General features: G+C 75.0%; 41 protein-coding genes and 1 pseudogene (2 of these 42 cut by a window edge). 19 read left to right on the top strand and 23 right to left on the bottom strand.

Annotation, left to right across the window (positions count from 1 at the left end):
- Together FH609_RS25445 and FH609_RS25440 are read right to left on the bottom strand one after the other, a co-directional pair.
- Nucleotides 1–3,389 carry the 5' portion of a hydantoinase B/oxoprolinase family protein gene (locus FH609_RS25445; protein WP_139671913.1) on the bottom strand. Its footprint begins 211 nt before the window's first position, so only the first 3,389 of its 3,600 coding nucleotides appear in the window; the start codon lies at nucleotides 3,387–3,389; its stop codon lies beyond the left edge, outside the window.
- A gap of 304 nt (nucleotides 3,390–3,693) precedes the next feature.
- Nucleotides 3,694–5,145 carry a HEAT repeat domain-containing protein gene (locus FH609_RS25440; RefSeq protein WP_139671910.1) on the bottom strand — a complete coding sequence of 484 codons (1,452 nt, stop codon included), beginning with the start codon at nucleotides 5,143–5,145 and terminating at the stop codon, nucleotides 3,694–3,696.
- 217 nt (nucleotides 5,146–5,362) lie between these two features.
- On the opposite strand from FH609_RS25440, the gene FH609_RS25435 reads away from it, so the two are divergent.
- Nucleotides 5,363–6,736, top strand: a complete 1,374-nt coding sequence (locus FH609_RS25435; protein WP_139671907.1) for a PP2C family protein-serine/threonine phosphatase — start codon at nucleotides 5,363–5,365, stop codon at nucleotides 6,734–6,736.
- 78 nt (nucleotides 6,737–6,814) lie between these two features.
- On the opposite strand, the gene FH609_RS25430 is transcribed toward FH609_RS25435, so the two are convergent.
- Entirely contained in the window at nucleotides 6,815–8,260 is a 1,446-nt protein-coding gene (locus FH609_RS25430; protein ID WP_139671904.1) for a hypothetical protein, read from the bottom strand.
- 235 nt (nucleotides 8,261–8,495) lie between these two features.
- On the opposite strand from FH609_RS25430, the gene FH609_RS25425 reads away from it, so the two are divergent.
- From FH609_RS25425 to FH609_RS25420, 3 genes are all read left to right on the top strand, one after another.
- The gene (locus FH609_RS25425; protein ID WP_139671901.1) at nucleotides 8,496–9,605 is read left to right on the top strand and encodes an aminoglycoside phosphotransferase family protein; all 1,110 of its coding nucleotides are present in this window, start codon (nucleotides 8,496–8,498) and stop codon (nucleotides 9,603–9,605) included.
- A 745-nt stretch (nucleotides 9,606–10,350) separates the two neighbouring features.
- Entirely contained in the window at nucleotides 10,351–10,476 is a 126-nt protein-coding gene (locus FH609_RS32215) for a hypothetical protein (protein ID WP_264372783.1), read from the top strand.
- A gap of 129 nt (nucleotides 10,477–10,605) precedes the next feature.
- Nucleotides 10,606–11,172, top strand: coding sequence for a DinB family protein (locus FH609_RS25420; RefSeq protein WP_139671898.1), 567 nt, complete (start codon nucleotides 10,606–10,608; stop codon nucleotides 11,170–11,172).
- A 102-nt stretch (nucleotides 11,173–11,274) separates the two neighbouring features.
- On the opposite strand, the gene FH609_RS25415 is transcribed toward FH609_RS25420, so the two are convergent.
- A complete protein-coding gene (locus tag FH609_RS25415) occupies nucleotides 11,275–12,795 on the bottom strand; it encodes an alpha-N-arabinofuranosidase (protein ID WP_139671896.1) in 1,521 nt (506 codons plus the stop codon).
- Between the two features lie 151 nt (nucleotides 12,796–12,946).
- Here FH609_RS25415 and FH609_RS25410 point away from each other — a divergent pair, with 151 nt between their 5' ends.
- The gene (locus FH609_RS25410) at nucleotides 12,947–13,951 is read left to right on the top strand and encodes a LacI family DNA-binding transcriptional regulator (protein ID WP_226961943.1); all 1,005 of its coding nucleotides are present in this window, start codon (nucleotides 12,947–12,949) and stop codon (nucleotides 13,949–13,951) included.
- A 184-nt stretch (nucleotides 13,952–14,135) separates the two neighbouring features.
- A complete protein-coding gene (locus FH609_RS25405) occupies nucleotides 14,136–14,564 on the top strand; it encodes a GNAT family N-acetyltransferase (protein WP_139671893.1) in 429 nt (142 codons plus the stop codon).
- Between the two features lie 33 nt (nucleotides 14,565–14,597).
- On the opposite strand, the gene FH609_RS25400 is transcribed toward FH609_RS25405, so the two are convergent.
- From FH609_RS25400 to FH609_RS25385, 4 genes are all read right to left on the bottom strand, one after another.
- Nucleotides 14,598–15,095: a hypothetical protein gene (locus tag FH609_RS25400; RefSeq protein ID WP_139671890.1), complete on the bottom strand. Its 498-nt coding sequence runs from the start codon at nucleotides 15,093–15,095 to the stop codon at nucleotides 14,598–14,600.
- Nucleotides 15,096–15,118: 23 nt separating this feature from the next.
- Nucleotides 15,119–16,948, bottom strand: coding sequence for a serine/threonine-protein kinase (locus FH609_RS25395; protein ID WP_139671887.1), 1,830 nt, complete (start codon nucleotides 16,946–16,948; stop codon nucleotides 15,119–15,121).
- A gap of 144 nt (nucleotides 16,949–17,092) precedes the next feature.
- On the bottom strand, nucleotides 17,093–19,312 hold the full coding sequence (locus FH609_RS25390; RefSeq protein WP_139671884.1) for an MMPL family transporter: 2,220 nt from the start codon (nucleotides 19,310–19,312) through the stop codon (nucleotides 17,093–17,095).
- A 2,673-nt stretch (nucleotides 19,313–21,985) separates the two neighbouring features.
- Nucleotides 21,986–22,723 (bottom strand): maleylpyruvate isomerase family mycothiol-dependent enzyme, encoded by a 738-nt coding sequence (locus FH609_RS25385; RefSeq protein WP_139671881.1) that lies wholly within the window; start codon nucleotides 22,721–22,723, stop codon nucleotides 21,986–21,988.
- Nucleotides 22,724–22,942: 219 nt separating this feature from the next.
- Between FH609_RS25385 and dhaK the strand changes: the two genes are divergently transcribed.
- From dhaK to FH609_RS25370, 3 genes are read left to right on the top strand one after another with little or no spacing between them, the layout of a single operon-like run.
- On the top strand, nucleotides 22,943–23,941 hold the full coding sequence (gene dhaK, locus FH609_RS25380) for a dihydroxyacetone kinase subunit DhaK (protein WP_139671878.1): 999 nt from the start codon (nucleotides 22,943–22,945) through the stop codon (nucleotides 23,939–23,941).
- 12 nt (nucleotides 23,942–23,953) lie between these two features.
- Entirely contained in the window at nucleotides 23,954–24,565 is a 612-nt protein-coding gene (gene dhaL, locus FH609_RS25375) for a dihydroxyacetone kinase subunit DhaL (protein WP_193318040.1), read from the top strand.
- 50 nt (nucleotides 24,566–24,615) lie between these two features.
- Entirely contained in the window at nucleotides 24,616–25,011 is a 396-nt protein-coding gene (locus FH609_RS25370; protein WP_139672142.1) for a PTS-dependent dihydroxyacetone kinase phosphotransferase subunit DhaM, read from the top strand.
- Here FH609_RS25370 and FH609_RS25365 read toward each other — a convergent pair.
- The 3 genes from FH609_RS25365 to FH609_RS25355 are packed head-to-tail and all read right to left on the bottom strand — an operon-like array spanning nucleotide 24,996 to nucleotide 27,653.
- On the bottom strand, nucleotides 24,996–25,484 hold the full coding sequence (locus tag FH609_RS25365; RefSeq protein ID WP_139671875.1) for an NUDIX hydrolase: 489 nt from the start codon (nucleotides 25,482–25,484) through the stop codon (nucleotides 24,996–24,998). The two genes, FH609_RS25370 and FH609_RS25365, sit on opposite strands and share 16 nt — an antisense overlap.
- A 20-nt stretch (nucleotides 25,485–25,504) precedes the next feature.
- Nucleotides 25,505–26,299: a glutamate racemase gene (locus FH609_RS25360; protein WP_139671872.1), complete on the bottom strand. Its 795-nt coding sequence runs from the start codon at nucleotides 26,297–26,299 to the stop codon at nucleotides 25,505–25,507.
- Between the two features lie 52 nt (nucleotides 26,300–26,351).
- The gene (locus tag FH609_RS25355) at nucleotides 26,352–27,653 is read right to left on the bottom strand and encodes a TerD family protein (RefSeq protein ID WP_139671870.1); all 1,302 of its coding nucleotides are present in this window, start codon (nucleotides 27,651–27,653) and stop codon (nucleotides 26,352–26,354) included.
- A gap of 256 nt (nucleotides 27,654–27,909) precedes the next feature.
- On the opposite strand from FH609_RS25355, the gene FH609_RS25350 reads away from it, so the two are divergent.
- Nucleotides 27,910–28,485, top strand: a complete 576-nt coding sequence (locus FH609_RS25350; protein ID WP_139671866.1) for a DUF6643 family protein — start codon at nucleotides 27,910–27,912, stop codon at nucleotides 28,483–28,485.
- A gap of 51 nt (nucleotides 28,486–28,536) precedes the next feature.
- Here the strand turns inward: FH609_RS25350 and FH609_RS25345 are convergent, their stop codons facing one another.
- Nucleotides 28,537–29,946: a family 2B encapsulin nanocompartment shell protein gene (locus tag FH609_RS25345; RefSeq protein ID WP_139671864.1), complete on the bottom strand. Its 1,410-nt coding sequence runs from the start codon at nucleotides 29,944–29,946 to the stop codon at nucleotides 28,537–28,539.
- A gap of 251 nt (nucleotides 29,947–30,197) precedes the next feature.
- Nucleotides 30,198–31,637 (bottom strand): family 2B encapsulin nanocompartment shell protein, encoded by a 1,440-nt coding sequence (locus FH609_RS25340; RefSeq protein WP_139671861.1) that lies wholly within the window; start codon nucleotides 31,635–31,637, stop codon nucleotides 30,198–30,200.
- 522 nt (nucleotides 31,638–32,159) lie between these two features.
- On the opposite strand from FH609_RS25340, the gene FH609_RS25335 reads away from it, so the two are divergent.
- Nucleotides 32,160–34,577, top strand: coding sequence for a right-handed parallel beta-helix repeat-containing protein (locus FH609_RS25335; protein ID WP_139671859.1), 2,418 nt, complete (start codon nucleotides 32,160–32,162; stop codon nucleotides 34,575–34,577).
- A gap of 104 nt (nucleotides 34,578–34,681) precedes the next feature.
- On the opposite strand, the gene FH609_RS25330 is transcribed toward FH609_RS25335, so the two are convergent.
- Nucleotides 34,682–37,159 carry a hypothetical protein gene (locus FH609_RS25330; protein WP_193318039.1) on the bottom strand — a complete coding sequence of 826 codons (2,478 nt, stop codon included), beginning with the start codon at nucleotides 37,157–37,159 and terminating at the stop codon, nucleotides 34,682–34,684.
- 135 nt (nucleotides 37,160–37,294) lie between these two features.
- Here FH609_RS25330 and FH609_RS25325 point away from each other — a divergent pair, with 135 nt between their 5' ends.
- The 3 genes from FH609_RS25325 (at nucleotide 37,295) to FH609_RS25315 (ending at nucleotide 42,362) form a co-directional block, all read left to right on the top strand.
- Complete coding sequence (locus FH609_RS25325; RefSeq protein WP_193318038.1) at nucleotides 37,295–38,143, top strand: DeoR/GlpR family DNA-binding transcription regulator; 849 nt, start codon at nucleotides 37,295–37,297, stop codon at nucleotides 38,141–38,143.
- 184 nt (nucleotides 38,144–38,327) lie between these two features.
- Nucleotides 38,328–39,944, top strand: a complete 1,617-nt coding sequence (locus FH609_RS25320; RefSeq protein WP_139672139.1) for a bifunctional 3'-5' exonuclease/DNA polymerase — start codon at nucleotides 38,328–38,330, stop codon at nucleotides 39,942–39,944.
- A 2,034-nt stretch (nucleotides 39,945–41,978) separates the two neighbouring features.
- Entirely contained in the window at nucleotides 41,979–42,362 is a 384-nt protein-coding gene (locus FH609_RS25315; RefSeq protein ID WP_139671854.1) for a VOC family protein, read from the top strand.
- 91 nt (nucleotides 42,363–42,453) lie between these two features.
- Here FH609_RS25315 and FH609_RS25310 read toward each other — a convergent pair whose 3' ends face one another.
- The gene (locus FH609_RS25310; RefSeq protein ID WP_139671851.1) at nucleotides 42,454–43,965 is read right to left on the bottom strand and encodes a PLP-dependent aminotransferase family protein; all 1,512 of its coding nucleotides are present in this window, start codon (nucleotides 43,963–43,965) and stop codon (nucleotides 42,454–42,456) included.
- A gap of 125 nt (nucleotides 43,966–44,090) precedes the next feature.
- On the opposite strand from FH609_RS25310, the pseudogene FH609_RS25305 reads away from it, so the two are divergent.
- Together FH609_RS25305 and FH609_RS25300 are read left to right on the top strand one after the other, a co-directional pair.
- Nucleotides 44,091–44,741: pseudogene (locus FH609_RS25305) on the top strand (YczE/YyaS/YitT family protein); the annotation flags it as partial.
- Nucleotides 44,742–45,021: 280 nt separating this feature from the next.
- On the top strand, nucleotides 45,022–45,396 hold the full coding sequence (locus FH609_RS25300; protein WP_122184078.1) for an RNA polymerase-binding protein RbpA: 375 nt from the start codon (nucleotides 45,022–45,024) through the stop codon (nucleotides 45,394–45,396).
- Nucleotides 45,397–45,517: 121 nt separating this feature from the next.
- Here the strand turns inward: FH609_RS25300 and fxsA are convergent, their stop codons facing one another.
- The 5 genes from fxsA to FH609_RS25275 form a co-directional block, all read right to left on the bottom strand.
- The gene (fxsA, locus tag FH609_RS25295; RefSeq protein ID WP_139671848.1) at nucleotides 45,518–46,129 is read right to left on the bottom strand and encodes an FxsA family membrane protein; all 612 of its coding nucleotides are present in this window, start codon (nucleotides 46,127–46,129) and stop codon (nucleotides 45,518–45,520) included.
- Complete coding sequence (locus FH609_RS25290; protein ID WP_139671845.1) at nucleotides 46,110–46,898, bottom strand: polyprenol monophosphomannose synthase; 789 nt, start codon at nucleotides 46,896–46,898, stop codon at nucleotides 46,110–46,112. The genes fxsA and FH609_RS25290 overlap by 20 nt, the downstream gene beginning before the upstream one ends.
- Nucleotides 46,899–46,902: 4 nt before the next feature.
- Entirely contained in the window at nucleotides 46,903–48,678 is a 1,776-nt protein-coding gene (lnt, locus tag FH609_RS25285) for an apolipoprotein N-acyltransferase (RefSeq protein ID WP_226961941.1), read from the bottom strand.
- A 494-nt stretch (nucleotides 48,679–49,172) separates the two neighbouring features.
- Nucleotides 49,173–50,810, bottom strand: coding sequence for an amidohydrolase (locus tag FH609_RS25280; protein ID WP_139671838.1), 1,638 nt, complete (start codon nucleotides 50,808–50,810; stop codon nucleotides 49,173–49,175).
- A gap of 116 nt (nucleotides 50,811–50,926) precedes the next feature.
- Nucleotides 50,927–51,370: an Lrp/AsnC family transcriptional regulator gene (locus tag FH609_RS25275; RefSeq protein WP_122184083.1), complete on the bottom strand. Its 444-nt coding sequence runs from the start codon at nucleotides 51,368–51,370 to the stop codon at nucleotides 50,927–50,929.
- Nucleotides 51,371–51,590: 220 nt separating this feature from the next.
- Here FH609_RS25275 and FH609_RS25270 point away from each other — a divergent pair, with 220 nt between their 5' ends.
- Nucleotides 51,591–51,992, top strand: a complete 402-nt coding sequence (locus tag FH609_RS25270; RefSeq protein WP_139671835.1) for a hypothetical protein — start codon at nucleotides 51,591–51,593, stop codon at nucleotides 51,990–51,992.
- 19 nt (nucleotides 51,993–52,011) lie between these two features.
- On the opposite strand, the gene FH609_RS25265 is transcribed toward FH609_RS25270, so the two are convergent.
- Entirely contained in the window at nucleotides 52,012–53,220 is a 1,209-nt protein-coding gene (locus tag FH609_RS25265) for an acyl-CoA dehydrogenase family protein (RefSeq protein WP_405379102.1), read from the bottom strand.
- A gap of 182 nt (nucleotides 53,221–53,402) precedes the next feature.
- The gene (locus FH609_RS25260; protein WP_139671832.1) at nucleotides 53,403–53,891 is read right to left on the bottom strand and encodes a cupin domain-containing protein; all 489 of its coding nucleotides are present in this window, start codon (nucleotides 53,889–53,891) and stop codon (nucleotides 53,403–53,405) included.
- Nucleotides 53,892–54,150: 259 nt separating this feature from the next.
- On the opposite strand from FH609_RS25260, the gene FH609_RS25255 reads away from it, so the two are divergent.
- Nucleotides 54,151–54,630: a DUF6069 family protein gene (locus tag FH609_RS25255; RefSeq protein WP_193318036.1), complete on the top strand. Its 480-nt coding sequence runs from the start codon at nucleotides 54,151–54,153 to the stop codon at nucleotides 54,628–54,630.
- A gap of 25 nt (nucleotides 54,631–54,655) precedes the next feature.
- Here FH609_RS25255 and FH609_RS25250 read toward each other — a convergent pair whose 3' ends face one another.
- Nucleotides 54,656–55,276 carry an L-threonylcarbamoyladenylate synthase gene (locus FH609_RS25250; RefSeq protein WP_139671829.1) on the bottom strand — a complete coding sequence of 207 codons (621 nt, stop codon included), beginning with the start codon at nucleotides 55,274–55,276 and terminating at the stop codon, nucleotides 54,656–54,658.
- 218 nt (nucleotides 55,277–55,494) lie between these two features.
- Between FH609_RS25250 and FH609_RS25245 the strand changes: the two genes are divergently transcribed.
- A protein-coding gene (locus FH609_RS25245; protein ID WP_139671826.1) for a beta-L-arabinofuranosidase domain-containing protein crosses the window boundary here: on the top strand, nucleotides 55,495–57,671 show its 5' portion. It continues 553 nt past the right edge of the window; 2,177 of the gene's 2,730 nt are visible here — the first part of the coding sequence; its start codon is at nucleotides 55,495–55,497; the stop codon falls past the right edge of the window.

Here is a 57,671-nt window from a genome sequence, read left to right as displayed (position 1 = left end):
AGGAACGTCAGCCGCCGCACCACGCCGTCCCCGCCGCGCCACCGCCCGCGCCCGCCGCTGCCCTCGCGCACCCGGAAGTCGGCGACCCGCACCGGGTAGCGCCACTCCAGCACCTCGGGGTCGGTCAGCCGGGAGTTGGTCATGTGGGTCTGCACCGCGTCCGCGCCGGCGAAGCCGTCGCCGGCGCCCGAGCCGCTGGCCAACGTCTCGTAGTACTGGACCCGTTCGTTGCCGAAGGTGACGTTGTTCATGGTGCCGGAGCCCTCGGCCTGGACGCCGAGCGCCGCGTAGAGGGCGCCGGTGACGGCCTGGGAGGTCTCGACGTTGCCGGCGACGGTGGCCGCCGGGTGGCGGGGGGCGAGCATCGAGCCGGGCGGGATGCGGACCTCGATCGGCGCCAGGCAGCCGCTGTTGAGCGGGATGTCGTCGGCGACCAGGGTGCGGAAGACATAGAGCACGGCCGCCAGCACCACGGAGCTGGGCGCGTTGGTGTTGCCCGGCTGCTGCGGCGAGGTGCCGGCGAAGTCCAGGACGGCCGAGCGCCGTTCCCGGTCCACGGTGACGGAGACCTCGATCACGGCGCCGGCGTCGGTCTGGTAGCGGCAGTGGCCGTCGTCCAGGGTGGCGATGATCCGGCGGACCGCCTCCTCCGCGTTGTCCCGCACATGCCGCATGTAAGCCTGGACGACGTCGAGGCCGAACTGGTCGATGACGGCGCGCAGTTCGCCGATGCCCCGCTCGTTGGCGGCGATCTGGGCGCGCAGGTCGGCGAGGTTGGCGTCCACGCCGCGCGAGGGGTAACGGGCCGAGGAGAGCAGCTCCCGGGTCTCGGCCTCGCGCAGCCGGCCCTCGCGCACCAGCGGCCAGTTGTCGAAGAGGACGCCCTCCTCGTCGATGGTGCGGCTGAACGCGGGCATCGAGCCGGGCGTGATGCCGCCGATCTCGGCGTGGTGGCCCCGGGAGGCGACGAGGAACAGCAGCCGCTCGCCGGCGTCGTCGAAGACCGGGGTGACCACGGTGACGTCCGGCAGGTGGGTGCCGCCGTGGTAGGGGTCGTTGATGGCGTGGACGTCGCCCGGCCGCAGCCGGCCGGCGTTGCGGCGCAGCACCTCCTTGATGGACTCGCCCATGGAGCCCAGGTGCACCGGGATGTGCGGGGCGTTGGCGATCAGGTTGCCCCGGTCGTCGAAGAGGGCGCAGGAGAAGTCGAGCCGCTCCTTGATGTTGACGGAGTGCGCGGTGTTCTCCAGCCGCACGCCCATCTGTTCGGCGATGGACATGAAGAGGTTGTTGAAGACCTCCAGGCGCACCGGGTCGACCTCGGTGCCGACGGCGACCGTGCGGGGGCGCGGGGTGACCCGGTCGAGCAGCAGGTGGCCGCGTGCGCCGACGGTGGCCCGCCAGCCCGGCTCGACAACGGTGGTCGCATCGTCCTCGGCGACGATGGCGGGCCCTGCCACGGCGTCGCCGGGGCGCAGCCCGGCGCGCTGGTGGAGCGGGACGTCGCGCCACGCGCCGCCGGTCCACATCCGCACGGTGTCGGGCTCCGGCATCGGGCCGGGGCGGGGCGGCAGCGCCGCGAGGTGGTCCTGGTGGCCGCCGGCCGCGCCCACCGCCTCGACGGCGACGGTCGCGGCCACCAGCGGCTTGTCCATGGTGAACCCGTAGCGGGCGGCGTGGAGTTCGGCGAACGCGGCGGCCATCGCGGCCCGGTCGGCCAGCGGAACGGGCAGCGCCGCGTCCGTTCCGGCGTACCGCAGGTGGACCCGGACGGTGGGGTCGATGGCCTCGGCCGGCACCCCGTCGGCGCGCAGCGCGGCGGTGGCGCGCTCGGTCAGCTCGGCCGCGACCCGTTCCACGGCGGGCAGGCTCTCCTCGGTCAGCTCGGCCTCGACGGAGCGCTCCCGCAGCACGGTGGCGTCGGCGACGCCGATGCCGTAGGCGGACAGCACCCCGGCGAGTGGCGGGACCACCACGGTGTCGACGCCGAGCGCGTCGGCGACCCGGCAGGCGTGCTGGCCGCCGGCGCCGCCGAAGCTGGCCAGGGCGTAACGGGTGACGTCGTGGCCGCGCTGCACGGAGATCTTCTTGACGGCGCCGGCCATGTTGAGCACCGCGATGTCCAGGAAGCCCTCGGCGACCTCCTCGGGACCCCGGTCGTCGCCGGTGGCCTCGGCGATCTCCCGGGCCAGCTCGGCGAACCGCTCCCCGACCACCTCGGCGTCCAGCGGCTCGTCCCCGCGCGGGCCGAACACCCGGGGGAAGTGGGCGGGTTGGATGCGGCCGAGCATCACCTGGGCGTCGGTGACGGCCAGCGGGCCGCCGCGCCGGTAGCAGGCGGGGCCCGGGTGGGCGCCGGCCGACGCGGGGCCGACGCGGTAACGGGCGCCGTCGAACCGCAGCAGCGAGCCGCCGCCGGCGGCCACCGTGTGGATGTCCATCATCGGCGCGCGCATCCGCACGCCGGCGACCTCGGTGCCGAAGACCCGTTCCAACGCGCCGGCGTAGTGCGAGACATCGGTCGAGGTGCCGCCCATGTCGAAGCCGATCACCCGGTGGTGGCCGGCCTCGGCGCAGGCGCGGGCCATCCCGACGACCCCGCCGGCCGGCCCGGAGAGCACCGCGTCCTTCCCCCGGAAGTTCCCGGCCTCCCGCAGCCCGCCGCCGGACTGCATGAACATCAGCCGCACGCCCCGCAGTTCGTCGGCGACCTGCTCGACATAGCGGCGCAGCACCGGGGAGAGGTAGGCGTCCACGACGGTGGTGTCGCCCCGCGAGACGAGCCGGATCAGCGGGCTCACCTCGTGCGAGCAGCTGACCTGGGTGAAGCCGGCGGCCCTGGCCAACTCCCCGACGGCGCGCTCGTGTTCGGGGTGCCGGTAGCCGTGCATCAGGACCACGGCGGCGCTGCGGAAGCCGTCGGCGTGCGCGGCGCGCAGCGCCTCGGTGACCGGCGCGCGCTCCAGCGGGCGCACCACGGTGCCGTCGGCGCCGACGCGTTCCGGTACCTCGATCACGCGGTCGTAGAGCGCCTCGGGCAGCTGGATGTGCCGGTCGAAGAGGCGGGGCCGGTTCTGGTAGGCGATGCGCAGCGCGTCGCGGAACCCGGCGGTGGTGACCAGCACGGTGGGCTCGCCGCGCCGCTCCAGCAGGGCGTTGGTGGCGACGGTGGTGCCCATCTTGACGATCTCGACGCGTTCGGCGGGCACCGGTTCGTCCTCGGCCAGCCCGAGCATCCGGCGGATGCCGGCGACGGCGGCGTCGCGGTAGCGCTCGGGCGCGTGGGAGAGCAACTTGTCGGTGACCAGCCGCCCGTCGGGCCGCCGCCCGACGACGTCGGTGAACGTGCCCCCACGGTCGATCCAGAACTCCCAGCGCGCGTCGTCCATCCGGCCATCGTGCCAGGTGGACCGTGCCTCGGGCCGGCGGGCCCTAGCGGACCGCGCGGCCTGCGGCCGCGCGGGGGCGGCGCGGGGCGCGCGGAGCGCGCCTTCGCGCGGAGATTGCCGCACCGCTCTCCGTTGTCATCTGCGGCCGGTCCCACATCACCCGCGCAGTTCCCCGCGCCCCTGAGGTGTGAGGGGGCGCGGGGAACTGCGCGAGCAACCGTCAACGGGCCCGCACCCGACCACACACCCAGACCACCCACCACCGCTGTCGACCGCACCCCGCCGCGCCGGCGCATGGGCGGCCTCAGCCGGCCGGTTCGTTCCGGTCGCGCGGCCGGCCCAGCCGGCCGCGCACCGCGCTGATCACGCCGGCCTGTTCGGCCGGGTCGCGCGCCAGGCTGTGCATCCGTTCCATCACCCGGGCGTCCCCGGTGGGCACGGACTCGGCGCCCAGCTGGCGGGTCTCCTCCTCGCAGTCCCACAGGCACTCGACGGCCAGCCCGTTGGTGAAGTGCGGGTCCGTCGCGGCCAGCGCGCGCGCCGCGTGGCAGCGCAGCTGGGAGGAGGGCGTCTCGCGGTACAGGTGGCGCAGCACGGGCACGGCGGCCGTCACGCACAGCCGGCCCACGCCCTCCACCAGGGGCCGCAGCTCGCGGCTGTCGGCGCCGCCCGTGCGCGCCGCGCGGTGCAGCGCGGCCAGCACCCGGGGCGCGTCGGTCGCGGTGCCGCGCCTGGCGAGCAGCGCGGCGGCCGTGGTGCCCAACTCGTCGCCGCGCACGGCCCACTCGCGGGCCTGGGCCAACGTCGCCGCGCCGTCCATGCGGGAGAACGCGGTGAGCGCGGCCCGCCGCAGGTCGGGGTCGGGGCTGGCGGTGGCCGCCTCGATCAGGGCGAGGGCTCGGGGGTCGGCCCGGTCGGCGAGGTGGCGCAGCGCGGCGGCGCGGGCGGCGGGGTGGCCGCCGGCGGCGGCGGCCAGCAGCGCCGGCCGGTCCTCGGGCCCGGCGACGGCGGCCAGGCAGCGGGCCGCCGGGGCCTCGCGCCACTGGCGGGGGCTCTGTTCGTAGCCGTCCCTGGCCCAGTCGAGGACGGAGGCGACGGACCAGCCGGGGCGCGGTCCCGAGGGGCGGAGCTGGCGCTGCCAGCGGTCGAAGTCGCCCTGTTCCAGGGCGGCGGTCAGGCGCTTTCGTTGCGCCGGGCGGTCCGGGTCCTCGGCCCAGATGCGCCAGGGGCGCGGCTCGAAGGAGTCCCGGACGGCGGAGGCGAGGGCGGCCTCGCCCTCCTCGGTGGTCGGGAAGCGGTCCAGGATGCGCGGGCCGAGCGCCCGCAGCCCGGCGTCGCTGTCCCGGACGGCCAACTCGTCGAGCGCCCAACGCCAGTTGGCGCCGCGCACCGCGTAGCCGCGCAGCAGCTTCAGCGCGTGGCCCCGGCCGTAGGTCGCGAGGTGGCCGAGGACGGAGAGGGCGAGCCCGGTGCGCTCCTCGTCGGAGCGGGTGGCGTCCTCGGCGTCGAAGAGGTGCTCGGCGATGGGCCGCAGGTCGGCGCCGAGTTCGAGGTAGAGCCTGGCGTAGTAGAGGGAGCGGCGCTCCAGCTGCCAGTCCGCGCGTGGATCGTGGAGCACGCAGTGCTCCAACGCGGCCACCGCCTCCGCCCGGGGGGCGGCCAGGGCGTGCAGCCACCCGTCACCGCGCCCCCGCTGGAGGAGACCCAGAAGGGTCCAGCTGGGCGCTATGTCGGTTTCGGTCGGACTGGCGAACATATGAGTCAGCATCCGGTGCGTGGCTATCGGGGGCAACGGGATTTCCGTCTGGTCGGCTCCTTGCCGGTGACACAGGTTCTACACCCGATGTGCCACCGTGCGCGCCCCATGCGGCGGCTGAATCTCTTACGGAGCGGGTAGGGCTGTGCAACAGTCTGGAGTCGTCCGCGCCGACCGCTCCGGCCGTCAGGCCCGACTCGCCGTTTCGAGGTCAGCCATGCTCTCCTCCCAGAATCCCCAGCCCCCGATCAAGCCGCCGGTCGCGCAGGCCGCGCACGCCGGGCCGACCCTCGACGAGCTGATCGCCCGCGCCCGCCGACTGCGGGAGGACCTCGACGCCGCGCGCCGGGCCGACCCGCGCGCCACGGCGGGCGAGCCGGTGCGGCGCGCGGCGTGGGAGCTGGTCGGCAGCTGGCTGGACGACGTGGGCGAGCAGCTCCACGAGCTGCGGACCGCGCCGGGCCCGCCGGCCCCGGCCTCGTCCGCGCCCCGGGTGGGCAGCGCCGAGTGGAACCTGCTGACGGACGGCGCGATCTGGTCGGACGAGCTGTACGCGATCTTCGGCCGCCCGCAGCGCGAGGGGCCGCTCACGCTGGACCAGCTGCCGTCGTTCCTGCCGGCCGAGGACCAGCCGGCACTGACCGCCGCTGTCACCGGGTGCCTGGTGGACGGGCGGCCGATGGACTGCGAGTTCCGGATCACCAGGCCGGACGGCACGCTGCGCACGGTGCGGATGGCCGGGGAGCCGGTGCTGGACGACGACGGGGGAACGGTCGCGCTGTGGGCGATGATCCGGGACGTCGACGAGGTGCGGCACCCGGTGCCGAGCCAGCGCGGGCCCGGCGCGCGGGGGCGGCGCGGGGGCGTGGCCGGCCGCGAGGTGGAACGGGCGCTGGCCGAGGAGGCGCACGGGGCGCCGTCGACCGGGCCGGGCGGCCTGGAGGTGGCCGCCCGCTATGTGCCGGCCGGGCGCTCGGCGCCGTTGACGGGAAAGTGGTGCGACGCGCTGGAACTCCCGGGCGGCGCCAGCCTGTTGAGCGTGGGGGACCTGGCGGGCCGGGGCCCGGCTGCGGTGGCGGGGACGGCGACGGCGCTGGGCGCGATCCGGGGCATCGCGCTGGCCGGGCAGTCGCCGGCGGCGCTGCTGGGGCATCTCAACCAGCTGCTGGACCGGGGCGCGCACCCGGTGCTCGCCAGCGTGCTGTGCTGCCGCTTCGAGCCGGCCGACCGCAGCCTGGTGTGGGCGCAGGCCGGGCACCCGGCGCCGCTGCTGTGCCGGGACGGCACGGGCTGGGCGCTGCCCCGCCCCACGGGCACCCTGCTGGGCGCGGTGGGCGACACCGCGTATGCGGAACGGACGGACCCGCTTCGGCCGGGGGACGTGCTGGTGCTCCACACTGATGGACTGTTTTCGGACATCCCCGAGCGTGGGGTGACCGGCCATGCCGGGGACCACCGGCTGATCGACCTGGCCGGCCGGCTCAGCGCCGCCGGCAGCGCGGCCGAGTGCCTGCGGCTGATCGTCGAGGAGCGCGCCGAGCACGACCGGCACGACGACGCCTGCGTGCTGGTGGCGCGCGTCGGCCGCTGAGCCGCCCCCCGCGCCCCCGGCCGCCGCACCCGTTCCACCGGGGCGGGAACGGCGACCGGCCGGGGGCCGTTCCCTGGCCTAGACCAGACGTTGCGCGCCGCTGGGGCGCGGGATGGACTGGGCCAGTTCCTCGCGCAGCTCCTCGATGCGGGCGTAGCCGGCGTAGTAGCCGGTGAGCCGGTACATCTCGCGCAGCCGGTCCCAGGTGCGCAGCGAGGAGTTCTCGCCGACCGAGGCCAGCGCCAACCGGGCGTAGCGGTCGGCCTGTTCGGGGTCGTCGGCGATGAAGCAGGCCGAGGCCAGCGAGATCTGGTCGAAGATCATGGCCCGCTTCAGCTCGCCGGCCCGCAGCGCCAGGGCCTGCTTGGCGTGCCGCTCGGCGTGCGGCGCGGCCGAGGCGTCGTGCTCGGCGAGGGTGCGGTACGCCAGGGCCTGCATCCCGTGCAGGTCGGCCTCGTCGAAGAGCTGCATCCAGCTGGGCGGCGGCACGTCGCCCCGGTCGGAGACGAAGAGGTCCTCCGCCTCGCCCAGGGTGCGGCGCATCGCCTGGCCGTGGCCCATCGAGGCGTGCGCCCACGCCTCGATGGTGCGCAGCATCGCGCGGGTGCGGGGCAGCGCCTCGTCGCCCATGCCGGCGTTGGCCAGCCGCATCAGGTCCAGCGCGTCGTCGGGCCGGCCCAGATGGACCATCTGCCGGGCCGCGCGGGACAGCGCCTCGCCGGCCCGTGGCCGGTCGCCGCCCTCGCGGGCGGCGTGCGCGGCGATCACGAAGTACTTCTGGGCGGTGGCCTCCATCCCCACGTCGTGGGACATCCAGCCGGCGAGCACCGCGAGGTTGGCGGCCACGCCCCACAGCCGCCTGCGCAGGTGCTCCGGGTGCTGGTAGGCCAACAGGCCGCCCACCTCGTTGAGTTGGCCGACCACGGCCTTGCGTTGCAGGCCGCCGCCCCGGGCCGCGTCCCAGGCCCGGAACACCTCGACCGAGTGTTCCAGGGCCTCGATCTCCTCGGAGCCGATCGGGGCGGCTTCGTAACGGTCCAGGCCGGTGCTGTCGTGGGGGGACCCGCCGGCGTGGCCGGGGGTCGTGGTGAGCCAGTCGTGCATGGCGTCGCTGAGTGCGGAGCCGGCGGCGAGCGCGGCGCCCGCGCCCACCATGCCGCGTCGGTTGAGCATGAGGTCCATTCCCGTGAATTCGGTGAGGACCGAGGCCGTCCGCCAGGGGGTCCAGGGCAGTCCGTGGAGGGACGGCCTTCGCCCCGCGCTCCCTGGCCGGCGCAACCCCAGGTCCTCGATGGTCACGACACGGCCGAGTCGCTCGGTGAACAGCGTCGCCAACACCTCGGGAACGGGGTCGCGCGGGGTCTCGCCGGTGTCGATCCACCGACGCACCCGCGAGGTGTCCGTCGCCAGCTGCGGGAAGCCCTGGGCCGCCGCCTGCCGGTTCACCAGCCTCGCGAGTTCTCCCTTCGACCACCCGGCGAGCCTGAACAGGTCCGCCAGCCTGGTGTTGGGTCCTCTGTTCACGTCAAGCCCCCAGGATCTCGGCTGAGTTGACAGTAACCGCGCGGCAACCCCGACATGACAATTCGCCAGGGTTCGCCAGGGCTCGCCACATGGTGTGCCACCCGTGAAAAGAGGTGTGGTGTCCTTGGCGCCACTCCGGCCGGGGTGCGGCGGGCATTTCCCCAGGGTGTCCGGGAACCGGCGGTTGGCGGGGCGCCGACCAGCGTCCGGCGGCACTGAAGGGACTCAGCCCGGCATGTATCCAGCACCCTCCCCCGTGGTCACCCGGCACCGTACCGTGCTCGCGGGAGCGCCCGGCGGCCAGCGCGGCGCCCTCGTCGACGAACGGGTGCGCCGGGCGCGCCGGCCCGGGCCACCGCTGCCGGTGGGCGCCCGGCTCGACCTCGCGGGGGCGGGTGGCGAACGGCTGCGCGCCGCGCTGGCGTCGATCCAGCGGATCTGTCCGGAGTTCACCCCGGCGCGGGTGCTGCGGGACGGCGACGGCACCGTGGTGTTGGCCGGCATGGCGGGACGGCGGGCGGCGGTGGCCAAGTGCGTGCTGGACCAGGGCGAGGAGCATCGGGCCAGGTTCGAGCGGGAGTTAGCGGTCAACCGCGCGTTCCTGCGGCACCGGCCGCCGGTGCGGGTGCCCCGGATCGTCGGGGACGAGCCACGGGACCGCACGCTGATCACCGAGTTCGTCCCCGGCCGCGCCGCCTCCCCGCACCGCCATCCGCCGATCCCGCCGGCCACGAACGACCTGCGTGCCACGCTGGCCGCCGTGCGCCGGATCAACGCCTGGCGCCCGCCGGACGGCGCGTTCCCCGACGCGCTCAACTACGGTGCGCGGCTGGCCCGTTACCACATGCTCGGGCTGCTGACCGACCGCGATCTGAGCGACCTGAAAACGTTGCTCCACGACGTGCGCGGCCTCGGGCGCGGCGAGCCGCCGCGCCAGTTCTGCCACGGCGAGGCGCTGCCGCCGCATGTGCTGCTCTCCCCCACCGGACCCGTGCTGATCAACTGGCGCGCCGCCGGCTGGTACCTGCCCGGGTACGACCTGGCGACGCTGTGGGCGGCGCTCGGCGAGTCGCCGCTGGTGCGGCGGCAGATCAGCCAGTCCGCGCAGGCGGAGGGCCGCCTGACGCGGGACTGTTTCCTGATCAACCTGATGCTGGTGCTGACGCGCGAGATCCGGCTCTGCGAGTTGGGCGTGCGCCGCGCGATGGACCGCCCCGGCAGCGCCTCGGCCGACCGGTCCGGCGGACCGGCCCCCGGCGAGGAGAAACGCCTGCTGCTGCGCCGCCTCCACGACGACTGGTCCCTGGCCCGCCAGGCGATCCGCGCGGCGGTCGGAACGAGGTAGCCTGCGGCTCGCTCCGGGGACGGGCCGGCCTGGCGGCCGGCCGGCGGCCTGCGGCCCGCTGAGAAGGTGAGATGGCCTGCGGCCGGCTCCCGGGAACGGGACGGCCCGGTGGCCGCCCGGCGGCCTGCGGCCCGCTGGGAAGGTGAGATGGCCTGCGGCCGGCCGGCAGGGCTGGCCGGCGGGGTTGGCCTGCGGCCGGCCGGCGGGGTTGGCCTGCGGCCCGCTGACGGACGCCGCGCTGCGCGGCAGTTGACGAGCGGCAGCAACTCCGCCCGGTCGCCAGGCGGCCGGACGGCCGGCATACGGCGCACCGGCAGGGATGGCCTGCGGCCGGCCAGAGGATGCAGCTCTACGGCCAGTTGCCGGCGGCAGCATCCCCACCCGGCCGCCACGCGGCTGGACGCACGGCCTACGGCGCACCGGCAGGGATGGCCTGCGGCCGGCCGTTTGGACGCTGTGCTACCGCCAGTTGGCGAAGGGCAACCTCCTCGCCAGCTGCCGCGCAGCGGTGCGCACGATCCGTGGCTGAACGCCAGCCGGGGCTGGCCTGCGGCCCGCCGGCGGGGTTGCCTGGGCCGGCTGTCCGGTCGCTGCTCCACGGCCAGTTGACGAGCGGCAGCATCCCCGCCATCTACCGCGCGGCCATGCACGCGACCCGTGGTTGACGCCAGCCGGGGCTGGCCTGCGGCCGGTCGTTCGGACGCCGCTCTACGGCCGGCAGAAGAGTCGCGGCCGCCACGCGGCGATGCGCACCACCTCTGGCCGGCCGGCGGATGGTGGCCTCGGCAGGCGCACCACCGGCGCCGGCCAGCCGCACGGCACTCCGCGCACGGTCAGCTACCGCGCGGCGGTGCACGCGACCCGTGGCTGAACGCCAGCCGCGAACGGTCAGTGGCCGGTCAACGGACGTCGCGTCGGGACCAGTTGGCGAGCGGCGCCGGCCGCCGCGCGGCTGGGCGCGCCGCCGGTCGGCGGGTGCCGCCGTGGGTAATGTGCCGAGATGACAAGGAGCGAGCGGATCGCGGACCAGTTGGACCGGTACTGGCACAGGAACCTTCGGCCACGGCTGCACGGTCTCACCGATGAGGAGTACTTCTGGGAGCCGGTGCGCGACTGCTGGAGCATCCGCCCACGGGGCGCGTCGGCCGCGCCGATGTCGGCGGGTTCGGGGGAATGGGCGATGGACTTCGCGTCCCCCGACCCGGTGCCGGCGCCGGTGACCACGATCGCCTGGCGGCTGGCGCACATCGTCGTCTCCTGCCTGGGCTACCGGGTCGGCTGGCACTTCGGCGGCCGGGACGTCGACTACCGGACGTTCGCCTACGCCGGGACCGCCGCCGAGGCGCTGGAACAGGTCGACGAGATGTACGGGAGATGGAACGCCGGGGTCCGCGAACTCTCGGACGTTGACCTGGAGAACCCGCCTCCGGCGGGACCCGAGCGGTTCCCCATGGAGGGCATCGTCCTGCACGTCAACAGGGAGCTGATCCATCACGGCGCCGAGATCTCCCTGCTGCGCGACCTCTACCGCTGGCAGGACGGCGGCCCCGTGCCGCACCGAACGTGACGTTCCGGCGGCCTCGCCCCAGGCGAGCCCGGCGCGCCCAGCGCGCCGGCTCCGCGCCCACCCCCTCAGCCCGGCGCGCCCAGCGCGCCGGGCGCCGCGCGGCTACGCCCGTCGGCCGCTCACCGTCACGAAGGAGTGCGGCGGCAGCGTGAGGGACAGGCCCCGTTCGTGGGTGCGCACGCCGTCGAACGGGCGGGCGGCGACCGGGGACGCGTCGGCGGTGTTGTGGTCCTGGAGCCGGTCGGCGGTCAGGATGCGGGCCGTCGGTTCCAGCAGCGCGCCGCCGCGCAGGTCCAGCGTGATCTCGGCGGGGCGTTCGGCGTCGAGGTTGGTCAGGGAGATCAGCACCCGCTCGTCCCGGACGCTGGCCGAGGCCGAGATGGTGGTCAACTCGGCGTCACCGACCTGCCGTTGGGCCTCCGCCGTGGTGAGGTGGACGGGCAGCGAGGTGGCGTCCTGGTGTCCCTTGTTCATCTCGAAGACGTGGTAGGTCGGGGTGCGCACCAGCCGGTCGCCGTCCGTCAGCAGCACCGCCTGGAGGACGTTGACGGTCTGCGCCAGGTTGGCCATCGCCAGCCGCTCGGCGTGCCGGTGGAAGATGTCGAAGTGCGTGCTGGCCACCAGCGCGTCGCGCAGGGTGTTCTGCTGGAACAGGAAGCCGGGGTTGGTGCCCGGCTCCACGTCGAACCAGGTGCCCCACTCGTCGACGACGAGGCCGACACGGCGCCCCGGGTCGTAGGCGTCCATCACGGTGGAGTGCCCCTGGATGATCCGGTCCATCCGCGCGGCGGCCGCCATCGTGCGGTAGTAGTCCTCGGTGTCGAACTCCGTTGCGCTCCCCTTGGCGTCCCAGGGCCCGATCACCGTGTAGTAGTGGACGGACAGCGCCTGGAAGAAGTTCTTCGGGGTGGCCTCGCAGCCGAAGCAGCTGATCTGCTGCATCAGGGTCTCGGTCCAGGCGTAGTTCTCGTCGCTGGCGCCGGCGGCGATCCGGTAGAGCCTGTTGTCCCCGTGGTCGCGGCAGTAGGTGGCGTACTGGCGGGCCAGGTCGGCGTAGTGCTCGGCGCGCATGTTGCCGCCGCAGCCCCAGGTCTCGTTGCCCAGGCCCCAGAACTTCACGCGCCACGGCTCCTCGCGGCCGTTCTCCTTGCGCAGCCGCACCATCGGGCTGTCGCCGTCGCGGGTGAGGTACTCCACCCACTCGCTCATCTCCTGGACGGTGCCGGAGCCGACGTTGCCGCTGATGTACGGCTCGGTGCCGAGGAGTTCGCAGAGCGCGAGGAACTCGTGGGTACCGAAGTGGTTGTTCTCCTCGACGTTGCCCCAGTGGGTGTTGACCATCCGGGGGCGCTGCTGGCGCGGGCCGATGCCGTCCTTCCAGTGGTACTCGTCGGCGAAACAGCCGCCCGGCCAGCGGAGGTTGGGAATGTCCAGCGCGCGCAGCGCCTCGACCACGTCCAGCCGGATGCCGCCCTCGTTGGGGATGGGCGAGTCCTCGCCGACCCACAGGCCGCCGTAGACGCAACGCCCCAGGTGCTCGGCGAAGTGGCCGTAGAGGTGACGGCTGATGACCGGTCCCTCGATGTCCAGATTGATGATCGCCGTGCCGCTGCTACCGGACATACGGTGCTCCTCGTTGGTTGTTTTTAACGATAAAAACGCTGGCATGGCGTCCATCCGGTGTCAAGGGTTCGGTCCCCGAGGTCCTCGGTATCGTGGCCGGGAACGCGGCCGTTCCCCGTTCGCCGCCCACGGCAGAGGAGATGATCGCCGCATGGTGACGATGAGCGACGTCGCGAAGGCCGCCGGGGTGTCCGCGATGACGGTCTCCAACGTCCTCAACGGCCACCCGCACGTCAGCGAGGAGACCCGCCGGCGGGTGACCGAGGCCGTCGAACGGCTCGGCTACCGGATGAACGTCGCGGCCCGCAACCTGCGTTCGGGCACCACCGGCGTGATCGGCCTGGCGATCCCCGACATCGACCAGCCCTACTACGGCCGGCTGGCCTCGCTGGTGATCGCCGAGGCGGCCCGGCGCGGCTACCGGGTCGCCGTCGAGCAGACCGGCGCCTCCCGCGAGGGCGAGGCGCAGGCCGTGGCCAACTCGCGGCTGCGCACGTACGACGGACTGATCATCGCCACCGTGGAGTTGGGCGACGAGGACGCCGCCGCGGTCTTCGCCGGCTTCCCCGTGGTCGCGCTGGGCGAGCGGATCAGCGAGGCGAGCGTGGACCACGTCGGGATGGCCAACTTCGAGGGCACGCGGGACGCCACGCTGCACCTGGTGGAGCGGGGCTGCCGCCGGATCGCGGCGATCGGCGGGCGGATCGAGGGCGAGACCGGCGCGGCCACCCTGCGCACCGCCGGCTATCTGGCGGCGCTCGACGAGGCCGGCCTGCCGCGCGACGACGCGCTGCTGGTGCCGTGCCCGTTCAACCTGGCGGGCGGGGTGGCGGCGGTGCGCCAACTCGCCGCCGACGGCGTCCCGTTCGACGGCCTGATGTGCCTGACGGACTCGATGGCACTGGGCGCGCTGCGCGGCCTGGCCGACCTGGGGCGAAGCGCCCCTGGCGACGCGCTGGTCACCGGCTTCGACGACGTCCCGCAGGCCGCGTACGCGGTGCCCTCGCTGACCACCGTCGCGCCCGGCCACGCCGAGATGGTCACGACGGCGCTGGAGTTGCTGACCGAACGGATGGCCGGCCGCCGGGCCGAGGACGAGGCGCGGAACGTCACCGGCCCGCACCGCCTGATCATCCGCGAGTCAACGGGCGGCTAGCCGGCGGGCGGTGGAGCGCCAACGGCCGCCGGCCCTCCCCCACGCACGCGGGTGCGGCGCCTCGCGGCTGGGCCGGCCGGCCCAGCCGGCCGAAGTGGCCGCCGGCGGCGGCCGGTTGGGCGGTGGGGGCCGGCCGCGGCGAAAGCGGTGGCCAGGGGTCGGCGCGGTGGCCGAGGATGGCGGGATGGAACTCCCGGATGTTGACGTGCGGTGGCGGGCTTCGGTCTCGGACGCCGAGTTGGTGGCGCTGACCGTGTCGCACGGTGGACGGTCGGAGCCCGGGTGGTGGGACCGGATTCGGCCGCACTCCCTGGGCTGGGTGACCGCCCGCGCCGCCGACGGGCTGCTCGTGGGCTTCGTCAACGTCGCCTGGGACGGCGGCGTCCACGCGTTCCTCCTGGACACCAAGACCAGGGGCGACTGGCAGCGGCGCGGGATCGGCACCGCCGTGGTGCGGCTGGCCACCCTGCGGGCGCGGGACGCGGGGTGCGAGTGGCTGCACGTCGACTTCACCGACGAGCTGCGGTCCTTCTATCTGGAGGCGTGCGGCTTCGCTGCCCCACAGGGCGCCGGGTTGATCAACCTCCACTCGGCGCTGCCCACTCCGAGGTGAGCACGTCGCCCGCCCGGGTCCGGCCGGCCGGCCTCAGCGTTGGAACATCTCCGCCGGCAGCGGCTTCAACAGCTGGTACAGCTCGTCCGTGATGGGCCGCTCCCAGCTGGCGATGGTCACCAGCACGCCGTCGCTGCGGTCGAACTGCACGCAGGCGATGCGGCTCTCGCTGCACAGCACGCGCCGCACGATCAGCAGGTTCCCGTCGTGCATCACGGGGACCTCCTCGGTGCCCGTGCAGCGGACCTCCTCGTCCATCTCCAGCGCCGCCATCAGCTGGAGGACCTCGAAGGGCACCTCGTCGTCGCCGCGTTCCCTGGCCGGGGAGCCCTCCGGCAGGTTGCCGATCACCATCGCGGGCCCACGACCGCCGAAGAGGTCGTAGCGCAGCACCACGCCCTGGCAGCTCCCGTCGGGCGCGGGCAGCAGCCCGGCGCCGAGCACGCCAGGCCAGTCCCCCGGGTCCATGGCCAGGACGTCGAAGTCGGGCCCGGCGGGCGATGCGGCGTTGCGGCGGCGGAGGAAGGACATGTCCGCCATCGTACGTCGGGCGGCTAGCCGCCGTCGGGCCCGTCCCCGCGCAGCGTTGCCACCTGTCGGTACAGCTCGGCGGCCTCCGCGCCGCGCCCCAACTGCTCCAGGCAGAGCGCCTCGTCGTTGCGGCTGATGAGGGCGTCCGGGTGGGCCGCGCCCAGCAGCCGTTCCCTGGCCCGCCGCACGCGTTGGAAGCGTTCCAGGGCCTCCTCCCAGCGGCCGAGCCAGCCCAGCGCCACCGCGATCTCCCGCTCGCTGACCAGGGTGTGGGGGTGTTCGGGCCCCAGGGTGCCGGCCCTGGCCCGGTGCACGTCGGTGGCCTCGGTCAGGGCCTCCTCCCAGCGGCCGAGCCGGCCCAGCGTCATGCCCCGGCCGTGGCGGGCGCGCAGGGTCTCCGCGTCCTCCGGCCCCCGGGTGCGGGTGTACGCCTCGATCAGCACCTCGTAGAGCGGCAGCGCCTCGGCCGGGCGGCCGAGCCGGCCCAGGCAGATGCCGACCTCGTAGACGACCTCCAGGGTGTCGTGGTGTTCGGCGCCGAGCACCTGGACCCTGGCCTCGGCGACCTCCCGCAGCTCGGCCAGCGCCTCCTCCCAGCGTCGCAGCCTGGCCAGCGCGTAGGCGGCCTCGAAGCGGCTGGCGAGGGTGTCCTCGTGCAGCTCGCCGAGCGCCTCGCGGCGCTGTTCGGCGACGGCGTCGTGCACCTCGTGCGCCTCCTCCCAGCGGCCGAGGCGGCCGAGGCTGAGGCCGGCCCGGTGCCGGCTGTCGAGGACGGCGAGGTGTTCGGGCGAGGGGCCGCGCCGGGTCGCCGGCGGGTGGGCCAGCACCGTCGCGGTCATCCCGGTCCACTGGCCGGTCAGCCCGGCGGAGCGGTCCGGCGGGGAGAGCCGCAGCGACCACGCCCCGCTGGCCCGGGAGCCCGCGCGCATCCCGCACGTCCACTCCGGCAGCCGGGCCGGCTCGCGCCGGGTGCGGGGCACCAGCTCGCCGCCGGTGGTGACGACCCGGCGCTGGCCGAGGAGTTGGCGGAGCAGCGCGGCGGCGTCCTCGGGGCGTTCGTCGGGGTCCTTGGCGAGCAGCGCCAGGACGAAGCGTTCCAGCCCCTCGGGCAGCTCGGGCCGCAGGGTGCGGGGCGGCTCGGGCTGGGTGTCGCGGTGGCCGATGAGGATCGCCCAGGGGTCGCCGAGGTCGAACGGGGGCTGGCCGGTGGCGATCTCGTAGAGCACGCAGCCGAACGAGTAGAGGTCGCTGCGGGCGTCCACGTTCACGCCGGCGATCTGCTCGGGCGACATGTAGTGGGGCGTGCCCATGGCCATGCCGGCGCTGGTGAGCTTGGTGGACAGGCCGATGTCCTGGGCGAGGCGGGCGATGCCGAAGTCGCAGATCTTCACGGTGCCGTCGGTGAGCCGCATGATGTTGGCGGGCTTCAGGTCGCGGTGCACGATGCCCTGTTCGTGGGTGTAGGCGAGGGCGGCGGCGACCTGTTCGGCGATGTCGACCACCTCGTCCACCGGCAGCGGTCCCGGGCCGGCGGCCTGGAGCAGTTCGCTGAGGTTGCGGCCCTCCAGCAGCTCCATCACCAGGTAGAGGATGCCCTCGGACTCGCCGAAGTCATGGACCACGGTGACGCCCCGGTGCTGGAGCCCGGCGGCGACCCGCGCCTCGCGCCGGAACCGTTCCCGCAGCACCCGCAGGAAGGACTCCTCCTGTTGACTGCCCAGCGGCTTCAGGCACTTGACCGCGACCGAGCGGCCGAGCGCCTCGTCCCTGGCCCGCCAGACCTCCCCCATTCCGCCGCGCCCGATGAGATCGAGCAGTTGGTAGCGGCCATGCAGCAGCACGCCATCCGCCATCGTCCGGCACCCACCCCCGTCGTCGACCCGATGTCCACCCCCGCCCCCAGTATGGCGTCCCGGGCGGGACGTTCCTATGCCAAGCGGCGGGAAACAGATGGAACGGGCGGATTCGCAACGCCTGTTGACGCCCCGGACCCGCCGTCACACCCGGGTGTGCGGGCGTTCGGCCGGCGCGGGCACCGCGTCCGCGCGGGGCTTCGGCAGCCGGCTGCCCTCGACGTCGACGTGGGGCAGCAGCCGGTCCAGCCAGCCCGGCAGCCACCAGCCGGCGCGGCCGACGAGGACCAGCACGGCGGGCACCAGGGTGAGCCGGATCAGGAACGCGTCGACCGCCACGCCGACGGCCAGGGCGAGGGCGATCGGCTTGACGATGGCGTCCTCCATGGTCACGAAGCTGGCGAAGACCGCGAACATGATCAACGCGGCGGCCGTCACCACCCGGAACGCCAGCGGGGCGCCCTCCCGCACCGCGTCGGCCGGGGCGGCGCCGTGCGCGTGCCGCTCGTGGATGCGGGAGACCACGAACACCTCGTAGTCCATGGCGAGTCCGAAGAGGACGCCCATCAGGATGATCGGCAGGAAGCTGACCACGGGCCCGGTGCGGGCGACGTCGAGCGCGCCGGCCAGCCAGCCCCACTCGAAGACCATCACCACCGCGCCGAAGGCGGCGGCCACCGAGAGCAGGAAGCCGAGCGTCGCCTTGAGCGGCACCACCAGGGAGCGGAAGACCAGCAGCAGGATCAGCAGCCCGAGGCCGACCACGACGGCGCCGAACGGGACCATGGAGTCGCTGAGTTGGCGGGAGACGTCGACGGCGACGGCGGTGTTGCCGGTCACGGCGAGGGTCACGCCGGTGGTGGGGGCGTTCTCCCGGGAGAAGTCCCTGATGGTGTGCACCAGTCGCTCGGTGCCCTCCTGGTCGGGTCCGCTCGCGGGCACGGCCTCGATCAGCCAGGCGGTGTCCCGTTCGGTGGGCCGGGCCGGCGCGACCTGGGCCATGCCGGGCAACGCGCCGAGCCGGTCGGTGACGTCGGCGAGGGCGGGCGCGGGGTCGCCCTCGACGTCGGCGGTGTCGGCGAGGATCAGCAGCGGGCCGTTGAGTCCGGGGCCGAAGGCGTCGCTGATGGCGTCGTAGGTCTCGCGTTCGGTGCTGCCATGGGGCGCGGAGCCGTTGTCGGGGAGCGCGAGGCGCAGTTCGCGCGCCGGGATCGCGATCACCAGCAGGCCGACGACCACGGCGAGCACGGTCAGCAGCGGCCGGCCGGTGACCAGCCGCACCCAGCGGTCGCCGAGGGTGGCGGCCGGCGCGGCGGAGGCGGCGTCGTGCTCCTCGCGTCGGGCGGCGCGGGAGCCGGGCGCGGGGCGCAGCCGTTCGCCGGCGAAGCCGAGCAGCGCGGGCAGCAGGGTGACGGCGACCAGCACGGCGACGGTCACGGTGGCGGCGCCGGCCAGGCCCATCACGGTCAGGAACGGAATGCCGACCACGGAAAGCCCGCAGAGCGCGACGACAACGGTCAGCCCGGCGAAGACCACGGCGCTGCCGGCGGTGCCGAGCGCCCGGCCGGCCGACTCCTCGGGGTCCATGCCCCGGGCGAGGTGGGAGCGGTGGCGGGAGAGGATGAACAGCGCGTAGTCGATGCCGACGGCGAGGCCGAGCATCACGGCCAGGGTGATGGCGGTGGAGGACAGCGTGAACAGGTGCCCGCCGACCAGCAGGGCCGCGACGGCGGTGCCGACGCCGACCAGCGCGGTCAGCAGCGGCATCCCGGCGGCCAGCATCGAGCCGAAGGTGATGACCAGGACCAGCAACGCGACGACCACACCGAAGAGTTCCTTGGCGCTGATCTCGACGCCGGTCGGGGAGAACGCCTGCCCGCCGACGTGCACGTCGAGGCCGGCGGCGCGGGCCGGTTCGACGGTGCGCTGGAGCGCCTCGGTGGTGCCGTCGGCGAGTTGGAACGCGGTCTCCGGGTAGCGCACGGTGGCCAGCGCGGTGCGGCCGTCGGCCGAGATGGTGCCGGCCTCCTCGGGCGGGACGACGGCGGAGACCTCGGGCGCCTCGGCGGCGTTGGCGAGGGAACGGGCCAGGGGCTCGGCCCAGCGCTCGTCGGTGATGGGGCTGCCGTCCGGGGTGGTGAACACCAGCTGCCCCGTGGTGCCGCCGGCGGCGGGCAGCACCTCGCGGAGGGTGTCCAGCGCGCGCTGGGACTCGGAGCCGGGGATGGTGAACTCGTCGTCGAGCGCGCTGCCCAGCGCGCCGCTCACCGCCAGCAGGGCGGCCAACGCGCCGAGCCAGAGCGACACCGCGAGTCGCCGACGCCGAAAGGCGCCGCGACCGAGCCGATAGAGGAGGGTGGCCATGGATGCTCCACGGAGGGTGAGTCAACGGGCGATGCACGGGCCCGGACAACCGGCCCAGCGGGACGCTACCGCGCATAACTGGCGCTTCGCCAAAAACAACCCATCGCGCGCATGTTCCCCTCATTCCCGACTCACCGGATGGGGTGACGGGATGCCCCCACGGTGGACGCCTGCCGGCTTGGCTCGGGACCGGGCGCGCTGAGCGCGCCCGGGGGCGCGGGGCGCGGGGCGCGGGGCGCCTGCGGCGGGCGGGTGGCGGTGGGCGCCTGCCGCCGGCGCGGGGCAGGGGCGGGGGGCGCCTGCGGCGGGCAGTTCGCACACGGCGGGCGGCGGCGGGGCTGCCTGCGGTGGGGCGTTCGCCACGGGGCGGGTGGCGGTAGGACTGCCTGCGGCGGGCCGCGGCCGGCGGGCGGATGGCGCGGGCCGGGTGGCGGGCTGCCGGCCGGCGGCGGGGGCGGGGGGCGCCTGCGGCGGGCGGTTCGCACAGGGCGGGTGGCGGCGGGCGGTTCGCGGCGGGCGGGTGGCGGCGGGCGGTTCGCGGCGGGGCGCGGAGCGCCTGCGGCGGGCGGGTAGGCGCCGAAGGCTGGCCGCCTGCGGCGGGCGGATGGACGCCGGAGGCTAGCCGCCTGCGGCAGGCGGATGGCGCGGGCCGAGTGGCGGGCTGCCGGCGGCGGGGGCGGGGGGCGCCTGCGGCGGGGCAGCTGCGGCTGGCAGTTCGCACAGGGCGGGTGGCGGCGGGCGGTTCGTGGCAGGGCGCGGAGCGCCTGCGGCGGGCGGGTAGGCGCCGAAGGCTAGCCGCCTGCGGCGGGCGGATGGCGCGGGCCGGGTGGCGGGCTGCCGGCGGCGGGGGCGGCGCGGGCCGCTTGCGGCGTGCGGGGCCCGCGCCCGGGGGCGTGCGGCCGACGGTGGCGGGGCGAGGAGGGGGCGCCTGCGGCGGGTGGTTCGCACAGGGCGGGTGGTGTCCGGCGGGTGGCGGCGGGCTGCCTGCGCCCGGGGGCAGTGGGCGCCTGCGGCCGGGCCGTTCGCCACGGGGTGGGTGGCGCGGGCCGCCTCACGGCGGGGAGCGCTTGCGGCGGGGGCATCGGGCCGCCTCGCGGGGACTGTGGCCGGTGGGCGCCTGCGGTGGGCCGTTCGCCACTGGGTGGGCGCCCGGGGTAGGTTCCCGGCAGCGGGCTGGCGCTGGTCGAGGCGCACGCCGCTCGTCAGGCCATCGACACGACGTGAACACGGACCACCCGATTGGCCGGCGCAGAACCGAACTCCTATACGTGAGGGCACAGTTCGGGGCAGCCTGACCGAGACGACCGCCAAGCGGGCGCCAAAAGTCTGGCCACCTCACGGCGGGTGACATCGGCCTGGCCAATCGCCCGGCAGCGAACCGACGTTGCCCGGGCAGCGCCCGGGGCGCACGCAGTGCGGCGGGCCGTCGGCACGACACGAACGCCGGTCGAACTCCCGCACAAGCGAACACGGTTCGTTGCCGGCCCGGAGCAGCCCCGGACCGGTGCCCGACCAGGCAGAGGGAACGCGGGCCGGGTCCGGTGCGCGCAGTCACTGGCATTGCGGGTAGACCGTGCCCTCGGCGGGGCGTTCCCGCACAGCGGGGTGCTGGCCGTCCGACGCGAGGACCGAACTCGCATACGCAGGGGCACGGTTCGGGGCTGAGCCACCGATACGGCGAGCGAGAGCCGGAGGCCGGCCATTCGCGCGCGACGGGTGGCCTTGGCCGAACGGCCTCCGTAGGGCCACGCTGCTCAGCAGGCCGCCGACATGGCAGGAACGCCGCCCGAACTCTCGTGCGGGAGGGCATGGGTTCGAGGCGGCACGAGCCGAGGTGGTCTGACGGCGGCCCGCTGCACCTGGCGGATCGAGCCCCGGCGGGTCAACACGACCGGACGGCCCGCCGGAAGCCAACCGGCGGGAAGTCCCGCCGTGACGCGGCCCATCCTGAGTCGTTGAACGGACTGTTTACTTCCAGACGGGCACCTACAAAAAGGTCCCCCACCCCCCGCGCCCGCTCTCGGGAGTCGACGGCGCGCGGACTACCAAGACGGCAGACTATGTTCGCGCGGCAGCGTGGTCGTTGACCGAACCCCCCACCCACCGAGCCACCCAACAGCGGACCATCACCGTCCCCGTCAGTCGCCCGATGATCGGCCACGTTCGAGACGGGCGACATGCCGGGGCAGGCCGGCGAAGCCGGTGCGCGCTACGCACGCCCCCAGCGGCCAACCGGCCCTCGAACAAGCCGCAGTCCCTGCGCCCGGAGGGCACGCACCGCACTCCCGACCACCCTGGCGGCAACAAACCCCACCTCCCGGAAGCCGCGCCCCCCTTCCCAGCCAGCCTCCTGCCGGTATTCGTTACGCCCGCACCCGGCCGACCCACCCGCCATCTAGGCCCGGCGTCGTGGTCCGCGCCAGAGCCCCAACCCTTCACAACGAGTCTCGTCGAGGGACGGCGACCAGTCGGGCTGCCCCGCACCGGCCACCGGCCCGCAGACAAACCCCGCACCCAACCACCACCACCCGCACAGCCACCCGGCCACCCGACCACCCCGCCGGCAAGGCCGCCCGCGGCCGACGCCGCACCCACCACCGCCACACGCCGGCCCCGCCGGCCCCGCCGGCCACGGCCGACGCCGCACCCCCCGCGCACCCCCGGAGGGACTGGTCAGACGGCGGAGCGTTCCCGCCACAGCGTCAACACCGACGCGTCGCCCGTCGCCCGGAGTGGGGGCGCCTCCCAGGGGAGGCGCCCCCACAGCGCCGCGTACAGGTCGGCCGCCGGGCCGCTGACGCGGCAGTCGAAGCGTTCGGCCGGCCCCCGCCGGGTGCGCGGCGGGTCCTCGGTGAGGTGCACCGTCCACTCCGGCCCCTCGTCGGCCCGCACGGAGAACACGCGCGGCGCCGCGCTGCGGACCCGCGAGCGGGTCCTGGCGTGGAAGCCGGTGAGGAACTCGTCGATCCCGTCCAGCGCGAGCGCGGCCGGCGTGGGCGACGGCGTGCGGCCGGCGGCGAGTTGGGCGTCCATCAGGTGCACGGTGGTCTCGTGCGCCTGCCGACGGGCCCAGAACGCACGGCCGTTGGGCGATCCGGGCAGGAACGTGAAGCAGCCGGTGGTCTCGTCCGCCGCGCGCAGCGTCGCCAGCAGGGCGGCCAGGCCCTCGGCGAACCAGTCGGCCAACTCCCCTTCGGACGGCCGTTCTTCGGGTGGTGGCACGCGCTCGGTCAGCCGCTCGCGCACGAAGCGTTCGGCCCAGCGGTGCACGTTCCCCAGGTGCCTGGTGAGGTCGTCGAGCCGCCAGCCGGGGCAGCTCGGGACCTCGGCCCGCCAGTCGGTGGCCTCGGCGGCCGAGAGGTAGGCGCGGCCGGCGAGGTCGAGGGCGGCTATGTGTGCTCCGGTCTCCATGGGGCAACGATCGCAGAGCGTCGGCCGTCGGCGCCCCGGCGCGCGACCCGCGCACGCGGGGGCGTCCCCCTACGTGACCGCGCCCCCCTTGAGCACCGATACTGCGGGGGCGAGCGCGGCGGGCGGCCGTTCGTCGCGCGTCGGACGCGGCAGGACGCGTCGGGGCGGGGTCACCCGCACGCATCGCACGCATGGCACGCGTCGCACGAGGAGGCACCGATGAAGTTGCTGATCAACGGGGCGGAGCGGGTGGTCGCCGACGCGCTGCGCGGCATGGCGGCGGCGCACCCGGAGTTGCGGGTGGACGTGGCACGGCGGCTGGTGGTGCGCCGGGACGCGCCGGTGGCCGGCAAGGTGGGCCTGATCTCCGGGGGCGGCTCCGGCCACGAGCCGCTGCACGCCGGCTTCGTCGGCCCGGGGATGCTGGACGCGGCGTGCGCCGGTGAGGTGTTCACCAGCCCGGTGCCGGACCAGATGACGCGCGCCGCCTCCGAGGTGCACGGCGGCGCCGGGGTGCTGTTGATCGTCAAGAACTACACGGGCGACGTGTTGAACTTCGACATGGCGGCCGAGCTGGTCGAGGAGGACGGCATCGAGGTGACCAAGGTGGTGGTCCAGGACGACGTGGCCGTCACCGACAGCACCTTCACCGCCGGCCGGCGGGGCACCGGCGGGACGCTCTTCGTGGAGAAGCTGGCCGGCGCCGCCGCCGAGGAGGGCGCGCCGCTGGCCAGGGTCGCCGAGATCGCCCGCCGGGCGGCGGACGCCTCGCGCAGCTTCGGGGTGGCGCTGCACGGGCCGACGACGCCGGCCAAGGGCAGCCCGACGTTCGACCTGCCGCCGGACGAGCTGGAGCTCGGCATCGGCATCCACGGCGAGCCGGGCCGGGAGCGGCGGGCGATGCTCAGCGCGGCGGAGATCGCCGACGTCTGCGTGGAGGCGCTGCTGGCCGACTACCCGACCTCGCCGCCCGGGCCGCTGATCTGCCTGACCAACGGGATGGGCGGCACGCCGCTGCTGGAGCTGTACGGCTTCCACGCCGAGGTGGTCAGGGCGCTGGACGAGCGCGGGGTGACCCTGGCGCGTAGCCTCGTCGGCAACTATGTGACCTCGCTGGACATGGCCGGCTGCTCGGTGTCGCTGTGCGAGGTGGACGACGAGCTGCTGCGGCTGTGGGACGCCCCGGTGTCCACGCCGGGGCTGCGTTGGGGTCACTGAGAGGAGCCGGGAGTGGCAGGGCAGACGGCGGAGCGTGACGCCGCTTTCATCGTGGAGTGGCTCCGGGCGTCGACGGAGGCGGTGCGCGCCGAGGCCGACCGGCTGACGGAGCTGGACTCGGCGATCGGCGACGCGGACCACGGGACCAACATGCGCCGGGGTTTCACGGCCGTGATGACGACGCTGGAGGCGGAGGAGCAGGCGACGCCGGGCGGGGTGCTGCTGGTGGCGGGGCGGACGTTGGTCTCGACGGTGGGCGGCGCCTCGGGGCCGCTCTTCGGCACGCTGCTGCGGCGCTCGGGGAAGGCGTTGGGCGAGGCGGAGCGGGTGAGCGACGGCGACCTGCGGGACGCGCTGGAGACCGGCGTGGCGGCGGTGGGCCAGCTGGGCGGCGCGGCGCTGGGCGACAAGACGATGCTGGACGCGCTGCTGCCGGCGGTGGCCGAGCTGCCGGACTACGCGGCGGCGGCCCGCGCCGCCGAGCAGGGGTCGAAGGCGACGATCCCGCTGCGGGCGCACAAGGGCCGGGCCAGCTATCTGGGCGAGCGCAGCGTCGGGCACGAGGACCCGGGCGCCGCCTCGGCGGCGCTGCTGCTCGGGGCGCTCTTCCAGGTGGCGCGGTGACGGGCCCGGCGGAGGGCGGCGGCAACGCGCCCGGGGGCGCCCCGGAGCCCATGGTGGGCGTGGTGCTGGTGTCGCACAGCCACGAGGTGGCCAGTTCGGTGGCGACGCTGGCGTCGGGGCTGGCCGGCAAGGGGCATCTGGCGCCGGTGGTGCCGGCGGGCGGCACCCCGGACGGCGGGGTCGGCACCAGTTCCGAGCTGATCACCGAGGCGGCGTGGCGCGCCGACCAGGGCGTCGGGGTGGCGATCCTGGTGGACCTCGGCAGCGCGGTGCTGACGGTCAGGGCGCTGCTGGCGGAGGGCGACGTGCTGCCGCCCGCCGCGCGGCTGGTGGACGCGCCGCTGCTGGAGGGCGCGGTGGCCGCGGTGCTCACCGCGTCGACCGGGGCCGACCTGGACGCGGTGGAGGCGGCCGCTTCCGACGCCTGGGACTACCGCAAGGTCTGAGCGGCGGGCTGGGCGAACCAGGTGGGTTCGTCGGCGCCGGCCAGCCGGATGCGTTCCAGCGCGTGCTCGGACAGCGGCGGCAGCGCGTCCAGGGTGAACCAGCCGACCTCGGCCGACTCGTCGTCGTTGACCCGGGCCTCGCCGCCGACCGCGCGGCAGGCGAGGCTGATGTCGAGGAACTGGCAGACGTCGCCGTTGGGGTAGCGGATCGGGTCGGTGGCCTCGACGGCGAGCACCCGTTCGACGACGCAGTGGACGGCGGTCTCCTCCTCGACCTCGCGGACGGCGGTCTCGGCCGGCTCCTCGCCCGGCTCGGGAATCCCGCCGATCAGCGTCCACCGCCCGTCGTCGGCCCTGCGGACCAGGAGGACGCGGCCGTCCTCGTCGAGGACGACGCTGGTCACGCCGGGCAGGAAGAGCGGCCGGTGGCCGATGGTGGCGCGCAGTTCGCGGATGAAGTCGGGCGTGGCCATGGTGCGAAACCTCGGGTTGTTCAGCGGAGTTCGGGCGCGGGCGCGGCGGTCAGCAGCGAGCGGCCCTGGGCGTAGCGGCGGGCGGCGTCCGGCAGCGGGACGCGGCGGCCGTTGGCCAGCACGGTGAGGGTGCCGGTCGGTGGGGCGCTGGGCGCGGGCTGGGCGCCGATCCGGCGCAGCGCCTGGGCGGCGACGGCGGCGGCCGAGCCGTGCAGGGTGACCCGCCGGCCGGTGAGGGCGGTCAGCTCGCGGCCGATCTCGTCGGCGACCAGCTCGTAGTGGGTGCAGCCCAGCACGACGGTGGTGGTGTCGGGCGGGGTCAGCTCGGTGGCGGCCTTGATGGCGGCGCTGACGGCGGCCGCGTCGGCGGCCTCGACCGCGCCGGCCAGGCCGTGGCAGGGCACCTCGGTGGCGGGCGCGCCGTCGGCGAACTCGGCGAGCAGGCCGCGCTGGTAGGCGCTGCCGGTGGTGGCCGGGGTGGCCCAGACGGCGAACGGGCCGCCGGCGGCAGCGGCCGGCTTGATGGCGGGGACGGTGCCGATGACGGGGAGCGCCGGCTCCAGCTCGGCGCGCAGCGCCGGGAGGGCGTGCACGCTCGCGGTGTTGCAGGCCACGATGAGGGCGTCGGGTCGCTCGGCGACGGCGGAGCGCGCGCACGCGAGCGCGCGCTCGGTGATCCGTGCCGGGTCGAGCGGGCCCCAGGGCATGTGCGCCGGGTCCCCGGAGAGCACCAGGTGCGCGTCGGGCCGCAGCCGCCGTGTCTCGGCGGCCGCGGCCAGCAGGCCGATGCCCGAGTCCAGGAGTGCGATTCTCACGAAGCCCCAGCCTACGCGGGGTTCGAGAGGGACTCGGGCACCGCCTTGGCGGTCACTTGCGGCCCGGGGTCCACTGCATTCCGAAGCCGTAGGCGTGGTCCACGGTGCGCTGGGGGCTGACGCCCCGGTCGGGAACGAGGTAGCGGGCCTCGCGGTTGACGACCAGCCCGCCGTTCTGGTTGGTGAGGGTGGCCAGGACGCAGACCGGGGACGGCACGTTGCACTCGTCGAGGAAGAACTCGATGGGGCCGCCGCGCTCCGGGGTCAGGGTGACGGTGGCGGCGAGGTCCTGGAAGCTGGTGGCGCCGGCGTAGATGGTCACGAAGATGACCACCCGCTTCAGCTCCTTGGCGTGGTCGAGGTTGACCGTGAGGTTCTCGCCCTGGGCGCGGGCGCCGGTGCGGTCGTCGCCGTCGAGGTGCATGTAGGGCGGCTGGTGGAGCGAGCCGAAGGCGTTCCCCAGGGCCTGGATGACGCCCTTGCGGCCGTCGGTCAGCTCGAACAGGGCGCACAGGTCGAGGTCGAGCCCGCCGCCCATGGCCTTGGCGATGCGGTCCTTCCAGCTGGTCTGCTTGGGCGCGTTGCGCTGCTGCCAGTTGAGGTTGATCAGCATCTGGCCGCCGGTGGCGCCCTGCTTGGCCAGGGAGATCGCCGGGGCGTCCTTGGTGAGGGTGATCTTGCTCAGCCGGATCGGGGAGCCGCCGCCCTGGGTCGGCGTCGGGCTCGGGCTCGGGGGCGCGGCGGCCGGCGCGGCCGGTGCCACGGGGGTGGGCGGGGCCGGCGGCGGGGTGGGCGCTGCGGCCGGTGCGGGCGCCGGGGCGGCGGCGGGCGTGGGCTCGTCGTCCACGCTGATGCCGAAGTCGGTGGCCAGGCCGGCGAGTCCGGTGGCGTAGCCCTGGCCGACGGCGCGGAACTTCCAGGCGCCCTGGCGGCGGTACAGCTCGCCGATCACGAACGCGGTCTCGCTGCTGGCGTCCTCGCTGTCGAAGCGGGCGATCTCGGCGCCGCTGTCGGCGTCGAGCACCCGGACGTGCAGCCCGGGGACCTGGCCGAAGGTGCCGCCGTCGGCGGAGGCCGCGAGCACCACCTTGTCGATCTCGGCCTCCACGTCGGCGAGGTCGACGGCCAGCCGGTCGACGACCGCGCCGCCGTCGGGCTGCTTGCCGTCGTATCGCACCGAACCGGACGCGTGGCGCGGCTGGTTGTAGAAGACGAAGTCCGCGTCGGAGCGGACCCGGCCGTCCTTCAGCAGGAGCGCGGAGGCGTCCACGTCCGGTGTGCCGGCCGACGTGTTCCAGCCGATCTCGACGCGGACGGCCCGCGCGGGCACCGGGACATTAGAGCCTTTGAGCATCGTGCGTTCCTCCGTCGGGTGGGGCCTGGACCTGTCCTGGACCTGTTCGTATACCCCTGTTCGCGCTGGGAACGACTCACTATGCCATCCGGTTCCCGGGCGGCCGGGACACACCCGTGAAACAACCTCACGAGGCCACCCATCGGCGTTTTATCCGTAATTCCCGGAATTGCCCGCTCGGCGGCCTGGCCGACGGCGCAAATGAGCCGCTAATCGGTCTCCCCAACGACCCGATGGTGGGCTTAACTTATGGAGCATGACCCTCCCGCGCCCCTACGGTGGTGGCTACTCCTCCTCCGCCTTCCCCGACACCCCCATCTACGACAGGCTGGTGGCCGAGCGGGGAACCCCGCAGATCGCCCCCATCCGGGTGCCGGCCGCGTATGACTCGCTGGGGTACCAACACCCCGCCCCCCAGCCGTCGTTGCCCGCGTTGCCGGCCCTGCCGTCGGCCGCCTCGACGCCGCCCCCGCAGCACGGCGGCGGCTACCAGGGCTACCAGCCCACCCCGGTCAGGCAGCCGCTCGCCGCGCCGGCGCCCGCGCCCGGCGGCTACCAGGGCACCGGCGGCGGGTACATCCCGCAGCAGACCGCCGGCGGCCGCCCCTACCCCGGCGCCGGGGCGCCGCACGCCGGCCCGCCGCAGCAGCCCAGGCCGGCGGCCCCGCAGCAGGCGCGCCCCGCCGCGCCCCAGCCGATGCGCCCGGCCCCGCAGCCGATGCGCCCGGCCGCGCCGCGCCCCGGCGGCTACCCCGCCGCGCCCGCGCCGTACCCGCAGGCCCAGCAGGCCCCGGCCCCCGCGCCCGGCTACTGGTCGGAACAGGGGGCCTGAGGAAGCGAAGGGCTCAGGGGTCTCGCGGCGCCACCCGGCGAAGGGCCGGGGTCACAGCTCGACGTCCTCCAGCACCCCGAGGGCGTCGGGCACCAGCACGGCCACGGAGTGGTAGGCGCTGACGAGATAGGAGAGCACGGCGCGCTCGTCGATGCCCGCGAAGCGCACGTTGAGGCCGGGAGCGTGTTCGTCGGGGAGGGCGGCCGGGCGCAGGCCGACCACTCCCTGGCGTTCGGCGCCGGTGCGCAGCGCGAGCACGGAGCTGGTGTTGGCCCGTGAGACCGGGATCTTGTCGCAGGGCAGCAGGGGGATGCCACGCCAGGCGTGGACGGGGGTCCCCTCGAACTCGACGGTCGGCGGGTAGAGTCCGCGCGCCGTGCAGGCCCGTCCGATGGCCGCGATGGCGCGCGGATGGGCCAGCAGCAGCCGGGTGTCCCGGCGGCGGGTGACGAGCTCGTCGAGGTCGTCCGGGGTCGGCGGCCCGGTGCGGGTGTACACGCGTTGGCGCGGATCGACGTTGTGGAGCAGGCCGAACTCCCGGTTGTTGACCAGCTCGTGCTCCTGCCGCTCGCGCAACGCGTCCACGGTGAGGCGGAGTTGCTCCTGGAACTGGTCCATGGGCTCGCCGTGCAGGTCGACGACCCGGGTGTGGACCCGCAGCACGGTCTGGGCGACGCTCAACGCGTACTCGCGCGGCGCCGGTTCGTAGGCGACGAAGGTGCCGGGCAGCGTCGGCTCGCCGGTGTGGCCGGCGGCGATGGCGATGTCGGCCTCGCCGCGCCGGTTGCGCGCGGGCACCCGGCGTTCGGCGGCGCGCGCCAGCTGGGCGGCGAGCGCCGGGGTGCGCTCGGCGAGTTCGGCGACGGCGGCCAGCGGCAGCGCCAGCACGGTGGTGCGGGTCGCGGCGCGCAGGGTGTGCGGCCAGCGGCCGGGGTCGCCGACGAGCGCCTGGGCGCCGGCGAACGCGCCCCCGGCGAGGGTGGCCAGCTCGACCGGTCCTTCGTAGGCGCCGGGCACCGAGCGGCGGACCTTGCCGTGCGCGATCAGCAGCACCTCGGTGACGGGCGCGCCGGCCTCGGCGATGGTCTCCCCCGCGCGGTGTTCGCGCGGCCGGCAGAGGTCGGCGAGGGCCTCCAGCGTGACCGCGTCGTCCAGGCCGGCCAGCGGCGGGAGTTCGCGCAGCTCGGCGGGGATGACCCGGAGGTCGGCGCCGGTGGCGTGGAACTCGACGCGGCCGTCGCCGAGGGTGTGGGTCAGCCGGCGGTTGACCCGGAAGGTGCCGCCGGGGAGCCCGGTCCACGGCAGGGCGCGCAGCAGCCAGCGGGGTGTGGTGGCCTGGCTCTGCGGCGGGGTCTTGAGAGTGCTGGCGAGTTGGGCGGCGGCGTCGGTGGCGAGCGCGGTGCGGGCCTGGGCGGCCGCGTCGGCGGCTTCGTCGAGCGCTGCGGGGCTGGGGGCGTTCACTCGGGGCCTTTCGGTGGCGGGCCGCCGCCGCGCGGCGGAGGTGGCGCGGCGGCGGCGGTCTGGCCGGGGGAACGGACGCCCCGGAACGGAAACGCGGACGGGCAACGGGCGCGGTCGCCCGGAGAAACGGCGAACGGGAGAACAGGCGTGGGAAGACGGGCGCGGGAAACGTTTTTCCCTCACCGCCCCCGGAATGCGAACTCCCGTTCCCCGCACAGGGGTTCCCGTTTCTCCGCGTCAGGGTGGCGGGCTCAGTGGCCGATCTCGACGTCCTGGAGAACGCCCAGCGCGTCGGGCACCAGCACGGCCACGGAATAGTAGGCGCTCACCAGATAGGAAATGATCGCCTGTTCGCTGATGCCCATGAAGCGAACGGAGAGGCTGGGCTGGTACTCGTCGGGAATTCCGGTGCGGTGCAGCCCCACCACGCCCTGGCGCTCCGCGCCGGTGCGCAGCGCGAGGACCGAGCTGGTGCCGGCCGGGCTGATCGGGATCTTGTCGCAGGGCAGCAGCGGCACCCCGCGCCAGGCCGGCACGGAGTGGCCGGCGAACTCGGCCGGCGCCGGGTAGACGCCCCTGGCGTTGCACTCCCGGCCGAACGCGGCGATGGCGCGCGGGTGGGCCAGCAGGACGCTGGGCTCCTTCCAGACGGCGGCCAGCAGGTCGTCGAGGTCGTCGGGGGTGGGCGGCCCGGTGCGGGTGTGCAGCCGCTGCCGTGGGTCGGCGTTGTGGAGCAGGCCGAACTCCCGGTTGTTGACCAGCTCGTGCTCCTGCCGCTCGCGCAACGCCTCAATGGTCAGGCGGAGTTGCTCCTCGACCTGGTTCATCGGCTCGTTGTAGAGGTCGGCCACCCGGGAGTGCACCCGCAGCACGGTCTGGGCGACGCTCAACTCGTACTCGCGCGGAGCCAGTTCGTAGTCGACGAAGGTGCCGGGCAGCGCCGGCTCGCCGACGTGGCCCGAGGCCAGCGCGATCTCGGACTCGCCGTTGGCGTTGCGCTGCCCGGGGATGCGGGTGCGGGCGGCGGCCAGGTGGGCGGCCAGCGCCTCGGAGCCTTCGGCGATCCGCTCCACGTCGGCCCGCGCGAGGGTCAGCACGGTGCCGCTGGTCAGAGCGGTGAGGCCGTGCTCGAACGCGCCGGGCTCGGCCTCGGTGAGGGCCTCGGCGGCGAAGAAGTCGCCGTCGGCCAGCACGTCGAACTCGGTCTCGTTGTCGTAGGCGCCGCGCCCGCGCCGGCTGAGCTTGCCGTGCGCGATCAGCACCACGCGGTCGGCGGGGTCGCCGGCGCGCACCAGCACCTCGCCGGGCACGAAGTCCCGCTGCGCGCACGCCTCGGCGAGGGCCTGGAGCGTCGGCTGGTCGTCGAAGCCGGCCAGGCCCGGGAGTTCGGTCAGCTCGGCGGGGATGACGGAGATCTCCGCGCCGGTGGAGTAGAACTCGACGCGCCCGTTGCCCACGGTGTGGCTCAGCCGGCGGTTGACCCGGAAGGTGCCGCCGGAGACCTGCACCCAGGGCAGCACCTTCAGCAGCCAACGCGAGCTGATCGCCTGCATCTGCGGCGGCGTCTTGGTGGTGGTCGCCAACTGGCGGGCCGCCGCGGTGTCCAGGCTGAGCCGGGGCGCTGCCGCCCCGCCGTTCTCGGCCGGATTGTCGGGCGTCGGTTCGAGCGAACCCTCAACGGAAGTGGTCATGCGAGAAAGTGCCCCATCTGCGGATGTCCGGCGGCCAGTGAGAGACCCTGGGATAAGGCCCTGGAACCAGGGCCGGCCAAGAAACTAAGGGCTTTTCCCGAGCCGCCGCAATCACTCAAAAGTGGCGCCAACTCCCGGATTTCCAAGGGGAATTACTGGGTAGCCCACCGGGATCAGCCGGCTTCGGGCGGGCGGCCGTGTCGACGGCGGGACCGGTGGCGGGCCCGCCGCCTACCAGGCACCTACCAGGCACTAGGGTGGGGGCGCTCGGGCGCGAAGATCGCGCGCCGGGGCACGCGCGCCCACGCGCGCGGCCCACGTTCGTTCCGAACCCCCACCGTGAGCGCTCGCGGTGGAACGCGGTCCGCGTCCGGCCGGTGCGCGGCGCGCTACGGTGGAGCGGCCGGAGGCGCGCGGTGAGGTGTGGTTCGACCTCGCATCCTGGGTGGCACTTCGCACAGGTCGGCGCGGGTTCGACACAGGTTGGCGCAAGGTTGGCACGAGGTTGGGGCACAACAGTCCATGGCTAGAGGCTCGGTCCAGGTGACGCACACCGGAACTGCACGCTGGCGGCGGCGGACGGCCGTCTACGGCACGGTGGCCGAGGCCCTGGCGGCCGCCGCCGACGGCGACGTGCTGCTGCTGGCGCCCGGCACCTACCGGGAGAACCTGGTGGTCGAGCAGGCCGTGACGATACGCGGCCCGCACGACGAGCGGGACGGCCCGGCCCGGATCGCCCCCGTCGAGGGCGTTCCGCTGACGGTGCGCGGCTCCGCCACGGTGCGGGAGTTGCTGATCGAGGGCCAGGACACCACCGCGCCCGCCGTGCTGTTGGAGAGCGGCACCCCCGAGCTGACGGGCCTGCGGGTGCGGACCGCCTCGGCCGCCGGCGTCGAGGTGCGGTCCGGCGCCCGGCCGACCGTGCGGGACTGCGCGATCGCCAACGCGACGGGCGTCGGGATCAACGTCAGCGACCAGGGCGGCGGGCTGTTCGAGGACTGCCGGATCACCGAGACGGGCCGCGCCGGGATCGCGGTGACCGGCCCGGCCCACCCGCGCCTGGAGCGCTGCCGGGTGGAACGCGCCTCGGGCGCCGGCCTGACGGTCACCGGCGACGGCAGCGCGGTGGACGCGCTCGGCTGCGTCTTCGACCAGATCAAGGGCGTCGGGGTGCGGCTGGCCGAGCGGGCGACCGCCCATCTGACGGAGTGCCAGGTCTCGGGCACCACGGGCGACGGGGTGACCCTGGAGACCGACGCCGTACTCACCCTGGCCGACAGCCGGTTGACGGACATCCCGGAGAACGCCCTCGACCTGCGGTCCCGTTCGGTGCTGACGCTGATGCGCACCAGGGTCACCCGGTTCGGGCGCAACGGCGTCTCGGCGTGGGACCCGGGCACCCACGCGGACGTGCACGACTGCGAGATAGCCGAGTCCACCGGCGACTATCCGGCGGTGTGGGTGAGCGACGCGGCCACCGTGGTGCTGGAGTCCTGCGTGGTGCGCGAGGTGCCGGACGCGCTGTTCGTGCTCGACGCCGGCTCGCGCGCCGACGTGGTGGACAGCACCCTCACCGAGGTGCGCGGCTCGGCGGTCTCGGTGAGCGACGGCGCCACCGCGCGGCTCGACGCCTGCCGGGTCTCCGGCGCCGGCACCGGCGCCTGGTTCCGGGACGCGGGCAGCGGCGGCTCGGTCACCGGCTGCGTCATCGAACGCAGCAGGACCGGGCTGATCGTCACCAAGGGCGCCGACCCGACGGTCTCCGAGACCGACGTGCTCTCGCCGTCCGAGGCCGGGGTGTATGTCTCGGCGGGCGGCCGGGGCCGGTTCAGCCGCTGCCGGGTCACCGACTCCGGCGGCTACGGCTTCCATGTGATCGACGGCTGCCGCAGCGAGTTGACCCGTTGCCGCACCGAGCGCTGTGCCAGGGGCGGGTTCGTCTTCACCGAGGAGGGCCCCGAGGTGACCGACTGCCACAGCGACGAGGCCGTGCCGCCCGGCGCCCAGCCGCCGCCGGCCCGCGTCACCGAGCCGACGACGGTGGCCCCCGTTCTCGCGGAGCCGACCCCGGCCGCGCCGAAGACGCCCGCGCCGGCCGCGCCGCCGGCCGCCGAGGAGCCGGCTCAACACCGGCCGTCCGAGGCGGTGTTGGCCGAGCTGGACGCCCTGGTCGGCCTGGAGTCCGTCAAGCGGGAGGTCCGGGCCCTGATCGACATGATCGAGGTGGGCCGCCGCCGGCAGGCCGCCGGCCTCAAGGCCGCCTCGGTCCGCCGCCACCTGGTCTTCACCGGCTCCCCCGGCACCGGCAAGACGACGGTGGCCCGGCTCTACGGCGAGATCCTCGCCGCGCTGGGGGTGCTGAAGCGCGGCCACCTGGTGGAGGTCTCCCGCGTCGACCTGGTCGGCGAACACATCGGCTCGACCGCGATCCGCACCCAGGAGGTCTTCGAACGGGCCAGGGGCGGCGTGCTGTTCATCGACGAGGCGTACGCGCTCTCCCCCGAGGACGGCGGCCGGGACTTCGGCCGGGAGGCCATCGACACGCTGGTGAAGCTGATGGAGGACCACCGCGAGTCGGTGGTGGTCATCGTCGCCGGCTACACCGAGGAGATGGCCCGCTTCCTGGCCACCAACCCGGGCGTCGCCTCCCGCTTCTCCCGCACGATCGCCTTCGGCGACTACTCCCCCGAGGAACTCCTCGACATCGTGCGCCAGCAGGCCGGCGAGCACGAGTACGACCTCGCCGATGGCACCGAGGACGCGCTGCTGAAGCACTTCACGGCGATGGACCGGGGCGCGAACTTCGGCAACGGCCGCACCGCGCGGCAGACGTTCGAGTCCATGGTGGAACGCCACGCGGGCCGCGTGGCCCGCCTGCCGGAACCCAGCACGGCCGAGCTGACGCTCCTCCACCCCGAGGACCTGCCGGCCCTGCCCTGACCTCCCCTTCCGGACGGGCACCGTGGCGGCCCGACGGCGGCCGGCCCGACCACCCCGACACCCGCACCGCGCGCCGGACCCACGCCGACATCGCCTCCTGGTGATCAACCGCCTCCCTCAGCCCCGGGCGCCGACTCGACCCCCCGCGCGGGCAGCGCGGACGGGCCCTGCGTGGGCAGCCGCGTGGCCGGCTCCGGCGCCAACCGGCGCATCAGCGCGGCGCGTTCCTCCGTGAAGGCGGGGTCCGCCGCGTAGTCGCCGTGGCCGAGGATCGGCTCGGGCAGCGGGGAGCGCAGGTTGCGGCCGTAGTGCAGCGGGTCGGCCAACGCCGGCCGGTCCACCGGCGGTTGGTCGCCCTCCGCGACCCGCACCGGGCCGCCGATGGGGTCGGTGTGCCGCCACAGGTTCCGCCAGCACCGCAGGTCCCGGTGGAGCGCGCGCAGCGCGCCCGGGCCGAAGTACGCGGGGAACCACCGCCCGTAGAGCCGCTCCAGCGGCGAGCCGTGGGTCAGCAGCGCGATCCGGCTGCGGGTCGCGGTGTCCAACTGCCACACGGCGGCCGCCGCCAGCACGCTGCCCTGCGAGTGGCCCGAGATCACCAGCCGCCCGCCGGTCGCGTCGATCCAGGTGCCCATCCGCCAGGACAGGTCGGGCACCGCGCGCTCCGCGTAGCAGGGCGGGGCGAACGGGTGCGCCGCCCTGGGCCAGAACGTTCCGACGTCCCACAGGATGCCGACGGTGCGGCGGGCGCCGGCGTCCCGGTAGGCGCGGCGGCCGAGCGCCAGCAGCAGTATCACGCCGAGGCCCATCAGCCAGGAGCCCAGCGCCTGGCAGGCGTCGGCGACGACCTGGAGCGGCACCGGCCCGCCGTCGGCGGCCTGCGAGGGCGTCTCGCGGGTGAGGGTGCCGGCCACCGTGCCCAGCCCCAGCAGCAGGCTGACGCCGGCGATCCAGCCGACCAACGCGGGGGCCGACTCGGTGAGTTCGGCGCGCGCGACGGCCGAGGCGATGCGGCGGCTGCGGTCGGCGTCCGGCGCGCAGGACTCCTCCGGGTACCGTTCCCTGACGGTGGGCGCCAGTTCCCGGCGCCTGCGCAGCACCCGGCCCACGCCGACCAGCGCCAGCACGAGCAGCACCAGCAGCAGCGGTGGGATGGCCGCCGCCTCCCAGCTGAGCATCACCGGCGGGCCGGCGATCCGCGCCTCCGGGTCGCCCGGCACCGCCGATGGGTCGAGCCAGTCCGCTATCCGCTGCGTCACTCCCCCGGTGAACACCCCGCCCAACGCGCAGGCCAGCAGCGCCACGGCGGCCCCGCCGAGCCCGGCGAGCGCGCCCCGTTCCCCGTCCCGCGCCTGGCGGTGCAGCCGGAACGCGGCCCAGGCCAGCGCGACCACCAGCACGCCCTGGGCGACCACCAGCGCCGGGAACACCTCGCTGCCGGCGGGGAGTCGGCCGGCGCTGGACCAGCCGGGCCGGTTCCACGCGGTGTGCGCCAGCACCAGCACCAGCAGCGCCATCGCGCCCCACGGCAGGGCGCGGGCGGCCGGCGGCTCGGGCCGCTCGTCCGGCTCGTCCTCGCTGCGGCCGTGCCGGATCTGCCCGACCAGCAGCACCAGCCAGCCGGCGAGGGTGAACGCGGTCAGCAGCAGTCCGGTGGACGCCATCACCGGGTCGCCGTCCGGGCCCCGGTCGTGGGCGCCGGTGGCGAAGAGCAGCGCGCTGGCGACCGTGAACAGCCCGGCGGCGGTGTGCCCGGCGCGCAGCCGGGCGACCAGCACCCGGCCGTACCAGAAGCCGGGTAGGCTCAACGCCGCGTCCTCCCCGTCGGTGCGGGGCCGCACCGGCGGCGACGCCGACTCGTAGGCGCTCCAGGTGCGGTGCGAGAGCCACCACAGCAGACACAGCAGCGCGACCGGCAGCAGGGCGCCGACCAGCAGCCGCCGGCCCGGCTGGCCCCACCACGGGTGGGTCGCCCACGGCTCGATCCACGAGGCGCCGCGCGCGCAGGACTCCGCGCCGCCGCACTGCCAGGCGACCAGGTCGAGGGAGACGGCGCAGGCACCTGCGGTCAGCAGGACGGTGAGGGAGAGCGCGGTCAGCCGCACCAGCAGGTCGTAGCGGCGGTTGGCGCGGGCACCGGTGCGGCCCGAAGGGCGCATCCAGTGCGCGACGTTGACGATCATGAACGGGAGCAGGAGCAGCCACAGCGCGCGGGCGCCGTTCCCCGAGGTGAGGTTGGACCAGGAGTACGCCTCGCGCACCGGGCGGGCGTCGTCCCAGGGCCGGTCCACGAGGTCGTCGGTCCTGCGGTGCACGCTGGCGGTGGCGTCGCCGGTGATCCGGGTGGTGCGGGCGTCCTCCAGCATCTCCTGGGGAGTCGCGCCGCCGACGCCGTGCACCAGTAACTCCATGGCGGGCGCGCGCTGTCCGGGCCCGGTCCCCGTTCCCGTCGCCGGCCCCGCGCCCGTTCCCGCGTGCGTTCCCGTTCCCGTTGCCTGAGCGGCGCCCCGGCCCGTCTCCTGGCCCGGGTTCTGGCCCGAGTTCTGGCCCTCGCCCTGGCCCGGCGTCTCGTTCGGCGTCATCGCGTCCCCTGTCCGGCACGCTCCGTGCGCGCGCCTGCCTGTCAGGAACTCTCTCCCGCGAGGGCGTGGTGAACCGCCTCCGGAGGGTTGATGTCACCATGGCAGGATGGGCGCACCGAGGACGTGGGAGGTCCTGTGAGCGACAACCAGAACCTGCTGGCTGGCCAGCGGCGGGCGCTCATCCTGGACGAGGTGCGGCGCAGGGGCGGCATCCGGGTGAGCGAGCTGACGCGAATGCTTCAGGTCTCGGACATGACGGTGCGCCGTGACCTTGATGTGCTGGCCCGGCAGGGCGCGTTGGAGAAGGTGCACGGCGGCGCGGTACCGGTTCCGGAGCGGCGCACGCACGAGCCGGGATTCGAGGCGAAGTCCGCGCTGGAGCTGTCGGCCAAGAGCGCGATCGCGCGGGCGGCGGCGAGCCTGGCCAGCCCGGGCAGCGCGGTGGCGCTCTCCGGCGGCACGACGACCTTCGCGGTGGCGCACGAGCTGCTGGAGGTCCCGGAGTTGACGGTGGTGACCAACTCGGTGCGGGTGGCCGACGTCTTCCACCACGCGCGGCAGGCCGGCGAGTCGGGCCACAGCCACGACAGCGCCGACACCGCCCGCGTCGTCCTGACCGGCGGCGTGCGCACCCCGTCGGACTCCCTGGTCGGCCCGGTGGCGGACGCGGCGATCGCCTCGCTCCACTTCGACGTGCTGTTCCTTGGCGTGCACGGGATCTCGGTGGAGGCCGGGCTCTCCACGCCGAACCTCGCGGAGGCCGAGACCAACCGGCACTTCATCCGCTCCGCGCGGCGGGTGGTGGTGGTCGCCGACCACACCAAGTGGGGGACGACGGGGCTGAGTTCGTTCGCCTCCCTGGACGAGGTCGACACCTGGGTCACGGACTCCGGGCTGCCGGACTCGGACCGGGAGGAGATCGCCGAGCACCTGGCGGAGCTGGTGATCGCGGGCGGCGAGACGCCGGACCAGCGCCCGGCCTGACGGGCTGGGCCGGCCGGCGGGGGCCGGCCGGCGGGCCGGTCACCGGCCGTTGTCAGTGGCCGCTGCCACAATCGGCCGCGTGAACGACGACCGGGTGCACGAGGGGCGAGCGGGCGAGGGGCCGGTGCCGCGCGCCGACCGGGCCGACCGCGCGGAGGGCACTGACCGCGTGGCGCGCTGCGCGTTGGCGGAGTACCCGGACGGCTCGGTGCGGGTCTGCCCGCTGGACGCCTCCGGCCGCCCGGCCGGGGCGGTGCGGGCCGAGCCGGACGCGGCGACGGCGGTCGCGGCCCGGCCGTGGGTGACGCGCTGGGTGTGGCGTTCCACGGCCTCGGTCTATCCGGAGGTGCTGGCCGCCGGGCTGCGGGTGGAGCGGTGTTACGACGTGGAGGCGGCCGAGGCGCTGCTGTTGGGGCACGAGGGCGCCTGGGGCCGGCCGCGTTCGCTGGCGGCGGCGCTGGCCAGGCTGCGGCGGCTGCCCGAGCCGGCGGACCCGCCGCCGGGGGCGCCCGACGAACAGCCCTCGCTCTTCGAGGCGGCGCCCGTTCCGCTGCCGGGCGGCGAGGACCCGATGAACGCGCTGCTCGCGGTGTACGCGGCGCAGCTCGAACGCACCGGGCTGGCCCAACACCCGGCACGGATGCGGCTGTTGCTGGCCGCCGAGTCGGCGGGCACGCTGGTCGCCGTCGAGATGCGGGCCGCCGGGCTGCCCTGGCGGGCGGACGTGCACCGGCGGCTGCTGGACGAGTTGCTGGGCGAGCGCTACCCGGGCGGCGCCGAGCCCCGGCGGCTGGCCGAGCTGGCCGACGAGGTGTCGCGGGCGTTCGGCGAGAACGTCCGGGTGCGTCCCGACCTGCCGGCCGACGTGATCCGGGCGTTCGCGCGCGCCGGCGTGCGGATCTCCAGCACCCGGGCCTGGGAGCTGCGCGACGTCGACCACCCGGCGGTGGCGCCGCTGCTGGAGTACAAGCGGCTCTACCGGATCTGGACGGCGCACGGCTGGTCCTGGCTGCGGACCTGGGTGCGGGACGGCAGGTTCCGCACCGAGTACGTGGTCGGCGGCACGATGTCGGGACGCTGGACGACGCACGGCGGCGGCGCGCTCCAGATCCCGAAGGTGGTGCGCCGGGCGGTGGTGGCCGACCCCGGGTGGCGTCTTGTGGTGGCCGACGCCGACCAGTTGGAGCCCCGGGTGCTGGCGGCGATCTCCCGCGACCGGGGGCTGATGGCCGTCGCCTCCAGCGCCGAGGACCTGTACACCCGGCTCGCCGCCGGGCAGGGCGCGGGGTGGGACCGGGAGGCGGCGAAGCTGGCGTTGCTGGGCGCGATCTACGGGCAGACCTCGGGCGACGGGCTGCGTCATCTCGCCGACCTGCGGCGGCGGTTCCCGGCGGCGGTCGCCCATGTCGACGAGGCGGCGCTGGCGGGTGAACGCGGGGAGGCGGTCCGCACGTGGCTGGGCCGCACCAGCTCGGCGGCCGACGAGGACGCGCCGGGCGTCGGCGCGACGGCCCGGGCCAGGGGCCGCTTCACGCGGAACTTCGTGGTGCAGGGCTCGGCGTCCGAGTGGGCGCTGCTGATGCTGGCCGCGCTGCGCGCGCAACTGCGGGGCATGGCGGCCGAGTTGGTCTTCTTCCAACACGACGAGGTGCTGGTGCACTGCCCGGAGAACGAGGCGCCGGCGGTCACCTTGGCGGTGGCGGCCGCCTCCCGGGAGGCGGCCCGCCTGGCCTTCGGCGACATCCCGGTGCTCTTCCCGTTCACGACGGCGACGGTGGAGTGCTACGCCCACGCGAAGTAGCCTCCGGCTCGGTTCGGGGAACGCCGACGCCGCCGCAGCGAAGCTGCGGCGGCGCGGCGGGGGCGGCCTGCGGCCGGCGGGGGGTCCGGGTTGCCAACTGGCACCGGGGGCGCGGTGGCCTGCGGCCGGCTGCGAGTGGGGCGAGTTACCCGGCTGGCGCCGGAGGCACGGCGGCCTGCGGCCCGCCGGTCGGCCGGCAGCAATGACCCGGCCGGGGCCGGGGCCGATGGTCCGGCAGGGGCCAGGAAGCATGAGGGCCAGCAGCCAGGCGGGGCGGCCTGCGGCCATGCGGGGGGTGCGAGTTACCGGGCCGGGACCGGGCCCGAGGCCGGCGATCCGGCAGGGGCCAGGAAGCGTGACGGTCTGCGGCCGGCAGGGGACGCATGAGCGGGCTGGCGTCGGAGGCACGGCGCTGCGGCCCACCGCCAGGACCGAAGGTCCGGTCGGTGGCCTGCGGCCGACTGCGGGGTGCGAGTTGCCCGACCGGCGCCGGAGGCACGGTGGTCTTCGCGCCGCCTGTCGACCGAAGGTCACTGGTCGGCGGGGCGAGGCCCGATGGTCCGGCCAGGACCGGGAACGTGGCGGCCTGCGGCCGGCTGCGGGGGGCGGGTTGACCGGCTGGCGCCGGAGGCACCGTGGTCTGCGGCGGGATGAAGGCGAGTCGCCCGACCGCCGCCGGGGGCCCGATGGTTGGCGGGGCCGAGGCAGGTGGTCCCGCCTGGGCCGGGGAGCGTGGCACCTGCCGCCGGCCAGCGACGAACTGCCCGACTCCCGCCCGGGAGGCCGAGGGTGGGGAGCGTGTCGCCCTGCGGGCTGCCACCGGCGGAAGGTTCGGCTCGCGCCGGGGAACGTGGCCACCATCAGGGCCCAGCCCCGATGGCCGGCACACGCCGGGGGCGCGCGACGGCCTGCGGCCGAACTGCCGTAACCGCGCTCGGAATTGTGGAGGGCCAACTGTCCGGAGCCACGCCGGATGTGCGCGGGATCGGCGTGGCACGGCTCGCGCCCGGCTTACGGCCCAACACACGGGGCAGCGGCTGAAGAGCGGCGCCGGGCCGGGCTGGCAAACCCTCGGCGGCCGGACGCTGCCGAACTGACCCGACTCGTCCCGGGGTTGGGCAGCTTGCGAAGAACGCCGCGACCGGGACAGTTGCCTGGCCGCGTACCTCCCTGCGGCCCGTCGTTGACAGCCCGGTTCGCCCGGAGCGCGACTTCACGAAGATCCCAACGAGGCGTCCTGGTCGGCCGGGTGGACCGTGCGAGCCTGGGTGGTTGAACGATCTGTTCACTTCCAAACGGGCACCTATAAAAAAGGTCCCCCCACCCCCCGGCGCGCCCGCCTTCGGGAGTCGACGGCCCGCTGACTACCAAGACGGCAGGCGATGTTCGCGCGGCAGCGTGGTCGTTAACCGAACACCCCACCCACCGCCGGCTAACCAGAACAACCGCAACCGTCCCCACGAGACGCCCGACGATCGGTCACGTCCGAGACGGGCGACATGCCGGGGCAGGCCGGCGAAGCCGGTGCGCGCCACGCACGCCCCCAGCGGCCAACCGACCCTCGAACTCGGCGCGGTCCCTGCGCCCGGAGGGCACGGTCGCCATTCCCGACCACCCCTGGCGGCAACGAACTCCACCTCCCGGAAGCCGCGCCCCCCTTCCCAGCCAGCCTCCTGCCGGTATTCGTTACGCCCGCACCCGGCCGATCGTGCGCCATGTAGGCCAGGCGTCGTAGCCCGCGCCAGAACCCCAACCCCTCACAACGAGTCTCGTCGACCAACAAACGACCAGTCGGGCTGCCCCGCACCGGCCACCGGCCCGCAGACAAACCCCGCACCCACCCACCACCCGCACCGGCACCCGGCCCCGCCAAACCACCCCCGCCAAGCCGGCCCGGCCAGGACCAGGGCCCCGCGATGAGTTTCGGTCGCCGGTCCGGTCCACCCTTCCAGCCTCGGAATCCGGCACACGGCCAGGACCGAGGACCGGAACAACCGGAACAACCGGAACAACCACCAAGGAGAGGCGAGAACCATGGCAGCGACGGCGGAGAACGCGAACGTCTCCGGGCTCGGAGTGGTGATCGGCGGCACCGATCCGGTGCGGCTCATCGAGTGGTACCGGGCGGCGTTGGAACCGCTGGGCGCGCGCTGGGAGCGGCACATGCTGATGGTCGGACCCGGCGCCATCATCGGCTTCGACCAGCGGGACGACGTCGCCGAGCGGGCCGTCGAGCCGGGGCGGCAGTTGATCAACATCACCGTGCACGACATCCGGGCGGCCGAGGCACACCTCAACTCCCTCGGCGTGACCTGGATTCGCCCGGTGGAGGAGGTGGGCGGCGGCTGGTACTTCTCCACCGTCGTCGACCCGGACGGCAACTACCTCCAGATCCTCCAGGGCCCCGACGCCCCCTGAGCCGACGAGCCACGAGAGCCCCCGGAGCCAACGGAACCCCCGAGGTCCCCGAAGCCGAGGGAACCCCAAGGTTCCCGAAGCCCCCGGAGGGTCAACTCGTGTAGCCGGCCGGCAGGTCCACCGGTGGGGCCCCGTGGTGGGCGACCATCTCGGCGACCCTGGCCAGCCGGCCGGCCGCCTCGTCGGCGACCGGGCCGCGCACGGTGAACGGCAGCCGGACATAGCCCTCGAACGCGCCGTCCACACCGAAGCGCGGCCCGGAGGGGAGGCGGACGCCGGACCGTTCGCCGGCCTCGGCGATCCGGGAGCCGGAGAGCCCGCCGGTCCGCACCCACAGCGTCAGGCCGCCGGCCGGCACGGTGAACTCCCAGTCGGGCAGCCGTTCCCGCAGCGCCCGCACCAGGTCGGTCCGGCTGGCGCGGATCTCCTCCCGGCGCTGCGCCACCGCCTCCTGCCAGCCGCCTGAGGTCAACAGCCACGTGACGGCGAGCTGTTCGAGGACGGGGCTGCCCAGGTCGGCATAGGCGCGCCGGGAGATCAGGCCCCGGATCACCTCGGGCGCCGCGCGGACCCAGCCGATCCGCATCCCGGCCCAGATGGACTTGCTGGCCGAGCCGACGGTGATCACGCCCGCTCCCCCGTGGTCGAACGCGCTCATCGGGCGCGGCATCCCACGTTCCGCCTCCTCGTCGAGCGCGAGGTCGACCATGGTCTCGTCGACGACGAGGGTGGCGCCGGCCGAGCGGGCGGCGGCGACCAGCGCGCGGCGGCTCTCCTCGTCGGCGAGGGCGCCGGTCGGGTTGTGGAAGTCGGCGACGACATACGCCATGCGCGGCGCGGCCTCGGCGAACGTCCTCCGCCAGGCGGGCAGGTCCCAGCGCGGGGCGCCGTCGGCGCCCTCGGTCATGGCGACGGGGATCAGCCGCGCGCCGGCGTCCCGCATCAGCTGGAGGACGTTGGCGTAGGAGGGGTGTTCGACGGCGACCCGCTCGCCGGCGGCGAACATCCGGCACAGCGCGGCCATCGCGCCCATGGCGCCGGTGGTGACCATGATCTGCTCGGGCATGGTGGGCACCCCGCGCGCCGTGTAGCGGTCGGCGAGGGCGCGGCGCAGCGCGGGCAGGCCGGCCGGGAAGTCGCCGTGGGTGGCGGCGGCGGGCGGGAGTTCGGCGAGCGCGGCCTGGCAGGCGCGGGTCAACCAGGGTTCGGGCGCGGGCAGCGCGGCGCAGCCGAGGTCGATCATGGAGCCGACGGCCTCCGGCGGCAACGGTTCGAGTCCGCGCGCGGGCAGCGGCCGGCCGGCGGGCACGGCGGTCCAACTGCCGGCGCCGCGCCGGGACTCCAGGAAGCCCTCGCCGCGCAGCGCGTCGAAGGCGGCGGCCACGGTGGTCCTGCTGACGGCGAGCACGCCGGCCAGCTCGCGTTCGGCGGGGAGCCGCGCGCCGACCGGGACGCGGCCCTCCAGCACCAGCAGGCGCACGCCGTCGGCGAGCGCGCGGTAGGCGGGGACCTTCCGCGCGCCGGGCGCGCGCCCGTAGCCGTCCTGGGAGGTGAGCAGCCGCGCGAGTTGCCCCGTTCCGACCGTCGAGGTCCACTCGGCCATGAAAATCGGTCCACCTTCCCCGAATTGGACGTGTCAATGGCCCTGGATCAGGCCGGAGGGTACTCCCGGATCGGTTGTACCAGTCCAATTCAAGCACCATCGCGACCCGAGGGGGATCCCCGCCCATGCGCCGGATGTCACACCGCCTGGTCAGGCTCTATGTCGGTCTGCTGCTCTACGGCGCGAGCGCCGGCCTGCTGGTGCGGGCGGGGCTCGGACTCGATCCGTGGGACGTGTTCCACCAGGGGGTGGGCGAGCACACCGGGCTGTCGATCGGCCTGGTGGTCAACATCACAGGCGCGCTGGTGCTGTTGCTCTGGTGGCCGATGCGGGAGCGTCCGGGTCTCGGCACGCTCTCCAACGTGCTGCTGGTGGGCCTGGCGATCGACGCGACGATGGCCCTGGTGCCCGAGGTGAAGCCGGTTGCCGCCCAGGTGTTGCTGATGGTGGGCGCGGTGGCGCTCAACGGGCTGGCCACCGGCCTGTACATATCGGCGCGCTTCGGCCCGGGCCCCAGGGACGGGCTGATGACGGGGCTGGCCCGGGTCACCGGGCGGTCGATCCGGCTGGTGCGAACCGGGATCGAGGCGTCGGTGCTGCTGGTGGGCGTGCTGCTGGGCGGAACGGCCGGGGTGGGAACGGTGGTCTACGCCCTGGCGATCGGACCGCTGGCGCAGTTCTTTCTGCGGGTGCTGGCGACCCCGGAGGACACGGCCGACGAGGCGGCCGAGGGCAGGACCCAGGACGGGGCCGAGGACGGGGCCGACACGCGACCAGGGGCCGGGTCCGGAATGGATTTCGAAGACCGGGGAAGGCGGGGTATTCTACGCCCTTGGTCCCGCCGGATGGGCCGTGACCACGAGCCATCCTCTGTGGACGCCGGGTGACATCCCCTCTCAGATGTGACAAACCGGGCGGCGGTGGGTACAAGAAGGGGCGGTACGACGGGCGACGTATGACCTACAACGGGAATCTTCACCGCCGACCGGACGTTGACCTGATTGATGATGACAGCGACACCTGTCCTGTGGGCGACCAGCCCGGGAGGCACGATTCATGAGTGAGCGAGCTCTGCGCGGCACGCGGCTCGTGGTGACCAGCTACGAGACGGACCGTGGTATCGACCTCGCGCCGCGTCAGGCGGTGGAGTACCAATGCCAGAACGGCCATCGGTTCGAGATGCCGTTCTCGGTGGAGGCCGAGATCCCTCCGGAGTGGGAGTGCAAGGTCTGCGGCTCCCAGGCCCTGCTGGTGGACGGCGAGGGGCCCGAGGAGAAGAAGGGTAAGCCCGCGCGGACGCACTGGGACATGCTGATGGAGCGGCGTACCCGCGAGGAGTTGGAAGAAGTGCTGGCCGAGCGGCTGGCGGTGCTGCGTTCGGGCGCGATGAACATCGCGGTCCACCCCAGGGACAGCCGCAAGACCGCGTGACGGGAGCCCTCGCCGGGCGTCCGTCCAGGGACACGGAAGGCCCGGATCGCCGAGAGGCGGTCCGGGCCTTCGTGCTGCCGTGAAACGGGTTCGCCGCGCAACGGGTTCAGGGGCAGCGGGTTCAGGGGCGGTGCGGGCCTTCGGGTCCCTCGCCCTCGGCGCGGTCCCGGCCACGGTCGTCGCCCCGCTCGTCCTCGTCGCGGATGACCTCACCCGGCACGATCCGGTCGTCCCCGTCCCGCCGCATCCGGCGATGCGCCTCGCCGGCCGCCCGGAACGCGGGCCCCGCCGGCCAGGTGTAGCGCTCCAGGGCGCGGCCGGCCGCGCGGCGCATCAGCCGGGCGGTGGGCGGGAAGAGGCAGGCCAGCCCGACGACGTCGGACAGCAGCCCGGGCACCATCAGCAGCAGGCCGCCCAGCATGGTGAGCACCCCGCCGCCGGTGGGCTGGGTGCCCGGCTCGGCCGTGCCCCTGGCCTGGGCGGCCAGCCGCTGCCAGGCGCGGCGGCCGGCGTGCCGGATCACCAGCGCGCCGGCGACGACGCCGGCGGCCAGCACCAGGAAGACGGTGAGCCCGCCGGCGGCGTGGCCCAGCATGATCAGCAGCCAGATCTCCAGCAGGGCCCAGGCGGCCACCGCGAGCGGCAGCAGCGCCAGGGGGCCACGGCGGCGGCGGACCGCGCGGGTCGCGCCCGTGCGCCGGCCTCGGTACGGGTCAGGACTCCCGGATGTCATGGTGCAAGTGTGCCTGGCGTCGGGGGAATCTACCGAGTCGGGCGGCGACACCCCAGGCCGTCACCCGCCACAGCGCCTCGATCACGATGTCCCGGCTCATCTTGCTGTTGCCGTGGGCGCGTTCCACGAAGGTGATCGGCACCTCGACCACCCGGTGGCCGGCCCGGATCGCCCGGTGGGCGAGGTCCACCTGGAAGCAGTACCCCTGCGAGGCGACGTCGCGCAGCAGCGCCCCGTCCAGCACCCGGGCCCGGAAGGCCCGGTAGCCGCCGGTGACGTCCCGGATCGGCAGCCCGAGCACCCGCCGGGAGTAGGCGCTGCCGCCCCGGGAGAGCAGCTGGCGGTAGCGCGGCCAGTTGACGATCCGGCCGCCTGGCACCCAGCGGGAGCCGAGCACGATGTCGGCCGTCGCCAGGGCGGTCAGCAGCCGGTGCAGTTCCTCGGGCTGGTGCGAGCCGTCGCCGTCCATCTCGACGAGGACCCCGTAGCCGCGCTCCAGGCCCCAGCGGAAGCCGGCCAGATAGGCGGCGCCCAGGCCCTCCTTGCCCGCCCGGTGCAGCACGTGGACGCCCGGGTCGGCGGCGGCCAGCTCGTCGGCGAGCTTGCCCGTCCCGTCGGGGCTGTCGTCGTCGGCGACCAGCACGTCGCAGTCGGGCACGACCGTCCGCAGCCGCTTCACCAGCGGCGGCAGGTTGTCCGCCTCGTTGTAGGTCGGGATGATCACCAGGACCCGGCCCAGCGGCGGGAAGTCCCGCGCGCCGTCCCTCACCCGTTCACTCCTTCCGCTCCCCTGCCCCGTCCTCGGCGCCGCTCGCCTCACCGCCGTCCGCCCCGGCACCGTCCGCCTCGCCGCCGGACTCCGGGCCGGCCTGGGCGGTGGCCCTGCGGCGGGCCAGCCGGGGGCCGAGGCCGGTCCAGGCCCAGGCCAGCAGGCCGCCGAGGGCCAGCGCCCACTCGGGCGCAGCGCCGACCCGGTCGGCGAAGGTCCGCCCGTCGCGCAGCGGCAGTTCGGTGCTCAGCACGTCCTGGGTGAACTCCTCGGTGCGCTGCTCTATCGACCCGTCGGGCCGCACCACGGCGCTGATCCCGCTGGTCGCCACGGTGACGACGGCCCGGCCGTGCTCGACGGCGCGCAGCTGGGACATGGCCAGCTGCTGCTCGGGCTGGCCGGTGTTGCCGTAGGTGGCGTTGTTGGTCTGCACGACCAGCGCGCGGGCGCCCTCGTTGACGGTGTCGCGGACGATGTCGTCGTAGGCGACCTCGAAGCAGATCACGTCGCCCAGCCGGGCCGGGCCGACGTCCAGCACGCCGGAGTGCTCGCCCGCCCAGAAGTCGCGCGGCACCCGCTCCAGGCGGGAGATCAGCACGCTCAGCTGGTCGCGGAACGGCACGTACTCGCCGAACGGCACCGGATGTTGCTTGGTGTAGGAGTCGCCGGGGCCGGTCTCGGGGTCCCAGACGATGCCCTGGTTCTCGACGTAGCCCTCCTCGGTGGGGTGGTCGACCAGGGCGCCCACCAGGATCGGCACCCCGATGGTCCGGGCCGCGCGGTCGATCGCCGCGTACGCCTCGGGGCGGGAGTACGGGTCGAGGTCGGAGGCGTTCTCCGGCCACAGCACCAGGTCGGGGCGTTCGGTGCGGCCGGCGGCCACGTCGTCGGCGAGCTGGAGGGTGGCGTCGACGTGGTTGTTGAGGATCATCATCGGGCGGCCGAGGAAGTCCATGCCGGCCTGCTGGACGTTGCCCTGCACGATGGCGACCGAGACGGTGTCGCTGGCGCCGGTCGGCACCGGAACCGCGTAGCCGGAGGCGCCGACGGCGACCGCCAGGCCGGCGCCGCCGAGCGCCGGCAGCGCCGCGCGGCCGGCGAGCAGCCCGGCGCGGTGCAGGTGCCACAGCCGCAGCCCGGCCCAGGCCAGCAGCGCGCCGGTGAGGGCCACGGCGAAGGTGACCAGCGGGGCGCCGCCGACGGCGGCCAGCGGGGTGAACGGGGTGCTGGTGTTGGCGAACGCGAGCCGCCCCCACGGGAAGCCGCCGAACGGGACGCGGTCCCTGGCCCACTCCTGCGCGACCCACAGGCAGGCCGCCCACAGCGGCCAGGCGCGCATCCTGGCGGTGGCGGCGAGGCCGGCGCCCATCGGGACGAGGAACAGCGCCTCGATGACGGCGAGTCCGACGGTGGCGTCCCAGCCGATGACGCGCAGCCAGCTGAGCAGCCCGAGGAAGAACGGGAAGCCGAGCGCGAAGCCGAGCCAGCCGCCCCTGCGGGCGCTGCGGCCCCGGGTCAGCAGCGAGAGGGCGGCGACGGCCAGCAGCGAGGTCGGCCAGACGTCGTAGGGCGGGAACGCCGGCACCAGCGCCAGGCCGGCGAGCGCGGCGAGCACGGTGGCGGGCCAGTCGTGCCGCAGGGCGGCGAGCAGCCGGCGCGGCCAGCGGGGGCGGCGCTCCGACGGCGTCGGCGCGCGGTCGGCCGGCCCCTCGGGGGCGGTCGGGCGCGGGCGCCGGTCGTCGGACTCGTCCCTGGTGGTCGTCTCTGGGCCCGATAGCACCACGGTCGTGGCCTCTCTGCGGAGCGGGGCGATGATGAACGACCGTACCCCGAACGAGGGAGTGCGCGGTCACACGGGCCCGCTCGACCAGCCTGCGGACCGGAGCCCGGCGCCCTTCGGTCCGACCCGGGACCCGCTGGCTGCGGGTCAACCGAAGGCCGTTGTCTACTGAGCGTCCGGGCCCCGCCCGGGTCGCACCTGCCGACCGGGCGAAACCTCCCGCCCCCGTGCCGCGGACACTGGACCTGGCTCCCGGTGGCGGAGCGCCGGGATGGCGCCCGCCCTCTGGCCCAGCAGCGTTCGACGGCTGCGTGAAGGAGCGCCGGTCGGACGTCCTGTGGTGGACCCGGCCGAACCTACCCCCGGACGCCCGCCCGGTGTCAACACCGGTCTGACCTGGGCATTTTGGTCAAAGCGGCAGGTCAGTGCGGAGCGGGGACGCGGTTCCGGACGCGGCGCTAGCCGTCGTTCGGCGGTATCGTCCCGCGCCGGTCTCACTCGTTCAGCCGGTCGTACACGATCTGCCCGTCGACCACGGTGCGCAGGCAGCGGGGCAGCGGGGTGCCGGGGGTGAGGTCGGGCAGTCCAGGGGTGCCGGAGCGGGGGTCGGTCGACCAGCGGGCGACGCGGTCGTCGGGGGTCTGGACGAGGAGTTCGCCGGTCTCCCAGACGGCGTAGTCGGCGGGGGCGCCGGGCACCAGGACGCCGGCGTCGTCGCGGCCGACGGCGCGCCAGCCGCCCCGGGTGTGGGCGGCGAAGGCGGCGCGCACCGAGATCCGGTGGTCCGGGGTGTGGTGGTGGGCGGCGGCGCGGATGGCGCCCCAGGGGTCGAGCGGGGTGACGGGGGCGTCGGAGCCGAACGCGAGCGGCACGCCGGCGCGGGCCAGGGCGGCGAACGGGTTGAGCGCGGCGGCCCGTTCGGCGCCGAGCCGGGCGGCGTACATGCCGTCGGGCCCGCCCCAGGCGGCGTCGAACGCGGGCTGGACGGAGGCGACCAGGCCGAGTGCGGCCAGCTCGGCGACCAGTTCCTCGGTGAGGAGTTCGGCGTGTTCGACGCGGTGGCGCAACGCGCGGACGCGTTCGACGCCGACGCGGGTGGCGGCGGCGCGGACGCCGCGCGTCACGGCGGTGACGGCGGCGTCGCCGATGGCGTGGAAGCCGGCCTGGAGGCCGGCCTCGGTGCACAGGGCGACATGGGTGGCGATCTGGTCCTCGGTGAGGTGGGCCAGGCCGGTGCCGGGCGCGTCGGCGTAGGGCGCGCGGAGGTGGGCGGTGTGGGAGCCGAGGGAGCCGTCGGCGAAGAGGTCGCCGGCAGCGCCGGCCGCGCCCAACTCGGCGATGCGGGTGGCGTCCTTGGGCTCGGTGACCAGCTCGGCCCAGTAGCCGACGACGCGGGGTCCGGGCTCGGCGGCGGCCAGGGCGAGGAGCGCGGTGAGGTCGTCCTCGCTGGAGATCTCGGGGCCGCCGCACTCGTGGAGCGCGCCGATGCCGAGGGCGGCGGCGTGGGCGCGGGTGGCGCGCTGGGCCTCGGCGCGGCGGGCGGGGGTGAGGTCGCCGAACGCGTGGGCGCGGACCGCGTGGTGGGCGTCGCCGGTCAGCGGCCGGTCTGCGGACCAGCCGGGGAGGTCGGCGACGCCGGGAACGCGGGCGAGGAGCGCGGTGGTGGCCAGCGCCGAGTGGACGTCGACGCGGGAGAGGTAGAGCGGGCGGCCGCCGGCGGCCTCGTCGAGTTCGGCGACGGTCGGGGGCCGGCGCTCGGGCCAGCGGGCGGAGTCCCAGCCGTGGCCAAGCAGCACCTCGCCGGCGGGGCGGGCGGCGGCGAAGGCGCGGATGGCGTCGAGCGCGGCGGCCAGGCTGGGCGCCGACGTCAGGTCGAGGCCGGTGAGGGCCAGGCCGGTGGCGGTGGTGTGCACATGCGCGTCGGTGAACGCCGGGGTGACCAGGGCGCCGTCGAGGTCGACGGTGTGGTCGGCGGTGTCGGCCAGGGCGTCGGCGGCGGCCTCGGAGCCGAGCCAGGCGACGCGGTCACCGGTGACCAGCATGGCGGTGGCGAAGGGGTCGGCCGGGCTGTGGATCTCGCCCCGCCGCAGCAGCGTGGAGGGCGCCGTGGCGGGGGTGGTGCGTCGGGTCATGGCGCACAGTCTCCCGCCCGGCGGGGGGCGGGGGGCGCGGCGGGGTGGGCTCCCGGGCGGGCGGGGCCGTTCTGGTCCGGGGGCGGGGCCCGTTCGGATGCGGGGGCGGGGCCCGTTCAGATCCGGGGCGGGCGGGACTCGTAGGGGGTGGAGAGGACGACGGTGGTGCGGGTGGAGACGCCGGCCAGGGAGCGGATTCTGGCCAGCAGGTGCTCCAGCTCGGCCGGGGTGGCGACCCTGACCTTGAGGATGTAGCTCTCGTCGCCCGCGACGCTGTGGCAGGCCTCGATCTCGGGGACCTCCGCGAGCCGTTCGGCGGTGTCGTCGGGGGCGCTGGGGTCGAACGGCTTGACGGAGATGAACGCGGTCAACGGCAGCCCTATGACGTCCGGGTCGACGATGGCCGCGTATCCCCGGATGACGCCGCGCTGTTCGAGCCTGCGGACCCGCTGGTGGACGGCGGAGGTGGACAGCCCGGTGGCCTTGCCCAGGTCGGTGTAGCTCATCCGCCCGTCCCTGACGAGCAGTTCCACGATGCGCCGGTCGAGGGGGTCCTCCACGTCACTCACGATTCCGTAACCTACCCGCACCGTGGGCGGCCCGGCGGTCGCTTTCCGCACATCTTCCGGGCACAGGGGCGACGGGGGCACATCCGTTCGTCGCCGGGCTGTGACCAAGACCACAGGGTCGGCCCGGGGGCGGGGTGCGGCGGGTGATTATCCGTCGATCGGCGCGGGCAACTCTTGCAGTGGCCACCGCATGTGCCTTCAAGGGGGATTTATGCCCACTGTTGAACGACCCCGGCGCGCCGAAGCGGACGAGGAACGACTCTCCGGAACGGCCGCCGCCCCGCTCGACGAGACGCTCGACGAGCGGGACCTGTCCGACGTCGAGGTGGCGCGGGCGGTCTGCCCCGAGTGCTCGCGTTCGGTCGCGCTGGACGCGGCGGACGCGCCGCTGCCCTCGCACGCCCTGGTCGCCACTCCCTGGCAGCCGTTCGGGCTGACGGTCTGTCCCGGCTCGGGCCGGGAGCCGGCCGGGTCGGGCTGGGCGCTGACCTGGACGCGGCCGGCGGGCGGCGACTCGCTGACGCTGGCGGCGCTGCCGGAGGGGCTCGACTGGCGGCTCCAGCCGTTCTCCCACGCCTCGGGGCCCGCGCCGGCCCTGCGGCAGGCCGCCTGAGCCGGCGCTCGGACCCGGCTCAGCCGGCGTCGGCCGGGGCGGCGTTCCTCAGCAACTCCCGTGAGATGACCAGGCGTTGGATCTGGTTGGTGCCCTCCACGATCTGGAGCACCTTGGCCTCCCGCAGATAGCGCTCGGCCGGGTAGTCGGCGCTGTAGCCGTAGCCGCCCATCAGCTGGACGGCGTCCACGGTGACCCGCATCGCGGTGTCGGTGCAGAACAGCTTGGCCATGGCGGCCTCGGCGGTGAACGGACGCCCCGCGTCCTTCAGCCGGGCGGCCGCCAGGCACAGCGCGCGGCCGGCCTCAATCCCGGTGGCCAGCTCGGCCAGCAGGAAGCGGGTGCCCTGGAAGTCGGCGACCGGGCGGCCGAACTGCCGCCGCCTGGCGACGAACGCCAGCGCCTCCTCCAGCGCGGCCCTGGCCAGGCCGACGGCGCAGGCGGCGATGCCGAGCCGGCCGGCGTCCAGCGCGGCCAACGCGATGGGCAGGCCGCGCCCCGGCGCGCCGAGCCGGCGCTCGTCCGACACCCGCACGCCGTCGAGGTGCAGCTGGGCGGTGGGCGAGCCGGCCATGCCCATCTTCCGCTCGGGCGGGGCGGCGGTCAGGCCCGGCGCGTCACCCGGCACCAGGAACGCGCTGATGCCGCCGGGCCCGTCCTCGCCGGTGCGGGCGAAGACGGTGTAGAAGTCGGCGATCCCGCCGTGGGTGATCCACGCCTTGGTGCCGTTGATCACCCAGTCGTCCCCGTCCCGGGTGGCGCGGGTGCGCAGGCTCGCGGCGTCGGAGCCGGCGGTGGGCTCGGAGAGGCAGTAGCCGCCGAGCAGTTCGCCGCCGAGCATCGCCGGCAGCCAGCGTTCGCGCTGCCGCGCCTCGCCGAAGCTGGCGAGCGCGTGGCAGGACAGGGTGTGCACGCTGACGCCGAGTCCTACGGTGAGCCGGGCGGCGGCCAGCTCCTCCAGCACCCGCAGATAGACCTCGTAGGGTTGGTCGCCGCCGCCGTGCTCGCCGGGGTAGGGCAGGCCGAGCAGGCCCAGTTGGGACAGCAGCGCGAACGTCGCGCGGGGGAAGACGCCGGCGGCCTCCTCCTCGGCGGCGTGCGGGCGGATCTCGCGGTCCGCCACCCGGCGGGCGAGGGCGAGGAGTTCGTCGGTGGCGTCGCCGCTCGGGGCGGGCGGGGTCTCGGACGGGGTGGACCGCGTGGTGGGCGTGGACGGCATGGTGTTCATGGTTTCTCCCGGGGGGCGGGCGAGGGTGGCCCGCGAGGCCGCGCGCCCGGGGGTTCGCCCCGGGCGTACGGGTGACGTGTGGGTGGTACGGGCGGTACGGGCGGTACGGGTGGTACGGGTGGTACGGAGCCGTGCTGGGCAGTGAACCAGCGTTCGGCGGCGTGGTCGACTCCTCGGGGCGGCTACTCGGGGCAGCCCGGGTTCTCGGCGGGGACGGACAGCGGCGCGCCCTGCGGCACGACATAGGTGGCGTAGAGGACGACGGGCTCGCTGCCGAGGTTGCGGCCGTTGTGCACATGGTCGGCGCCGTGCGGCTCGACCAGGGCGTCGCCGGGGCCCGAGACCTCGACGGCGCAGCCGTCCAGGGTCCTGGTCAGGGTGCCGGACTCGATCACGCCCAGCAACGGCCCGTGGTGGTAGTGCCAGCCGGTCTCGCCGCCCGGCGGGATGGTGATGATCCGCTGCACCACGTCGGTGGGGCCCTCGGCCTCGATGCGCAGCCCGTCGGGCGCGAGGCCCTCGGTCAGCGGCTCCACGACCGGCTCCCCGCCGCCGGCGGCCGACGAGGGCAGCGTGGCCAGCGCCAGCGTGCCGACCAGCGCCCCGAGCACCGCGCCCCACCGCCGGGCGCGCCCGCCTCGCGAACGACGACCCGACACCACGTCAACCATGCGCGCATACACGACTGTTACGCCTCCCCGGCTGCGAACGAACAACGGCAACGACGGCCGACAAGGGCCGACGACCTGTCAGGCGATCATGCCCCGCCGGCCGGCGCGGCAAAGACCCCCGGGCGCGCCGGCGGGAAAACCCGCGAGAACTCGGCGCCCGCGCGGCGATGAGTCCGGCGGGTCGCCGCGGTCTGCCCCTGTGAGACCCGAAACCGAACCCCAACGCCCGGCCGCGCCGGGCCAGTTGAAGGAGCCCCCCATGAGCGTCACCCCCTCCTCCCCGACCTCCGCCGCCCAGGCCGCCCCCGCCGGCCCCGCCGCCCCCGTTGACCGTCTGCTGCGCCGGCCCGTGTGGCAGGTCGGCGCGTTGGCCGTGGTGGCCGGCGCGGTGCTGACCGAAGCCTTCGCGCTGGCCGCGCGCGGCCTGGGCGTCTCGATGCTGGCCGCCACCGGCGACCAGGAGCCCGCCGAGATACCGGTCGGCGGCTTCGCCACGGCCGTGCTGGTCTGCGCCACGGTCGGCGTGCTGCTGGCGCTGGTGCTGGCGCGCTTCACGCGCCGCCCGGCACGGATCTTCGCGGCGACGACGGGGGTGCTGACGGCGCTCTCGCTGGTGCCGCCGTTCCTCACCACGGACACCGCGACCTCGACGCAACTGGTGCTGGCCGTGGCCCATCTGGTGGCCGCCGCCGTGGTCGTTCCGCCGCTGACCCGCCGGCTGGCGCTCGTTCGCCGATGAGCCCGGGAGCGTCGGCGGGGGCCGGCTACTCGAAGCGCGCGGGGTCGCCCGCGCCCCGGCGCACGATCTCGGCGGTGCCCTCGGAGAAGTCGACGACGGTGGTCGGCTCGGTGCCGCAGTCGCCGGAGTCGAGAACGGCGTCCACCACGTGGTCGAGGCGTTCCTTGATCTCCCAGCCCTGGGTCAGCGGTTCCTCCTGGTCGGGCAGCAACAGCGTGCTGGAGAGCAGCGGTTCGTCCAGCTCCGCCAGGAGCGCCTGGACGACGGGGTGCTCGGGGACGCGCACGCCGACGGTGCGGCGCTTGGGGTGGAGCACCCGGCGCGGGGCCTCCTTGGAGGCCGGCAGGATGAACGTGTAACTCCCGGGCGTGGCCGCCCTGATGGCGCGGAAGGGCGCGTTGTCGAGCCGCACGAACTGGCCGAGCTGGGTGAGGTCGCGGCAGACCAGGGTGAAGTGGTGCCGGCTGTCGAGCTGGCGGATGGTGCGGATGCGGTCGAGCCCCTCGCTGTTGCCGGGGAGGCAGCCGAGCGCGAAGCAGGAGTCCGTCGGGTAGACGATCAGCCCGCCCTCGCTCAGGATCTGGACCGCCTGGGTGATCACGCGGCGCTGCGGGTTCTCCGGGTGGACATCAAGGTATCTCGCCATGCGTTGACCTTAGGGGGTCGCGTCGCAAGGACCGGGTGACGGGTGCGTGCGCGGAGGATTGACACCCCCTCCGGCCGAACCTACCGTCATGTTCGGCTTTCAGGACGCTGTTCGAGATACGGAACGACACGCCGCACGCGATGTGAACACCCCTCCCCCACGGGACCGCCGACGGGCCTCCCGGCCCTGGCTCCGGCCCAGACAAGGATCACCTCGCCATGTCCGAACTCCCCAGCCGTCGCAGGGTCCTGGGCGTCGCCGGCGCCCTCTCCCTCGGACTCACCACCGCCTCCCTCGCCTCGGCCGGCGGCGCCCGCGCAGCCGCCGGGGGCGCACGCCCGACCGCCACCGCCCTGGCCGTGCCGCCGGCCCGCGAGGACCTCGGCGTCCTCGCCCGGCCCTTCGACCTCGGGCGGGTCACGCTCGGCCCGGGCCGGGCGCGCGCCAACATGGAGCGCACCCTGGAGTACCTGCGCTTCGTCGACGTGGACCGCCTGCTGTACAACTTCCGCCTCAACCACGGCCTTTCCACCGAGGGCGCCGAGCAGTGCTACGGCTGGGAGGCGCCGGACTTCGAGTTCCGCACCCACAGCCAGGGCCACTTCCTGACCGCCTGGACCCACGCGTTCCTGACCACCGGCGAGGAGGTCTTCCGCGCACAGGCCCGCGCGATGGTCGCGGGGCTGGCGGCCTGCCAGGCGGCGCCCACCGAGTTCAACGCCGGCTACCTCTCCGGCTTCCCCGAGTCCGACTTCGACACGGTGGAGACCGGGCAGCGCAAGGGCGTGCCGTACTACTGCCTCCACAAGACCCTCGCCGGGCTGCTGGACGTGTGGCGGCACCTGGGCGAGGAGCAGGCCAGGGACGTGCTGCTGGCGTTCGCCGGCTGGGTGGACTGGCGCACCGGGCGGCTGACGCCGGAGCAGATGCAGACCTGTCTGCGGATCGAGTTCGGCGGGATGAACGCGGTCCTCACCGACCTGTACCAACAGACCGGCGACGAACGGTGGTTGACGGTGGCGCGCCGCTTCGACCACGCGGCGGTCCTGGACCCCCTGGCGGCCGGCGAGGACGAGCTGGCCGGGCTGCACGCCAACACCCAGATCCCCAAGATCGTGGGCTGCGCCCGGGAGTTCAAGGCCACCGGCGAGGATCGGTACCGCCAGATCGCGGTCACCTTCTGGGAGATCGTGACCAACGACCACACCTATGTGATCGGCGGCAACAGCGTCGCCGAACACTTCCGGCCGCCCGGGGAGATCGCCCGCCATCTGACCCAGGACACCTGCGAGAGCTGCAACACCTACAACATGCTCAAGCTGACCCGGGAGCTGTTCGCGCTCGACCCGGCGCGCGTCGCGCTGCTCGACTACTACGAACGCGCCCTGTTCAACCAGCTGATCGGGCAGCAGGACCCGCAGGACCCGCACGGCCACGTCTGCTACTTCACCCCGACCAACCCCGGCGGGCGGCGCACCTACAGCAACGACTACCACGCGTTCACCTGCTGCCAGGGCACGGGTCTTGAGACCCAGACCAAGCTGATGGACTCGGTCTTCTTCCAGGACGACGCCGGCCTGTATGTGAGCCTGTTCGTCAACGCGGAGCTGGACTGGACCGAGCGCGGCGTCACCGTCGCCCAGACCACCGACTTCCCCGCCGCCGACACCACCACCCTGACCGTCACCGGCGAGCCCGGCGCCTGGGCGCTGCGGCTGCGGGTGCCCGGCTGGAGCGAGGGCGCGACGGTCAGCGTCAACGGCGAGCCGTGGGACGACGCGGACACCGCGCCCGGCGGCTGGGCCGTCGTGGACCGCGCCTGGGCCTCGGGCGACACCGTCACGCTGCGGCTGCCGATGCGGCTGGCGCTGGCCGGAACGCCGGACAACGCGGCGGTCCAGGCCGTCACCTACGGCCCGCTGGTGCTCTCCGGCGCCTACGGCGACGACGACCTGAACGGTCAACTCCCGGTGCTGGACACCGACTCGCTCGCCCCTGCGGACGAGCCGCTGACGTTCACCGCCACGGCGGACGGGGCCGAGGTGACGCTGATCCCGTTCCTCGACGCGCACCACCACAACTACACCGTCTACTGGGACGCCGACGGGCGGGCCGGGACGCGGACCGGGCTGCTGCTGGCGAACGCGGCCAGCGGTCTGGTGGTCGGCGTCGAGGACGCCTCGACCGCCGACGGCGCGCCCGCGCTGCTGTGGACCGAGGCCGGCACCTACGACCAGAACTGGCACCTGGACCCGACGGACGGCGCCCTCGCGCTGCGCAACGGCGGCAGCGGCCGGGTGCTGGCCGTCGCCGGCGGCTCGACCGCCGACGACGCGGACGTCGTGCAGGCGGGGCCCGGCGGCGCCGAACGGCGGTGGACGGTGGAGGACCTGGG

Source organism: Streptomyces sp. 3MP-14 (genome assembly GCF_006334905.2).
In the GTDB taxonomy this organism is placed as follows: domain Bacteria; phylum Actinomycetota; class Actinomycetes; order Streptomycetales; family Streptomycetaceae; genus Streptomyces; species Streptomyces triticirhizae.
Note: the sequence above shows the minus strand (reverse complement) of the source record. Positions and strands in the feature narration are given on the sequence as shown.

Bases quoted from the DNA above. Each gene is read 5' to 3' on its own strand.
- FH609_RS25440 (WP_139671910.1), bottom strand. From the start codon at position 5,145: ATGTTCGCCAGTCCGACCGAAACCGACATAGCGCCCAGCTGGACCCTT.
- FH609_RS25435 (WP_139671907.1), top strand. From the start codon at position 5,363: ATGCTCTCCTCCCAGAATCCCCAGCCCCCGATCAAGCCGCCGGTCGCG.
- FH609_RS25425 (WP_139671901.1), top strand. From the start codon at position 8,496: ATGTATCCAGCACCCTCCCCCGTGGTCACCCGGCACCGTACCGTGCTC.
- FH609_RS32215 (WP_264372783.1), top strand. From the start codon at position 10,351: ATGCGCACCACCTCTGGCCGGCCGGCGGATGGTGGCCTCGGCAGGCGC.
- FH609_RS25420 (WP_139671898.1), top strand. From the start codon at position 10,606: ATGACAAGGAGCGAGCGGATCGCGGACCAGTTGGACCGGTACTGGCAC.
- FH609_RS25415 (WP_139671896.1), bottom strand. From the start codon at position 12,795: ATGTCCGGTAGCAGCGGCACGGCGATCATCAATCTGGACATCGAGGGA.
- FH609_RS25410 (WP_226961943.1), top strand. From the start codon at position 12,947: ATGGTGACGATGAGCGACGTCGCGAAGGCCGCCGGGGTGTCCGCGATG.
- FH609_RS25405 (WP_139671893.1), top strand. From the start codon at position 14,136: ATGGAACTCCCGGATGTTGACGTGCGGTGGCGGGCTTCGGTCTCGGAC.
- FH609_RS25400 (WP_139671890.1), bottom strand. From the start codon at position 15,095: ATGTCCTTCCTCCGCCGCCGCAACGCCGCATCGCCCGCCGGGCCCGAC.
- FH609_RS25395 (WP_139671887.1), bottom strand. From the start codon at position 16,948: ATGGCGGATGGCGTGCTGCTGCATGGCCGCTACCAACTGCTCGATCTC.
- FH609_RS25390 (WP_139671884.1), bottom strand. From the start codon at position 19,312: ATGGCCACCCTCCTCTATCGGCTCGGTCGCGGCGCCTTTCGGCGTCGG.
- FH609_RS25385 (WP_139671881.1), bottom strand. From the start codon at position 22,723: ATGGAGACCGGAGCACACATAGCCGCCCTCGACCTCGCCGGCCGCGCC.
- dhaK (WP_139671878.1), top strand. From the start codon at position 22,943: ATGAAGTTGCTGATCAACGGGGCGGAGCGGGTGGTCGCCGACGCGCTG.
- FH609_RS25370 (WP_139672142.1), top strand. From the start codon at position 24,616: ATGGTGGGCGTGGTGCTGGTGTCGCACAGCCACGAGGTGGCCAGTTCG.
- FH609_RS25365 (WP_139671875.1), bottom strand. From the start codon at position 25,484: ATGGCCACGCCCGACTTCATCCGCGAACTGCGCGCCACCATCGGCCAC.
- FH609_RS25355 (WP_139671870.1), bottom strand. From the start codon at position 27,653: ATGCTCAAAGGCTCTAATGTCCCGGTGCCCGCGCGGGCCGTCCGCGTC.
- FH609_RS25350 (WP_139671866.1), top strand. From the start codon at position 27,910: ATGACCCTCCCGCGCCCCTACGGTGGTGGCTACTCCTCCTCCGCCTTC.
- FH609_RS25340 (WP_139671861.1), bottom strand. From the start codon at position 31,637: ATGACCACTTCCGTTGAGGGTTCGCTCGAACCGACGCCCGACAATCCG.
- FH609_RS25335 (WP_139671859.1), top strand. From the start codon at position 32,160: ATGGCTAGAGGCTCGGTCCAGGTGACGCACACCGGAACTGCACGCTGG.
- FH609_RS25330 (WP_193318039.1), bottom strand. From the start codon at position 37,159: ATGACGCCGAACGAGACGCCGGGCCAGGGCGAGGGCCAGAACTCGGGC.
- FH609_RS25315 (WP_139671854.1), top strand. From the start codon at position 41,979: ATGGCAGCGACGGCGGAGAACGCGAACGTCTCCGGGCTCGGAGTGGTG.
- FH609_RS25310 (WP_139671851.1), bottom strand. From the start codon at position 43,965: ATGGCCGAGTGGACCTCGACGGTCGGAACGGGGCAACTCGCGCGGCTG.
- FH609_RS25300 (WP_122184078.1), top strand. From the start codon at position 45,022: ATGAGTGAGCGAGCTCTGCGCGGCACGCGGCTCGTGGTGACCAGCTAC.
- fxsA (WP_139671848.1), bottom strand. From the start codon at position 46,129: ATGACATCCGGGAGTCCTGACCCGTACCGAGGCCGGCGCACGGGCGCG.
- FH609_RS25280 (WP_139671838.1), bottom strand. From the start codon at position 50,810: ATGACCCGACGCACCACCCCCGCCACGGCGCCCTCCACGCTGCTGCGG.
- FH609_RS25270 (WP_139671835.1), top strand. From the start codon at position 51,591: ATGCCCACTGTTGAACGACCCCGGCGCGCCGAAGCGGACGAGGAACGA.
- FH609_RS25265 (WP_405379102.1), bottom strand. From the start codon at position 53,220: ATGAACACCATGCCGTCCACGCCCACCACGCGGTCCACCCCGTCCGAG.
- FH609_RS25260 (WP_139671832.1), bottom strand. From the start codon at position 53,891: ATGGTTGACGTGGTGTCGGGTCGTCGTTCGCGAGGCGGGCGCGCCCGG.
- FH609_RS25255 (WP_193318036.1), top strand. From the start codon at position 54,151: ATGAGCGTCACCCCCTCCTCCCCGACCTCCGCCGCCCAGGCCGCCCCC.
- FH609_RS25250 (WP_139671829.1), bottom strand. From the start codon at position 55,276: ATGGCGAGATACCTTGATGTCCACCCGGAGAACCCGCAGCGCCGCGTG.